Annotated in this window: 58 protein-coding genes and 2 pseudogenes (1 of these 60 running past the window's edge); 11 read left to right on the plus strand and 49 right to left on the minus strand. The window is 50.7% G+C overall.

Annotated features, from left to right (window positions below; genetic code table 11):
• Positions 1 to 353: 353 nt before the first annotated feature.
• Positions 354 to 1244, minus strand: coding sequence for a hypothetical protein (locus tag LQV63_RS21450; RefSeq protein ID WP_233698239.1), 891 nt, complete (start codon positions 1242 to 1244; stop codon positions 354 to 356).
• Between the two features lie 117 nt (positions 1245 to 1361).
• On the opposite strand from LQV63_RS21450, the gene LQV63_RS21455 reads away from it, so the two are divergent.
• Positions 1362 to 1751 (plus strand): YgzB family protein, encoded by a 390-nt coding sequence (locus LQV63_RS21455; protein ID WP_233698240.1) that lies wholly within the window; start codon positions 1362 to 1364, stop codon positions 1749 to 1751.
• 139 nt (positions 1752 to 1890) lie between these two features.
• On the opposite strand, the gene LQV63_RS21460 is transcribed toward LQV63_RS21455, so the two are convergent.
• The 14 genes from LQV63_RS21460 to LQV63_RS21525 form a co-directional block, all read right to left on the minus strand.
• Entirely contained in the window at positions 1891 to 3660 is a 1770-nt protein-coding gene (locus tag LQV63_RS21460) for a glycosyl hydrolase family 18 protein (RefSeq protein ID WP_233698241.1), read from the minus strand.
• Between the two features lie 124 nt (positions 3661 to 3784).
• Entirely contained in the window at positions 3785 to 4222 is a 438-nt protein-coding gene (perR, locus tag LQV63_RS21465; RefSeq protein WP_019421728.1) for a peroxide-responsive transcriptional repressor PerR, read from the minus strand.
• 142 nt (positions 4223 to 4364) lie between these two features.
• Complete coding sequence (locus LQV63_RS21470; RefSeq protein ID WP_233698242.1) at positions 4365 to 5555, minus strand: DUF4097 family beta strand repeat-containing protein; 1191 nt, start codon at positions 5553 to 5555, stop codon at positions 4365 to 4367.
• A gap of 64 nt (positions 5556 to 5619) precedes the next feature.
• Complete coding sequence (locus tag LQV63_RS21475) at positions 5620 to 6297, minus strand: hypothetical protein (protein WP_233698243.1); 678 nt, start codon at positions 6295 to 6297, stop codon at positions 5620 to 5622.
• A 12-nt stretch (positions 6298 to 6309) separates the two neighbouring features.
• Complete coding sequence (locus LQV63_RS21480; protein ID WP_019421725.1) at positions 6310 to 6897, minus strand: RNA polymerase sigma factor; 588 nt, start codon at positions 6895 to 6897, stop codon at positions 6310 to 6312.
• 354 nt (positions 6898 to 7251) lie between these two features.
• Complete coding sequence (locus tag LQV63_RS21485) at positions 7252 to 7713, minus strand: GNAT family N-acetyltransferase (RefSeq protein ID WP_233698244.1); 462 nt, start codon at positions 7711 to 7713, stop codon at positions 7252 to 7254.
• A gap of 267 nt (positions 7714 to 7980) precedes the next feature.
• Positions 7981 to 9423, minus strand: a complete 1443-nt coding sequence (gene gatB, locus LQV63_RS21490) for an Asp-tRNA(Asn)/Glu-tRNA(Gln) amidotransferase subunit GatB (protein ID WP_233698245.1) — start codon at positions 9421 to 9423, stop codon at positions 7981 to 7983.
• A gap of 17 nt (positions 9424 to 9440) precedes the next feature.
• Entirely contained in the window at positions 9441 to 10898 is a 1458-nt protein-coding gene (gene gatA / locus LQV63_RS21495) for an Asp-tRNA(Asn)/Glu-tRNA(Gln) amidotransferase subunit GatA (protein ID WP_233698246.1), read from the minus strand.
• A gap of 23 nt (positions 10899 to 10921) precedes the next feature.
• On the minus strand, positions 10922 to 11209 hold the full coding sequence (gene gatC, locus LQV63_RS21500) for an Asp-tRNA(Asn)/Glu-tRNA(Gln) amidotransferase subunit GatC (protein ID WP_019421721.1): 288 nt from the start codon (positions 11207 to 11209) through the stop codon (positions 10922 to 10924).
• A 203-nt stretch (positions 11210 to 11412) separates the two neighbouring features.
• Entirely contained in the window at positions 11413 to 11790 is a 378-nt protein-coding gene (locus LQV63_RS21505; RefSeq protein ID WP_233698247.1) for an ATPase, read from the minus strand.
• 135 nt (positions 11791 to 11925) lie between these two features.
• Positions 11926 to 13158 (minus strand): M24 family metallopeptidase, encoded by a 1233-nt coding sequence (locus LQV63_RS21510; RefSeq protein ID WP_233698248.1) that lies wholly within the window; start codon positions 13156 to 13158, stop codon positions 11926 to 11928.
• 270 nt (positions 13159 to 13428) lie between these two features.
• Complete coding sequence (locus LQV63_RS21515; RefSeq protein ID WP_019421718.1) at positions 13429 to 14055, minus strand: MBL fold metallo-hydrolase; 627 nt, start codon at positions 14053 to 14055, stop codon at positions 13429 to 13431.
• Between the two features lie 22 nt (positions 14056 to 14077).
• Entirely contained in the window at positions 14078 to 14644 is a 567-nt protein-coding gene (locus LQV63_RS21520; RefSeq protein WP_019421717.1) for a thioredoxin family protein, read from the minus strand.
• Positions 14641 to 15252 carry a DedA family protein gene (locus LQV63_RS21525; protein WP_233698301.1) on the minus strand — a complete coding sequence of 204 codons (612 nt, stop codon included), beginning with the start codon at positions 15250 to 15252 and terminating at the stop codon, positions 14641 to 14643. The genes LQV63_RS21520 and LQV63_RS21525 overlap by 4 nt, the downstream gene beginning before the upstream one ends.
• 195 nt (positions 15253 to 15447) lie before the next feature.
• On the opposite strand from LQV63_RS21525, the gene LQV63_RS21530 reads away from it, so the two are divergent.
• The 3 genes from LQV63_RS21530 to LQV63_RS21540 all read left to right on the plus strand — a co-directional run bounded on the left by LQV63_RS21530 (position 15448) and on the right by LQV63_RS21540 (position 17590).
• Entirely contained in the window at positions 15448 to 15900 is a 453-nt protein-coding gene (locus LQV63_RS21530) for a cupredoxin domain-containing protein (protein ID WP_019421715.1), read from the plus strand.
• A 94-nt stretch (positions 15901 to 15994) separates the two neighbouring features.
• Positions 15995 to 16306, plus strand: coding sequence for a hypothetical protein (locus LQV63_RS21535; protein WP_019421714.1), 312 nt, complete (start codon positions 15995 to 15997; stop codon positions 16304 to 16306).
• Positions 16307 to 16636: 330 nt separating this feature from the next.
• Entirely contained in the window at positions 16637 to 17590 is a 954-nt protein-coding gene (locus LQV63_RS21540; protein WP_233698249.1) for a D-2-hydroxyacid dehydrogenase, read from the plus strand.
• 163 nt (positions 17591 to 17753) lie between these two features.
• On the opposite strand, the gene LQV63_RS21545 is transcribed toward LQV63_RS21540, so the two are convergent.
• Together LQV63_RS21545 and LQV63_RS21550 are read right to left on the minus strand one after the other, a co-directional pair.
• On the minus strand, positions 17754 to 18071 hold the full coding sequence (locus LQV63_RS21545) for a hypothetical protein (RefSeq protein WP_233698250.1): 318 nt from the start codon (positions 18069 to 18071) through the stop codon (positions 17754 to 17756).
• Positions 17972 to 18295, minus strand: coding sequence for a hypothetical protein (locus LQV63_RS21550; RefSeq protein WP_233698251.1), 324 nt, complete (start codon positions 18293 to 18295; stop codon positions 17972 to 17974). Before LQV63_RS21550 ends, LQV63_RS21545 begins: the two co-directional genes overlap by 100 nt.
• Positions 18296 to 18297: 2 nt before the next feature.
• Here LQV63_RS21550 and LQV63_RS21555 point away from each other — a divergent pair.
• Positions 18298 to 18549 (plus strand): annotated as a pseudogene (locus LQV63_RS21555) (carbohydrate ABC transporter permease); the annotation flags it as partial.
• 111 nt (positions 18550 to 18660) lie between these two features.
• On the opposite strand, the gene LQV63_RS21560 reads toward LQV63_RS21555, so the two are convergent.
• The 9 genes from LQV63_RS21560 to yyaC form a co-directional block, all read right to left on the minus strand.
• Entirely contained in the window at positions 18661 to 18891 is a 231-nt protein-coding gene (locus tag LQV63_RS21560; RefSeq protein WP_233698252.1) for a hypothetical protein, read from the minus strand.
• On the minus strand, positions 18892 to 19026 hold the full coding sequence (locus LQV63_RS31540) for a hypothetical protein (RefSeq protein WP_267934146.1): 135 nt from the start codon (positions 19024 to 19026) through the stop codon (positions 18892 to 18894). It lies immediately after the preceding gene.
• A gap of 83 nt (positions 19027 to 19109) precedes the next feature.
• Positions 19110 to 21125, minus strand: coding sequence for an O-antigen ligase family protein (locus tag LQV63_RS21565; protein ID WP_233698253.1), 2016 nt, complete (start codon positions 21123 to 21125; stop codon positions 19110 to 19112).
• A gap of 87 nt (positions 21126 to 21212) precedes the next feature.
• Positions 21213 to 22562 carry a glycerol-3-phosphate responsive antiterminator gene (locus tag LQV63_RS21570; RefSeq protein ID WP_233698254.1) on the minus strand — a complete coding sequence of 450 codons (1350 nt, stop codon included), beginning with the start codon at positions 22560 to 22562 and terminating at the stop codon, positions 21213 to 21215.
• Between the two features lie 134 nt (positions 22563 to 22696).
• Complete coding sequence (locus LQV63_RS21575; protein WP_019421705.1) at positions 22697 to 23371, minus strand: PilZ domain-containing protein; 675 nt, start codon at positions 23369 to 23371, stop codon at positions 22697 to 22699.
• An 857-nt stretch (positions 23372 to 24228) separates the two neighbouring features.
• On the minus strand, positions 24229 to 25482 hold the full coding sequence (locus LQV63_RS21580) for a class I SAM-dependent methyltransferase (protein WP_233698255.1): 1254 nt from the start codon (positions 25480 to 25482) through the stop codon (positions 24229 to 24231).
• A 22-nt stretch (positions 25483 to 25504) separates the two neighbouring features.
• The gene (locus tag LQV63_RS21585; protein ID WP_325175909.1) at positions 25505 to 26281 is read right to left on the minus strand and encodes a DUF6483 family protein; all 777 of its coding nucleotides are present in this window, start codon (positions 26279 to 26281) and stop codon (positions 25505 to 25507) included.
• A 145-nt stretch (positions 26282 to 26426) separates the two neighbouring features.
• A complete protein-coding gene (locus tag LQV63_RS21590) occupies positions 26427 to 27221 on the minus strand; it encodes an alpha/beta fold hydrolase (RefSeq protein WP_233698257.1) in 795 nt (264 codons plus the stop codon).
• A gap of 522 nt (positions 27222 to 27743) precedes the next feature.
• Positions 27744 to 28280, minus strand: coding sequence for a spore protease YyaC (gene yyaC, locus LQV63_RS21595; protein WP_233698258.1), 537 nt, complete (start codon positions 28278 to 28280; stop codon positions 27744 to 27746).
• Between the two features lie 196 nt (positions 28281 to 28476).
• Between yyaC and LQV63_RS21600 the strand changes: the two genes are divergently transcribed.
• The gene (locus LQV63_RS21600) at positions 28477 to 28701 is read left to right on the plus strand and encodes a DUF1128 domain-containing protein (protein WP_019421699.1); all 225 of its coding nucleotides are present in this window, start codon (positions 28477 to 28479) and stop codon (positions 28699 to 28701) included.
• Between the two features lie 160 nt (positions 28702 to 28861).
• Here LQV63_RS21600 and LQV63_RS21605 read toward each other — a convergent pair whose 3' ends face one another.
• Positions 28862 to 29560, minus strand: coding sequence for a copper homeostasis protein CutC (locus tag LQV63_RS21605; protein WP_019421698.1), 699 nt, complete (start codon positions 29558 to 29560; stop codon positions 28862 to 28864).
• A 41-nt stretch (positions 29561 to 29601) separates the two neighbouring features.
• Entirely contained in the window at positions 29602 to 30600 is a 999-nt protein-coding gene (locus tag LQV63_RS21610) for an asparaginase (RefSeq protein ID WP_233698259.1), read from the minus strand.
• Positions 30601 to 30808: 208 nt separating this feature from the next.
• On the opposite strand from LQV63_RS21610, the gene LQV63_RS21615 reads away from it, so the two are divergent.
• The 3 genes from LQV63_RS21615 to LQV63_RS21625 all read left to right on the plus strand — a co-directional run bounded on the left by LQV63_RS21615 (position 30809) and on the right by LQV63_RS21625 (position 32476).
• Positions 30809 to 31522, plus strand: a complete 714-nt coding sequence (locus LQV63_RS21615) for a phosphatase PAP2 family protein (RefSeq protein WP_233698260.1) — start codon at positions 30809 to 30811, stop codon at positions 31520 to 31522.
• Between the two features lie 116 nt (positions 31523 to 31638).
• Entirely contained in the window at positions 31639 to 32022 is a 384-nt protein-coding gene (locus LQV63_RS21620; RefSeq protein ID WP_019421695.1) for a YtxH domain-containing protein, read from the plus strand.
• A gap of 13 nt (positions 32023 to 32035) precedes the next feature.
• Positions 32036 to 32476 carry a hypothetical protein gene (locus LQV63_RS21625; protein ID WP_233698261.1) on the plus strand — a complete coding sequence of 147 codons (441 nt, stop codon included), beginning with the start codon at positions 32036 to 32038 and terminating at the stop codon, positions 32474 to 32476.
• Positions 32477 to 32546: 70 nt separating this feature from the next.
• On the opposite strand, the gene LQV63_RS21630 is transcribed toward LQV63_RS21625, so the two are convergent.
• The 8 genes and pseudogenes from LQV63_RS21630 to LQV63_RS21665 all read right to left on the minus strand — a co-directional run bounded on the left by LQV63_RS21630 (position 32547) and on the right by LQV63_RS21665 (position 42016).
• Positions 32547 to 33314, minus strand: a complete 768-nt coding sequence (locus LQV63_RS21630; RefSeq protein ID WP_233698262.1) for a sigma-70 family RNA polymerase sigma factor — start codon at positions 33312 to 33314, stop codon at positions 32547 to 32549.
• On the minus strand, positions 33311 to 33769 hold the full coding sequence (rsbW, locus tag LQV63_RS21635) for an anti-sigma B factor RsbW (RefSeq protein ID WP_233698263.1): 459 nt from the start codon (positions 33767 to 33769) through the stop codon (positions 33311 to 33313). The genes LQV63_RS21630 and rsbW overlap by 4 nt, the downstream gene beginning before the upstream one ends.
• A 29-nt stretch (positions 33770 to 33798) precedes the next feature.
• Positions 33799 to 34119 (minus strand): STAS domain-containing protein, encoded by a 321-nt coding sequence (locus tag LQV63_RS21640; RefSeq protein ID WP_019421691.1) that lies wholly within the window; start codon positions 34117 to 34119, stop codon positions 33799 to 33801.
• Between the two features lie 272 nt (positions 34120 to 34391).
• A pseudogene (locus LQV63_RS21645) lies at positions 34392 to 35603 on the minus strand (ATP-binding protein); the annotation flags it as partial.
• A gap of 11 nt (positions 35604 to 35614) precedes the next feature.
• Positions 35615 to 36481 (minus strand): CheR family methyltransferase, encoded by an 867-nt coding sequence (locus LQV63_RS21650; protein ID WP_233698265.1) that lies wholly within the window; start codon positions 36479 to 36481, stop codon positions 35615 to 35617.
• A gap of 40 nt (positions 36482 to 36521) precedes the next feature.
• Positions 36522 to 39947 carry a response regulator gene (locus LQV63_RS21655; protein WP_233698266.1) on the minus strand — a complete coding sequence of 1142 codons (3426 nt, stop codon included), beginning with the start codon at positions 39945 to 39947 and terminating at the stop codon, positions 36522 to 36524.
• A gap of 61 nt (positions 39948 to 40008) precedes the next feature.
• Positions 40009 to 41151, minus strand: coding sequence for a PP2C family protein-serine/threonine phosphatase (locus LQV63_RS21660; protein ID WP_019421687.1), 1143 nt, complete (start codon positions 41149 to 41151; stop codon positions 40009 to 40011).
• Between the two features lie 187 nt (positions 41152 to 41338).
• Entirely contained in the window at positions 41339 to 42016 is a 678-nt protein-coding gene (locus tag LQV63_RS21665) for a DUF948 domain-containing protein (protein ID WP_019421686.1), read from the minus strand.
• A gap of 202 nt (positions 42017 to 42218) precedes the next feature.
• Between LQV63_RS21665 and LQV63_RS21670 the strand changes: the two genes are divergently transcribed.
• A complete protein-coding gene (locus LQV63_RS21670; RefSeq protein ID WP_019421685.1) occupies positions 42219 to 42380 on the plus strand; it encodes a DUF1328 domain-containing protein in 162 nt (53 codons plus the stop codon).
• Positions 42381 to 42473: 93 nt separating this feature from the next.
• Here the strand turns inward: LQV63_RS21670 and LQV63_RS21675 are convergent, their stop codons facing one another.
• The 3 genes from LQV63_RS21675 to LQV63_RS21685 form a co-directional block, all read right to left on the minus strand.
• Complete coding sequence (locus LQV63_RS21675; protein ID WP_233698267.1) at positions 42474 to 43871, minus strand: L-cystine transporter; 1398 nt, start codon at positions 43869 to 43871, stop codon at positions 42474 to 42476.
• A gap of 67 nt (positions 43872 to 43938) precedes the next feature.
• Positions 43939 to 44385 carry a MarR family winged helix-turn-helix transcriptional regulator gene (locus LQV63_RS21680; RefSeq protein ID WP_019421683.1) on the minus strand — a complete coding sequence of 149 codons (447 nt, stop codon included), beginning with the start codon at positions 44383 to 44385 and terminating at the stop codon, positions 43939 to 43941.
• Positions 44386 to 44418: 33 nt separating this feature from the next.
• The gene (locus LQV63_RS21685; RefSeq protein ID WP_233698268.1) at positions 44419 to 44991 is read right to left on the minus strand and encodes a hypothetical protein; all 573 of its coding nucleotides are present in this window, start codon (positions 44989 to 44991) and stop codon (positions 44419 to 44421) included.
• A 165-nt stretch (positions 44992 to 45156) separates the two neighbouring features.
• Between LQV63_RS21685 and LQV63_RS21690 the strand changes: the two genes are divergently transcribed.
• Positions 45157 to 45807, plus strand: coding sequence for a hypothetical protein (locus tag LQV63_RS21690; protein WP_233698269.1), 651 nt, complete (start codon positions 45157 to 45159; stop codon positions 45805 to 45807).
• 75 nt (positions 45808 to 45882) lie between these two features.
• Here LQV63_RS21690 and LQV63_RS21695 read toward each other — a convergent pair whose 3' ends face one another.
• From LQV63_RS21695 to LQV63_RS21740, 10 genes are all read right to left on the minus strand, one after another.
• Positions 45883 to 47136 carry an anaerobic sulfatase maturase gene (locus LQV63_RS21695; RefSeq protein WP_233698270.1) on the minus strand — a complete coding sequence of 418 codons (1254 nt, stop codon included), beginning with the start codon at positions 47134 to 47136 and terminating at the stop codon, positions 45883 to 45885.
• A gap of 120 nt (positions 47137 to 47256) precedes the next feature.
• Positions 47257 to 48678, minus strand: a complete 1422-nt coding sequence (wsfD, locus tag LQV63_RS21700; RefSeq protein WP_233698271.1) for a glycan biosynthesis hexose transferase WsfD — start codon at positions 48676 to 48678, stop codon at positions 47257 to 47259.
• Positions 48679 to 48755: 77 nt separating this feature from the next.
• Positions 48756 to 49262 (minus strand): GtrA family protein, encoded by a 507-nt coding sequence (locus tag LQV63_RS21705; RefSeq protein WP_233698272.1) that lies wholly within the window; start codon positions 49260 to 49262, stop codon positions 48756 to 48758.
• Entirely contained in the window at positions 49259 to 50269 is a 1011-nt protein-coding gene (locus LQV63_RS21710) for a glycosyltransferase family 2 protein (RefSeq protein ID WP_233698273.1), read from the minus strand. The genes LQV63_RS21705 and LQV63_RS21710 overlap by 4 nt, the downstream gene beginning before the upstream one ends.
• Before the next feature lie 1015 nt (positions 50270 to 51284).
• A complete protein-coding gene (locus LQV63_RS21715) occupies positions 51285 to 51989 on the minus strand; it encodes an AroM family protein (protein ID WP_233698274.1) in 705 nt (234 codons plus the stop codon).
• 135 nt (positions 51990 to 52124) lie between these two features.
• The gene (locus LQV63_RS21720; RefSeq protein WP_233698275.1) at positions 52125 to 53072 is read right to left on the minus strand and encodes a DUF1177 domain-containing protein; all 948 of its coding nucleotides are present in this window, start codon (positions 53070 to 53072) and stop codon (positions 52125 to 52127) included.
• Positions 53073 to 53140: 68 nt separating this feature from the next.
• Entirely contained in the window at positions 53141 to 54103 is a 963-nt protein-coding gene (locus LQV63_RS21725; protein ID WP_233698276.1) for an ABC transporter ATP-binding protein, read from the minus strand.
• Positions 54100 to 55080, minus strand: a complete 981-nt coding sequence (locus tag LQV63_RS21730; RefSeq protein ID WP_233698277.1) for an ABC transporter ATP-binding protein — start codon at positions 55078 to 55080, stop codon at positions 54100 to 54102. Before LQV63_RS21730 ends, LQV63_RS21725 begins: the two co-directional genes overlap by 4 nt.
• A gap of 1 nt (position 55081) precedes the next feature.
• Positions 55082 to 56341, minus strand: a complete 1260-nt coding sequence (locus LQV63_RS21735; protein WP_233698278.1) for a M20 family metallopeptidase — start codon at positions 56339 to 56341, stop codon at positions 55082 to 55084.
• A 45-nt stretch (positions 56342 to 56386) separates the two neighbouring features.
• A protein-coding gene (locus LQV63_RS21740; protein ID WP_233698279.1) for an ABC transporter substrate-binding protein crosses the window boundary here: on the minus strand, positions 56387 to 57671 show its 3' portion. 332 nt of this gene lie beyond the right edge of the window; 1285 of the gene's 1617 nt are visible here — the last part of the coding sequence; its start codon lies off the right edge, out of view — the gene reads right to left on this strand; its stop codon occupies positions 56387 to 56389.

Genomic DNA, 57671 nt, shown 5'->3' on the forward strand with positions numbered 1-57671 from the left:
CTCTATTACACAAACGTTTCACTCGTTGTTCAGTTTTCAAAGAACAATCTTCATTCCAGCGAAGCTTGCTGCTTCAAGGCTTTTCAAGCCTCAATCTTACTCGCTTCATCAAGTCGCTTTGTTCAGCAGCGACTCTTATAATATATCATGTTCACCGTTTCAAAGTCAAGCGTTTTTTATAACTTTTTTTCAGCCTCTTTCGAAGCGTAAGTTTTAAAAGTTGCTCTCTCAAGAAGGGCGAGTATTAATGTATCACATATTCACATTGAGAGTCAACAGTTATTTCAGAAAAAATAAAAAGCTACATTGTTGCCAAATGTAGCTTCAGCTTCACACCCTATTGTGCTCTGCATTTATCCAACCCATTCATAAGCTTGCACGTTGCCCAAATTCCCATATGGCGTCGTGTGCTCCACCAACTTCTCATCAAGATATCCACGGTGAACGAGCTTCTTCAACAGCGTCGGCAAGTATTTCCCCAGCCACTTAAACTCGGCATGCTGCATAATGTTCGCCATCGGCACAGGGCCCTGAGCTTGCTTTATCCATTCCAATAACGGCGCACAGCTTTCCGTAATCTTCGACGACAATGAAAATTCACAAGCTAGCAGCGCAAGCTGAATCCGCTGCGACATGGATTCCGAACTCATCGTAAACTCTTCGTACATCTTATACACGCCTAAATTAAGACATTTGACTTGCTGCCATAATGCAGCACGCGGCATTTCCCCCTGCTCCATAACAACAAGGCGCGCCCAGTAATAAAATGCTTGATCTACATAGCGGTAAGCATCGAGCATGTAATTCATCTGTAAAAAATGCTTCGCCTGAGTGTGAGAATCCAGAAAACAAGCATACGTCTTCATATACTCCAGGTGTGCCGATGCCTTCTTGTGATCCTCAAGCCGTTTCCGCCATGCAGTTAGCGTACCGCTGCGATCTACTATAATATCCGCTCGTCCTAAGGAAGATATAAATGGCTGAACTTCTATAGATGTAATCCACTCTTCCCACTCATCAGGATGAACGCAGGTCCAACGTGTAACAGACCGCTCTTCGTTCGAAACTTGAATTGCATGATAAGGATGAGACGGACACTCTTCGTCGATAACCAGTATGTAACGGTCCCATTCGGTATGCTCATGCATTTCTCCGTCAAGCTGATTGCGCTTAAGGACAAGAACGCCGCTCACGCTTGCCGCACCGGACAATTGGTCAATTGAGTCATCCATTACTTGTTTCATTCTTTATCCCACGCTTTTTGGCTTTCTTTTACATCGAATGATAGTTTATAATTCTACATAGAATCTCTCTTTCCTTCTAATTCAAAAACATTTTCATACACGATTGGGGGGGCTGCAATGAAACATCGTATTTTCAGAACGAGCAAAATTAACGAGTTCCGTCTTTGGGGTCTTGTCCTTACTCTAGCCGGTATGGGAATGATGGTGCTTGGCACTGCAGGAATTTTAATGTGGGGCTTGCAGGGTAGAGCCTTCGCCGGAGTATTCATGGTCCTCGGTATGATCGTGCTGCTTGGCAGCGTGGCCATTTACTTCTGGGCAGGAATGCTCTCTACTAGCGCAGTCGTGCTGCAATGTCCGGAATGCGGGCGCCAGACCAAAATGCTTGGCAAAACGGATCGTTGCATGTTCTGCCGGACCATCCTGACGCTGGATCCTGACAAGGCAGCCGAACCGTCACTCGAAGACAATGAAGTTCAAGCATCACAATTGGAAGAGAGCAAATAGAAACAACAAGTGTACAGCATACATAACCAATGTACACAGACCGTTCAACGCATTCACATTCACGTGAACGTTGGGCTGTATTAATGAAGCCGCCTGCATATGAGCAGACGGCTTTCTTATTTGATAAAGGATTATAAAGTTATGACGCCGGGTACAGTAGCACGTTCCATATATCCGAATCGGCAAAGCTGCGTGCCCAGACTGCGATTCCACCCAATCCAAGCTGCTGTGCAAGCACAATCCGCGAGCGAACAGAGCGCTCATCTTCAATCCATATTTTTTTTACGACGCCATCCTCTTTGAACTCGACATAGTTTTGACCGGTTTGCTCCGAGAAAACAGGCTTCAGCTTCTGCTCCTGCAGCAGTTCTTGAATCGTTCGCATGCCAACCGACTTGGAGCTTACCTTCGTTTCTCCATTCTTCACTTCTTCCGTCCATATTCTCGTATACAGAGGCATTCCGAGCACCAGCTTGTGTGCCGGCACTTTATCTTCTTCCATTATACGAGTTACTGATTGCTCCACCCATGGTAAAGAAGCGACTGAGCCCGCGATGGGGCTTGCTGCCCAATGTTCATCGTAAGCCATGACCATCATGAAATCTACGACCTCACCAAGCTTTTCCCTGTCTAAAAATTGCGACCAGCGACCACTGCTCGACTTGGCGGTAACGTCTATGGAGACGACTAAGCCTTGAGCATGCATTCGAGGTGTCAGCTCCCGCACGAATTGCGTTAATTGATCCCGATCTTCCACATTTACGTTCTCATAATCAAGATTAATTCCATCGACCTGATATTGCTCCGCCAATCGCAGCAACTGTTCAATCGTCCGGCTTCGTCTTTCAAATGTAGACAATGCTTCCGTCGTACGCTCCGGCTCGAAGCTGTTGCTGTACAGTGCCCATACCTCTTTGTCATTGCGGCGAGCCCAATTGCTCAACCTTAGATCACCCTTGCTCTGAACGTTCCCTTCATCATCAGCTAAGCTGAACCACGTGGGGCTAATTACGTTCGTTCCAGGCATGGACGGCAGCTTCGCCGGATCCGGATTGCGAGAATATACAGCTTCCCACGCGAGACTGACAGATTTCTTCTCCTCTACGAATCGCGGCTTCGGTGCCGGTTTCACATCTGGAACTACGTTTTTATCCGTGTACTGTACATCCTTCTTCGGCAAGTAACCAAAAGCTCCGCCATCCGCTTCGACATATACCCACTCATCGCGTTCTTTCCATATTGTCAGCTCCGATCCGCCAGATAACTTCTGTACGATGGCCGAGCGTTTATCCGCTTCTTGTCTCATCGTCACCATATCATCCGCATTCTTCTGCTCGGCGATTACGCCTGCCTGCAAGCTTTGCCCGGGAAAACCAAGCTGTACGGCCCCATTGGAAGGATACTGCTTGGCTTGAAGTCCATACATTTCTTGAAGCACGCCGACAGGAACATACACATCTCCGTCTATACTTACCGCAGCCGCATCCCAATTTTTCATTCTCCCGTTCCATGTTCCTTTTGACTGTTCGAGCTGAAGCGAGGCCACATCTTTCGCACTAGTCAATATAACCGTGTCCGATGCTGCCTCATAGACGATCGGAAGCTTCTTCTGCAGCGCTTCTAGCGGTATTAGCAGCTTTTCCCCGCGCCCCTTCGTACCATAACCGCTCCACGTTCCGTTCCATGTGAGCGGCTGTTCCACTTTAGACATGTCCGATTCTGCAATCTCGTTATTCGGCCACCATCCATCAAGTCCCTTCCATATACTGATGGCAAGTATGCCGATCCCAATCAAAATAAACAGGCACCCTCCGCAACCCCGTTTCTTCTTTGTAGATCGGGTCGTCCTGCCGTATGGCTGCTCAGAACGATTGTGCGGAGCGCTTGGCCGCCTCCCTCTGTTTCCCATAATGTCGTCACTCCTACTCCCCTGTTTGTCTTGATAAAGATCGTGTATAAAATATAAAAAGCGCGCAAGCAAATAAATGCTGCGCGCATGGTTCATTTCTACATAATCATAGCGAATGGCTTCTCTACTTGCTGGAAGCTGATTCCGCACAAGCTTGACATACTCCGTACACTTCCATACGGTGGCCTCGTACGACAAAGCCAGTCCGTTCCGCCGCCGTCTGCTCCACTGATTCCAAAGAAGGTATGGAGAAGTCAACGATCTTACCGCATTGCTCACAGATGGCATGGTAATGGTCTGACACATCCGCATCAAAGCGACTAGAACTATCCCCATAAGTCAATTCACGAACGAGCCCAGCCTCGATAAACAACTTCAAGTTGTTATATACCGTAGCGACGCTCATGCTCGGAAATCTCGGTTCGAGCGCTCGATATATTTCATCCGCTGTCGGATGAGTCATAGCATCCATCAAATAGGCTAGAATTGCATGTCTCTGTGGCGTGATGCGTACTCCGGACATTTTTAATTGCTCCAATGCATTTTGAACCCGCGTTTTCATCCTGTCCACCGCCTTCTACGCTCACATTGTAAAGATTCGGGAATTCAAATCGTACATTGTAACGATTATCAGAAAATAATTTCTATATGTCCATTGTACGGGGAAGTTCTTTTTGTTGTCAATGCTAATATATGACGCACAGTTAACGTTTTAATATGCTAATATCTCCGTTTGTCTCCAAAGATAACTGAAAGGCTCCATTTCCTAATGAACCCTCCACTTTATTGTCCATTACATCGAGTGGAAAATTCGTATCGACATCGCCGAATAGATTGGTTGCAACGATGTGGACATTCGCATCCTCCGGAATCCGTATCATCGAATCTCCCGCCAAGCTCTGCAGCTTCCAGTCACCTTCAATGACGTCAGACTCAACGAGCAAGTCGCCGCTCAATGTCTCGGCTTGGATACCGCGCGCAGCTTGGTTTATCTCGATATCACCATTCTTCGTCTCTGTTATTATGTCTCCGTTTATATCATTAAGGTAGACATTGCCGTGCAATGTAGTAGCGCGCACATCACCCTGGACTTGCTTAACGAAAACATCGCCGTTCAATGTATCCGTTAGAACGGTTCCCGAGATATCTTGAAGCTGAACAACTCCATTCTTCGTCTTAGCTTCGACCCCACCATTCATTTGTTCGATGCGAATGTCGCCGTTATTGGATTGAACATGCGTCTTCCAAGTTAATGTCTCCGGAACCGTAACGATAATATCCATACGTACTTGCTGTTGATTATTTACATTCCGGGCGGGCACGCCTTCAATCATCAGCTTCTTGTCCGGTATGAGTGTCTTTATTTGTGTACGTGATTTATCGGCAAGAAGTTGCGCATCTTCACGACTTGCACCGTCCACGACGACGGTCGTCTCCACTTCCACCTCTGCGGCAGCTGAGGAACGAATGTATACATTGCCAATATTATTGCGTACGACTAGTTGTTCCACACGGTTGGAAATGGGATGCGTCTGTTTGGGCTGCTTAAATGGTATTCCTTCACCCTTCGCCATTTCCTTCATCATGGAGAAATCAAATTGAATGCTTCTGACCCAATCACGGAATAAAGCCGGCTGTGATACGGTGAACACTGATATTGTAATGAATATGGCGACAAACATGCCTAGCCAATCCATCTTCCATTGTCGTTTTCCGTCTTTATCCTTATGGCGCATTCCAAACCATATATATTCTACACCCCACAGCACGAAGATAAGAGGCCACCACAGGAGCAGCTGGTTCATGCTGTGAAATCCGAACAACTGGTCCATCAGCAGCATGCAACCTACCGTAACAAGCAAGAGCGATGCGGTAAATCGACCCACCTTAAACACTGTAGTCCAACTCCTTACGTCCTGCTAGAGGTTGTTCAAAAAAGACCTTTTTGAACACGTTCTTTTAACGTCTTTTTCTCGATTCTTTTACCAACAAGAAAATCCCTCCGCCTATGAGCACCGCTGCTCCGGCATAGGAACCCGCATAGGTGAAGAACCATCGCAGCCACACCGGATCAACCGTGAACAGCAGCATAATGAATCCCCCGAACAGAAGGAGCAATCCGAGCCAAGGTCCTTGGCGCACATGTTCTGTCGTTCCGTACATCGCTTGATGATTAACCCTCTCTGTACTTTGCAGCGCATCAAATAAGTTAAAGAAATAAATAACAGGGAGCATTAAAGCAAGCAGCACAATCAGAGGTACATTTACTTTCGCATCGACGGCAGAAAAATATACGATTGCTACAATATCGAGCGCCAACAGCATAATGATAATTAATCCCCGCTGCATTAACCCTAAATAGAAATGCCCTACCCCAGGAAAAATAAATGAGAGCAGCGACGCGACGAACTTACTCTTCTTCGGGGGCATCGTCCCATACATCGGCGGGACCGGGGGTACCGGCGGCATCTCATTATAAGGGGGAACATCTCTGCGTCCTTGATGAGAGCGGCGCATCCGTTCCAAATAGGCCATGCGACGCCGGAGAAACTGTTCTTCCTGCTCATTGCCTAACTTATCATCTTGATCATTATTGTTCTGCGGGTTGTTGAATCCTTTACGTTCCGTATCTTCCATCTTCATCCCTCCTCATAACACCCCTGCTCCAACGCTTTCTGTCCATTTGCGCTTAAAGAGCGTCTTGGCACGGTACAGTCGAGTTTCCACCGTTCTTACGGGCATTTCCAGCATTTCGGCTATTTCGGCATACGTGCGCTCCCGCATATGATAAAGCTCCATTACCATCCTATATTTATCGGGCAGCGAGCGCAGCGTACGGCGCACTTCTTCGCAACATTCCCGCTTCATTACTTGTTCTTCCGGCATTTCCGATACATCATGGAATTGTAGAGACACGACATGGTACGGCTCCAACCGTTCCACCTGGCCTCCTTTATGCTGCCTGCGTATTGAATCAATGAGTTGATTTTTCGTTAATCGGTAAAGCCATGTCGTAAATTTAGAATCCCCGCGAAAGGTATGCAGATGGCGATAGGCTTTCACCAACACTTCTTGTGCAATATCCTCCGCTAAAAAACGATCTTGAATCGTTCGACAAATACACGTTAACACAAAGGGACGGTGTCTTTCCACCATTATACGCATTGCTTCCTCATTGCCTTCCAATACATGCTGCACCAGCAGCTCATCCGATTGTTTCATCAGCTCACGATACACGTTACGTCGACTTCCTTTCCTCCAGTGCCCAAGGTAGGCCTTTTCACTCTCGCCATACCGTACTAATTTGCTTATCTCTATTGTACGTTGGAGTAAGAAACGAAAGAAACCTTCCTGAGTCTAGGAAGGTTTCACCGACTTTAGTCTAGGCTGCCGTATGCTGACGACGGGGAGACTTGAAGCAGAATCGAGTTCGGGCCCAAGAGCAAAGTATTAGTGCGTGTTCAAAAAGGACCCTTTTCAGCACCGAGAAGTATAAGTTTTCGCAAGAAAACCGCATCGGAAGCATTCGCTAGCGAAACTACATGAGCACCTAAAATGATGGTCAAAAGGGGGCTTTTTGAACAACTTCTATTACTCGAAGGTCATTACTTTGTCCAAATGGCGGAGCCATACACCTGATGCTATTTCCTCATCGCGCACTGCCCGAAAGCCTTCACGTTCATACAGCTTCAACGCAGGCAGATTACGGACACCTGTAGCAATGCGAAATATCGACACCTGGGGGCATTGAAGCGCAAACCTTAATAGCTCTGAGCCGATTCCTTGCCTGAAATGATCGGGACGCACCATCAAACGGCAAATATCCATAATCGTGGGCGTAACCATTTCATAAGACAAGGCGCCGACTAATTCAACACCATCCCACCAGCCGTAGAACTTTTCAACCGTCTGCCGCAAGTCCTCGATCGTGTCCATCAGCGGTGGAATCCGATCAAAGCCGAGAATGTCCGCTTCGATGCGGTAAGCCAGCTGCTGCAGGTACCAGAGCTGTTCCAGCGTCTCCTCATCATTCATCTCCAACTGCTTAATCATGACCACACCTCCGTCCTTGCTCCGAATTCGTGTTCAAAAGGTTCCTTTTCAGCACCGGACTTCGAGAGTGATTACAAGATTCGATGTCGAATCACATCTTGGGATGCTTCGTGATCAAAAGGGGAGCTTTTCGAAGAGCCTCTCCAATGAATTATTGAGCAAAAAGCGGAACATCCGCCGTATCCTTCCATCTGTGAAAAGGAATGAACACAGCCAGTTGTTCCGCTCTTGCAGATGCTTGTCTTGTTGACCGCTACTCGATCAGTGTTACGCCTGCTTTAAGCAATCGACAAGAAGTTGATTGACAAGCCCCGGATTGGCTTTCCCTTTAGTCTCCTTCATAACTTGACCGACGAGAAATCCGATTGCTTTTTCCTTGCCTGCACGATAATCTTCAACAGATTGCGGGTTCTTCGCAATAATTTGTTCTACGATCGCTTTAATTGCGCCTTCATCGCTAATTTGAACGAGACCTTTCTCTTCCACAATGACTTGCGGAGATTTACCGGACTCCAGCATTTCCTTAAACACCGTCTTTGCAATCTTGCTGCTGATCGTCCCTTTTTCGATTAACCCAATCATCTCGCCCAAGCCTTGTCCGTTCAGCTTCACGGCATCGATTTCGATTCCGTTGCCATTTACATATCCGAGCAACTCACCCATAATCCAGTTCGCCACCGCTTTGGCATCCTTCGTATATTGAAGGCTTTCTTCAAAGAGATCGGCCAGCTTCTTGGAGGAAGTAATCCCTTCCGCGTCGTATGCGGACAAGCCATATTCGGCTGTGTACCGTGCTTTGAGAGCATCCGGCAGTTCCGGAATAGAGGCGCGCACACGCTCTTTCCATTCGTCATCGATATGAAGCGTAACGAGATCCGGGTCTGGGAAGTAGCGATAATCGTGTGCTTCTTCCTTGCTGCGCATGGACAGCGTGCGTCCTTGCGCTTCATCCCAGCGGCGGGTTTCTTGAACGACAAGGCCGCCATCGTCCAATATATCTGCTTGGCGTTCTTCCTCATATTCCAATCCCCGCTGCACACCACGGAACGAGTTCATATTCTTCAGCTCGGCCTTCGTGCCAAGCTCCTTCTGTCCGTGAGGACGCAAGCTGATGTTGGCATCACAGCGCAGTGAGCCTTCCTCCATCTTCACATCGGACACGTCGCAGTACTGCATAATGGCCTTCATTTTCTCCAAGTAAGCTTTCGCTTCTTCAGGAGAACACAGCTCAGGCTCTGACACGATCTCGACCAGCGGCGTACCGACGCGGTTAAAGTCAACCAACGAAGCGTAACCTCCATCAACGTGTGTCAGCTTTCCTGCGTCTTCCTCCAGATGCAGGCGATTGATGCCGATACGCTTCGTCTCGCCATTCACTTCAATATCAATCCAGCCGTTCTCTCCGATTGGCTTGTCATACTGCGAAATCTGATATGCCTTCGGCGAATCAGGGTAGAAATAGTTTTTACGGTCGAATTTGCTGACCGACGCAATCTCGCAATTGAGCGCCATCGCGGCTTTCATCGCGTATTCCACCGCTTGACGGTTCAATACCGGAAGGACGCCGGGATGCCCCAAGCAAATCGGGCAAGTATGCGTGTTCGGCGGGGCTCCGAATTCCGTGGAGCAGCCGCAAAAAATTTTCGAGTTGGTATGCAGCTCGACGTGCACTTCCAAGCCGATAACCGTTTCATATTTTGCACTCGGCATGTCTCAAACCTCCTCAATTACAGCTGCGGACGCAGCTTATGGTACTCGGTGTGCTGCTCGAACGCATGGGCTGCGCGAAGCACGGTCGTCTCTTGGAACGCCTTGCCGATGAGCTGCAATCCGACCGGCAAGCCGTCTGCCAAGCCACACGGTATGCTTATCGCAGGCACGCCTGCCAAGCTGACTGGAATCGTCAAAATATCATTCAAGTACATGGCAAGCGGATCATCAATTTGCTCACCCAGGCGGAACGCCGTCGTCGGCGCAGTAGGTCCAAGCAAAATATCGTATTGGTTAAACGCTTCATCAAAATCTTGTTTGATGAGCGTGCGCACTTTCTGGGCTTTCAAATAATACGCATCATAATAGCCGGAGCTGAGCGCGTAGGTTCCTAGCATAATGCGGCGCTTCACTTCCGGACCGAAGCCTTGGCTCCGTGACTCGTGATACAACTGCAGCAAGTTGTCTGGATTGTCCGCGCGCACGCCGTAGCGAACGCCATCGAAGCGCGCCAAGTTGGACGAGGCTTCGGATGAAGCCAGCAAGTAGTACGTCGCTACCGCATAATCGGTATGCGGCATGGACACTTCTTCCCACGTCGCGCCTAAGCTCTCGAATACGTTCAATGCGGCTAGCACAGCTTCTTTCACCTTCGGGTCGACGCCTTGTCCAATATATTCCTTCGGCACGCCGATGCGCAGACCCTTCACGTCACCAGTAAGCGCCTCCGCGTAGTCCGGAATAGAGACATCAGCCGAAGTAGAGTCCATCTTGTCATAACCCGCGATCGCTTGCAGCACATGAGCGGCATCCTCAACGCTTCTCGTCAACGGGCCAATCTGGTCAAGCGAGGACGCAAACGCCACCAAGCCAAAGCGCGATACGAGGCCGTATGTAGGCTTGAGCCCGACGACACCGCAGTAGGAGGCCGGCTGACGAATGGAACCGCCCGTATCCGAACCGAGCGCGAAGCTCACCTGTCCTGCGGCAACGGCTGCAGCGGAACCGCCACTGGATCCGCCCGGCACACGTTCCAAGTCCCAAGGATTGCGCGTGCTCTTGAAGGCGGAGTTCTCATTGGAACCGCCCATTGCAAATTCGTCCATATTCAGCTTGCCGATTGTAACGACTTGCGCGTCTCTCAGCTTGCGAGAGACGGTTCCGTCATAAATAGGCTTATAATTGTCCAAGAAGCGACTCGCACAAGTCGTGCGCAGTCCCTCGGTCACGATGTTATCTTTAATACCGGCCGGTACACCAGCCAGAATATCGACGGCTTCTCCTTGTGCGATGCGGCCGTCAGTAAGGCTTGCCTGCTCGCGAGCGCCTTCCTCATTCAGAGTAAGGAACGCTTGCACGCGCTCATCCGTCTCAGCGATGCGTCGATACGACGCGTCCGCCAATTCGGAAGCAGACAGCTTGCGATCCGTTAAAGCTTGCTTTAATTCCGATATAGACATCTCAAGTGGCGTCAATGCGGATATCCTCCCTTATCACTTCATTCCAATACGGCCGGAACTTTGAATTGTCCGTCTTCTTCCTCCGGTGCGTTAGCCATTACTTTCTCTATCGGTAACGATGGACGAACTTCATCCTCACGCATCACGTTCCGAATCGGCAGAACATGCGTCGTCGGCGAGACGTCATCCGTATTTAATTCGTTCAACTTCTCCGCATACTTCAGTATAGCGTTCAGTTGTTCCGTATAGCGTTCTTTCTCTTCGTCGCTCAAATTGAGTCTTGCCAACTTGGCGACGTGTTCAACGTCCTGTACGTGGATGCTCATCGGCAACATGCTCCTCCTTGCGCCATCATGGCCAAATTCATCCCTTTATTATAGCTTAGAAGGGCATTCAACTCAACGCGCGATTCCGTTAATGCGGCGCTGTTATTAAGGCGCTTCTGATCGCCCTGGATCCAAGCGCTGCCAATCCACAAAAAAACACCGATGCACCAGATGAGATCCAGTGCTCGGTGTTCGGTTCTTCATTAAATCCAAGCGCGCAAATTCACTTGGCGTACAAACTCTTCCTGAGACAAAGCTTCTTGAACCTGCTCTTCTTCCTCTTCCGCAGTATCACCGTTCATGATGCGGCGGAACAAAGATTCATTGCGGGTCGCAAGGGCATAATCGATAAGAGCTTCCCGTTCGATGCGGTCCGCTTCCTGCTGCAGCAGCAGGTCTTCTTGTTCGACATCAGATGCCGGCACGAAGAAGTTGCGGTTTGCTTTCGGAACCCGGATGACGTAATCGAATGCGTTATCCGCATTACGGTCATGGGCAATGATATAGCCATATTCCCCGATAGGCAAATGTTGTTCGAAACGGTCGGCTAGAATGACTACCTTCTCTCCCAAATGCAGCATTGTCCATGCCTCCCATCCGTATGCTGTTTTTACTATGGTACTAAAATTTATGGGTCCTGTAAATGTATACGCACTGCTCTGGCGAATAGATACTACTATATTACGATAAACGATATGAAAAGTTTCCCCTCCCGGCTACTGTGGAGCTGGAATGGAAGTCAATCCTCCCGGCGCCGTCGTCAACCGTTTATATCCAGTCTCTGTAATCAGATATGTATCCTCGATTCCGACTACGCCGCGGCCTGGAAATGTAAATTTTGGTTCAATCGCGATGACCATTCCCGCTTGGAGCGGCTGCTTGAAGCCGCGGGCCAGAACAGGCCATTCATCGATTTCCATCCCGATGCCGTGACCGAGAAATCTCACTTGATCTGCCCCAAAGCCCATAAAATGATCAGACAAGCCGTAATTCCGCGCCATTTGCAGCGCGTCGGCATACAGCGTCTCACAAACGATACCAGGCTTCAAACGCTCTTCCGCCGCCCGCAAAATAGCTTCAGAAGCCTCATACGCCTGCTGAAGCTCATCATCGAGCTTCCCGATGACGATCGTGCGGGTCTGGTCGATAACGTATCCGTCAATGCAGCAGCCGATATCGACCAGAATCGGCTCATTGACGGCGATAACTTTGCGGCTCGATCCTTGAGGACTGGCCGGCGTCAAGCCGCGCCCGCCCGCGGGACCGTCGAAATAGGTCGGCTCCGCTCCCGCTTCGCCAGACGCTACCATGCCTGTCACGAGCTCTTGATTGTAGCCGCGCATGCGAATCATGCCGATATGTCCCTGCATGCGGAAGGCATACTCAATATGAGCGATAAGCTCCAGCTCCATCATGCCCGGCCGCACGTAAGCAGCCGCCTGCTCCATAGCGTGATGCGCAGCTCGTGCCGCTGTCATGATGCGTTCAACTTCCCATGGCGATTTCACCATGCGCAGCTCGCGCAGCAGGAGAGACCCGTCGGTCCAAGTCACATTCGCGGGAAGAACCGCTTGAAGCCGCTCATACTGTTGAACGGGCAGCACATCATATTCCGTAGCAATGACAGCTGGCGCAATGCTGCCTTCAGCGCTTGAGAGCGGCCACACTGAAGGAAACTGTGCTGCGAGCGTCTCAGCGAACTGCCGGAACGAGCCAAGCGGCAGCACTGGAACACAAGCCTCCTCAATGGCGCGCGCAACACTTCGTTTTACGAAAAATACCGGTTCCTCGCTCTGCGGGATGAATAAATACCCCGTCTGCATCGACCCGGTAAAATAGTAGATATCTATATTTTGCGTGACAAGAAAGGCATTGATAGATTGTTCCTTCATGACCGATTGCAGCCGGGAAATCCGGCTTTCACATTCCTGCTTCATCATCGAAATCATAGGGTTCCCCTTCCTAACAGTCATCAACAATTATATTTAATCATACCACGAACGCCTGTCTCCGCCAACGGCCGACCGCCTTCGTTGGTCGCATTCGGGAACAAAAAAAACGGCCCGTTCGAACCCCCAAGGATCGACGAGCCGTGCTAGGATAGTTATCTTTTCATGCGTGTTCAAAAAGATCACCTTTCAGCACCGAGTAGTGCAAGTTTTCGTGAGAAAACCGCATCGGAAGCATTCCCGAAGAAGGAAATTTTTGAACAACCGCCTTTACACAAATGGATTATGTTCCTTCTCATAACCGATGGTAGTCACAGGTCCATGACCCGAATATACGGTGACGTCATCAGCTAACGGAAACAGCTTCCCATGGATGGACTGCAGCAGCTGCTCCATATTGCCGTCCCGCAAATCGGTGCGTCCCACGGACGTGCGGAACAGCACGTCTCCCGAGAAAAGATGCTTCTCATGCAGGAAACTGACGCTGCCCGGGGAATGACCCGGCGTATGCATAACATGGAAGGTATGTCCGATCAGCTCTACCGTCTGGCCGTCCTGCAGCAAATGCTCGGCAGGCTTCATCGACATCGGAGGCGACACCTGCGGCCACATTGTAGAGCCGTTCAACTCTGGCGTCGTCAGCCATTCCGCTTCCCGTTCATGTATGTACACCGGACAATCGCCATGTGCTTCTCGTACACGATCTACGCCCCCAATATGATCGAAATGGGCATGCGTCAACAGTATGGCCTTGACAGAAACGCCCTTCAGCGCTTCCAGCAGCGGCTCCGGATTCATCCCCGGATCGATGACGATCGCTTCATTTGTCGTTTCATTCGTGAGCACATAGGCATTCGTCTGCACGGGTCCCAATGAATAACTTTGAATACGAAACATGATATACCTCCGCCTTAGATCATTACAGGGCGGACAGCAGCTCTCTCAATTCGGAAACAATGCGGGCATGATAAGCAGCGCTTTCACCGTATTGCTTCATCATCTGCTGTCTGACCACTTGAAGTTTGTCTTGATAATCCGATGCTTCACGATCCGGATTCGCTTGCTTGAATGCAACCATGTGCGCCTGAACATCACTTGGGCGAGGTCCCCATTGCCCCAGTACGTGCCCCCCGGTATCCGCAAAAATAACGATAGGAACCGAACGTCCACCCATCGTAAGAAATTCATCCATCACGTCAGGGAATTGCTCCATAATGAGCACTTCAGTCTGCATCTGCGCCGTCTCCAGCGCCCGGAACACGACCGGAACGTTGCGAACGACGTCTCCGCACCAGTCTGCCGCCAAGATAAGGCAACGGATATCGTCACGGAATTGGAGCGATTCGAAGTACGCTTTATCCTCTTCATTCGCCCATTCGAATTGCTCGTACCACGAGAGAAACGCCTCTTTGTTTTTTTGCATGCTATCGATGAATGCTTGTGGTGATATGCCTTTGCCTAGAACGCCAGCAACGTTTTTGCTCATTTCCGCTTCCCCGCCTTCTTCCTGGATTTAGTATATTTAATGACAACATACACGATAAGGATGGCTAACGCAACTAAAATGAACGGCTTTACATAAGGAGCTGCCGCTTCATTTATCGTCTCCCATTTGTCTCCGAGCACAAATCCCAAGTAGACGAAAAATATCGTCCACGGGATGACGGCCAATGTCGTAAGCACCGTAAAGCGCCATACCGGCATTCTGGCAATTCCGGCCGGAATCGAGATCGCATGCCGGACGACTGGAACGAACCGCGCGCTAAAAATGACCCCCGCTCCGTATTTTTGAAACCATTCCTCCGATTTGTCGATATGATGCTTGTTAATCAGTATGTACTTCCCGAAACGCTCCAGAAACGGTCTGCCTCCGTATCTCCCGATCCAGTACACAAAAAGCTGCGCAAGCACGCCGCCGATGACACCGAAAATAACAGCTTCAATAAAATTAATCTGCTGAGTCGAAACTAGAAATCCCCCGTACGCCAGCACAATCTCACTGGGAATAACCTCAATCATGAGCCCCAGCATAATTCCCCATTCCCCAAGCTGCTGCACCCAATTCAGCAGCGAACTGACTATTTGATGGATCATCCCCACGGCACGCTTCTCTCCTCTGTTTTTGTACCAGTTTATTCTACCATATGAGTGGACATGACTCCAACAGCTGGCATGACCCCCAAAGAAGCGGCATACATATGGACTAGCACGACTTGTACTAGGAATTGTCGAAGTCATCTGCATTTCATCTATTAAAAGTTCACTTCATTTAGAGGAGGTTGTGCAGTTATGTCCCGTTTTTGGGTAGTGTCCCGCAAGCAGTGGCGCCTAGGCGTCATTGCTGTCGTTGCCGTTATGGTTGCGGCTGCATTCTGGCGCTATGAGACGTTGCGGACGGAACGTGAGACTCAAGCCGCGGTACAGGCCGTACGCGTCATTCACATGGTTACCGGAGAATTCAAGACGAAGCTGGATAACGGTCAGGACATGGAAGTATACCGCTTCGATCCCGGTACCGTATTCGCCAATGACGGCGAGCGTGTAGAGCTGCGCATACGCGGCGTGAACGGCAATAAGCACGATTTCGTCATCGAAGGCCTGAACCTGCGTGGAACGGTGGAAAAAAACAAAGAAACGGTCGTGTCCTTTACTGCGAAGGAGGGGATATACCGTATCGTCTGCCTGACTCATTCCGATGCGAGCCACGAAGGCCCGATGATCGGCTATATCGTCGTCGATTAACATCAGGGGTCTCGCAATCAACTTGGGAAAGCGACCACAGGCCTCAATCCTGCATATGCTGTAGCATATCCGCAGGAAAGGAGCTTGTCACACGTTGAAAGCACCCAAAGAACGCCACGCCATGTCCCTCCCATCCGCGAGAAAAATTCGCCGCGCCTGCAACAATGAGTTGTATCGCACGGTCAAACGAATGAATGTCTGGATATCCGACGAGCTGATGAAGCAAGGGGAAGATTTGTATTACAAAAGGGTCATTGCCAATCTGATCTGGGTACACGAGAACGCGAATAACCGCAAGAAGCTTGCCGACTGGTTCGACGAAGCCGTTAGCGGCGCTCTCGCTGACCTGTGGAATGTGGATCGGACGAAGCTGTCTACTTGCTTCCGCCAATCCTTCGGCGGATGATTGACTTGAATGGCAAGGCTGCCGCGCATCATTGTCCTGGCAGCCTTTTTTGCATGCGGTGGGCGCTTGTCCTTAGCGCACTGTTCTTGTTGCTATGGTCGCTCTATCTGCGACAGCCCCGTTGGAAAATATACAATTAAAGGTAGTGATTGAGCGGCTGAATGGCATGTAGACTGTAATTTATAAAGTGGAGCTGGCCGTTTTTCAGCGATTACAGTGGAATGTTGCTGTGAAACAGGAATTTCAAAGGTCGATGAGGAATTTGAATATTACACGTGTTTCAAAAGTGAAAAGCCTCTATAAAGGAGCATAGGAGGAGGAGGAAGTCAGATGCGCAACATGATTTGCCTGCACGGATTAACGCCAGAACAAGAAGAGCACATCCGCGCGGCGGCGCCGGAATGGAGCATCCTCTTCGGGCGGCCGAATGAGCTGGACCGAAGCGTCTACCGCGATGCGGAAGTCATTCTGGGCTGGTGCGGCACTGCCGCGGAGGAATGTCTTCAGCAGGATTCCAAGCTGCGTTGGGTTCAGCTATGGTCTTCGGGTGCGGACTACATGCCGTTTGCAGCACTGCAAGAGAAAGGGATCATGCTCACCGATGCCGGGGGCGTTCACCCTGTACCGATGGCGGAGACGGTGTTCGCGATGCTGCTTGCCTTCACGCGCGGGCTCCCATGGGCTATTCGCAATCAGCAGCAGCGCTCGTGGAATAAAGAGGGGCATTTCACCGAGCTGACAGGGAAGACGATAGGCATTATCGGAGTTGGCCATATCGGTACAGAAATTGCCCGCCTGGCCCAAGCGTTCGGCATGCGCGTTATCGGCGTACGCCGTTCAAAGCGATCGGCGCCATATGTCGAAGCTATTTATTCGCTTGAAGAGCTGGACAAGGTATTGGAAGAGAGCGACGTTGTCGTCAATGTACTGCCGAAGACGGACCGAACGCTCCGACTGTTCGACGAAGGGCGCTTTGCGGCAATGAAAGCAGGAGCATTGTTCATCAACGTCGGCCGCGGCACGACAGTCGAGACGGACGCGCTCGTGCGCTCCCTGCAGGAAGGCCATCTCGGCGGCGCCGGATTGGACGTGTTCGATATCGAGCCTTTGCCTGAGGATCATCCGTTATGGTCGATGGACAACGTCATCATCACCCCGCATATCGGCGGGAATACAGATCAGCTGAAGGAACGGGTGACGGCATTGTTTATCGAGAACTTGCAGATTTACCTCACTCAAGGCGAGCCAGCTCGCAACGTAGTCAATTACGATAACCAATATTAATGTGCCAGTTGTAACCTTTTTAAGTAAAAGTTCAAATATAAGTAAAAGTTCAAAATGTGGATTTTAAAAAAACAATCTTTATAAGAAAAGACGCGATAGAATGAAGGCCCCCTGCTTACATGGGATCCTGCATTCTTCGCGCCCTTGGCGGTCTGCAGACCGCTTACCTCGTCTGCTCGGCAAGCCGGCCATAATCATTGCGGAGCAGCTCGGCTACATCCTTTTCCTGCTCCCGATCCATATGCATCAGCCCCATCGTCTGAATCCATTGGCTGTGGTTCACGTACCAGTTGTACATCGACCACCAGTCGATGCCAGCAACGAATCCCTGCGGATTGGCCTCCCCTTCCGATGTCACTGCAGCCTGCTCCATCAACGCCTTCATCGTATCGTTATAAATGCCAGACTGCTTATCGCTCTCGCTATTGTCTTGCTGACTCCAATGTCCGACTCCGTATTCAGAATCGGTTTGTCCGGCCATAGGCGGTGGGCTTCCTCTAAGAAGTCACGCGTACCTTCATAAGGCGTCCCGCCATGAAAAACACCAAAATACATCGTCCAGGCCGCCACATCGAGCGGCTCCATCGAAGCATCGTGAGCTCCCGGCTGATCCGCTGCCGCGCTCTGCGTAATGAGTCTGCCATCATCATAATTCGTCCGCACATCTTGAACGAGGCGTTCGTTGTACGCTTTGCGCAGCATCACATCACTGGAACTCCTACTTTGACGGACTGATTTATATGCGCGAAGTGGAGAAGCTGCCGCTTGCTACCTTGCTGCAGACGATCGTTGTGTAGACCGACTTCACGAACATGGACCCGGAGACAGTGAAGAAGCTGTCCCAGCGCACCGTGAAATCGGCGCAAATCTTTATCAGCTTGATTCCGATACTAGCCATTTATCCATTTCTGCAAAAATATTTTGTGCACGGCATCGTGCTCGGTGCGGCGAAGGAATAGGCGGCTGTCATGCAATCGCATGGCGACAGGCCAAGGTTCAAGATAAGTGAATAGCACGACAAGTAAAACGACCGATCCCTATTCACAGGATATCGGTCGTTGGCGTTGCATTTAGCCGATGACGGCGAATGCTTCGACGCCGGCAGGCACTCTGCGCGTACGGAACAATACGCCGTTGCTGTTGAAGATTTGAATCGTCAGCGCAACGTTGGTCAGCGTGCCAATGTTATTGAAGCGCACCACTCCGAAGCGATCGAAGGATCGGGTGGAGATCAGGCGGTTCCCCGCGAAGACGCGCGCAAAAAATCCCGGCGTGCTGAACGGCACCCCGTTCGACTGCACCTAGACGACGGTGAACCGATTAAGGATAGGGCCACACACTTGCTTCTCATACACCGTCTTGAGATCGCGGCTTTGCGCTGCTTTTCCCTTCAACTGAGGATCATTCAATGGAGGGACTCGTGTGACCATGCTCATGCGGATGTCTCCTTCCGTTCATATGCTACACGGTATGAGCGAATGGCCAAACGCGTATGGGTGCTTATCCCTCCGCCTTCCGCCTAGTTCGCAGGCGGCTCGGACATCAGCGAATAGATAGAGGCGAATGCCCGCTTCGCCTCTTCGGTCATGGCGAAGCGCTTGCCGTTCGCTGGATGCGGCATCGCCTCCACGCGGCGCACGTCCGCTTCGTAGCTGCGGAACCGCTCCGCGGCCGCGTTCGCGAGCAGGCCCGCCGTCTGGCGGTCGCCCTGCAGCGACGCCGTGCGCGCCGCTGCCGCTAACCGCTCGACCGCTTCCGTCTGCAGGACGCGGTCGAAGCGGTCGCTGTCCGCCGCCGCCTTCCAGTACGCGGCGGCTTCCTCGGCGCGGCCGCGGCGCTCGCTTGCCAGCGCGAGCTCGCGGTAGAGCGCCTTGCCGTCGCGCTCATAGCGCAGCCCCACTGCAAGCAGGGCTGCCGCTTCCTGCGGCGGCAAGCGCCGCGCCACGGCGATGCGCAGCGCCGTGTCCGCGGGCGTCAGGCGCAGCGCGCTGTGCAGCTGCGCCGTGGCGCCGGCGGCCGTGGACGCGAAGTGTTGTGCCGCCAAGTGGCACGACACGAGCACGGCCACGGCCGCAAGCGGCGCGGCCAGCGCGAGCGCCGCAAGCCGTCGGCGCCGGGCGCCTGGGCGCCCGAGCGGGCCCCCGCGCCGCGGTTCGTCCCTTGGCACGGCAACCCCATGTGCATCCGTGCCAAGGGTAAGGAAGAGCAGCAGCAGCAGCGTGATGAAGCCGTAGGCCAGATCGAAGTCAATCGCGCTGTGCAGCATAATCAGGGCACCAGCCATGCCGAGGCCCGCATGCCTGCGCCAAGCAAGGACAAGCGCCAAGGCCGCGAGCGTCAACACAGGCAGCGTGCCGACAACTCCGATGTCGAGCAGAAAATCGAAAACGCTGCTGTGCACCTCCTTGCCAACGTAAGGCTCGCTCTGCATGCTTGCGAACTGCTGCCGCCACGCATCTCCGCCTGCGCCGAGCCAAGGACTCCGCTGCCATAACGCCCAGGCATCCTTGTAAAATAAAGTGCGGGCGCCAGCCGTCTCATAATGATCCGTCACCCGGTTCGCCGCGCCGGATGGCATCATCATAGCGCCCCAGCTGAGCAGCGCCGCCATGATGAGGACATAGCCGGTCACATACGCTCGGCGGCGATAGCGAAGCCTCTCTAGCAACATGTATAATCCGATCGAGCCTGCCCACGCAACGATGACGGGGAGCGGCACGAGCGAACTCTCGGACAGCCACAGCGAAGCCGTACTCGCCACAGCGGCCAAGGCCCAGCACGTAAACCATGCGGAGTGCAGCAAATAAACGGTGCGGCGGCCGCGAGCGGACAAATATCCAGCAGCCCACACCACTGCAAAAGCGAACCATGCCCCGCGCGATTCAGTAAGTCCGAGCACGGTCAGGTGCGGCAGCAGGGGCATGGCGGCCAGGACACGATCCCGCAGCGTTTTTCCGGCAGTGATGCCATGCAAGTGCAGCAGTGCGAACGCCCCCGCAATGACACCGAGCGTATTCGGATATTGAACCAATCCCGACAGCCGGAACCCAAGAGCAGACAATTGGGCATCCTGACTCGTCATGACACCGGAGTTATATGGCAAATAATCGTACAGCATGGCCAGCGCGCTCACACTGCTAATGAGACCAACTACGGCCGTTCCCGCCAGCACCATTCGAAATCCGCGTCCACCGCGCTGCCCATCCAATAGAGCAGTAAGCAGAATAACCCATGCACCATACATCACCCACCGAATTAGTTGCATCTCCGTTCCATATGTACTTGCCGGATGAAGCATGAGCGTAATGGCGTAACAGACACTTACAATCGCAGTAATAAGCAGCGGCAGCGTCATTCGTACTTTTCTCGTATATAAGATAACGATAAAAGAAATAAGGAATAAAAATAACGACAGCAAATGCGTATCCCGATCGTAGAATAGACCTTTTTGCCAGAGCGAGAGCAGCAGCACCGCGAACACTGTTCCCGCGCCTGCGCTTACCCGCCAATTCCGTTTTCCTGTTTCCCTGTCCATCTGCCGTCCTCCTATCAGATCTATTCTCGTAGCCATCAGTGTGCTCGAAACAATAAGAGGCCAACCCCAGGTTGACCTCTGCACAATTTATTGTATTAACGATAATACTACTTTGGTATAAAAATAAGTATTTTTATGCTCAAAGAGCCATCTTCTCGCATCCATAATATCTACGCCGTTATTCCCATAACGCGCGTCGATATCTTTAAGTTGCTGCAAGATAATATCTTTACTAATCGTGTGTATAACTTGCTCCAAAGACACAATAGAGTTGTCTAGCCTGTACAATCCATAGTCTCCTGCAGCCAATTCAGGGAGACCATTTGCCGTATCAATCGAAATGCGAGCTTCGTTGCCATCCGTCAATTCAACCGATCGCGCCTTTCCACTCGACACCAATTGATTCAGTTCTGCCTCCGCAGGCACTTTCATTTGCATGGGAGCGAGAATATACGATCCTGATGTTACGTTTGTCAGGACGATGTTGTTCTCCGTTTCCGGATACGTTCCTGCTATCCCTGATTCTTCCGAAGCCCACGATGTTACTGTTAACTCTGCAATTGCGCTTCCTCTTCGCCCGTCAGACGCTTCTATATAAATCGAAGTTTCTCCAGTTGAATCGGTCTGAAAGATCAATGTATCCTGTTCGATCCGGGCTTGAAAAACAGGTTGGCCAAGCAATGAAAAACTCAATTTATCATCGTCTGCATCAGTGAACAATCCTAGCTCTTCTAAGGAAATAGTTATTGGTTGCTGCACCAACACATGGACATGCTGAGGATGCGGCACAGGTTCCCAGTTGGTTGTAATGTCGAGATAATAAACGGCTTTCTTTCCTGTTATATCGGATAACGTTATAGTGACCCTAGTATCGCCAGAACGATTATTGTTTTTTAATACGATATCTTTAGAATTGACAAGATTCTTCTCAATAACAAATAAGTTCATATCATCAGTGACATGCAATGACGATGGGTTCCCCCAATTTATCGGTTGGGAGAAGGTAAATAATCGATCAAGCGAAATAGTCATATTGTTATTTCCACTTTCGTTAAGCAAAAAATAACTGTTCAAATTTCTTTCTTGATCAATGTTTATTCTGGGAGGCATTAGATTCCCGTCCGTAACGGTTACCGTAAATTTATGCACGATGATGCGGTCATCGGGAAATTTCCATTCATATTGAACCGTGGTCGTTCCCGCTTGCTTCGGGTGTATCGCATATATCCCATTGCCCTGAGTCAAATCCACATTAATCTCAGCGATGTCCGGACTCGCATTAAAAAGATTCTGATACGTGGCTCCCGTTACTGTAGGTGGAATGGGTTCATTCTTGTCTTCATTAATATCAACCTCATATGTACTGAAGATTTTCTCAGGGAACACCCTTCCTCCAGCCTCTGCCTTCGACGGCATGAATGGAACGGCCGCAAGCACGATAAGTGCTCCCAGAAACCAAATAAGAAGCGTGCGAACACCTCTGGAAGCGTTGGTCACGTCGAATCTTCTCCTTTCACTCCTATTATGCTATAGGCTGAATCTAGTTCTGTGATATGCCCATTACGACACCTTTATCCGCGTATCTCCCGCTTCGTCTTGCGCTCGATATGCGCCTTAATCTGTTCACGCAGGATGAACGCCCGCAAGGAGCGCATTGATTCGTCATCGTTCAGTATGAGCTTTGCGCCGCAAAACATCTCTTCTTCGCGTGGAAAGTGGCGGACGACATGCAGGCGGCACGGCAGAACAAACCCGAGCTGCAGCTCTGCATCTGCCTGCATCCCTTCTCTTAAAGCGCTGCCCATGGTCATCGTAAACCCCAATCCATTCAAGCTGATATCTTGAATATGTATCTGAACCGGTGTCGATAGCGCGTTTATTTCGCCCTGCATCGTCTGTCTCGAAGTAATAACTCCTTGCTTATTCACATCAATTCGGGGGTATTCACGCTTATCCGCGAACTTCCGCTGCTGCTGAGGAGGATGAATGATTAACAACGAGCCTTGATGGCGCGCCACAACCTTCGTAGTAAAATTAAAAATACCCACTGGGGAATAAATGGTGACTTTGATCGCCTCTCCCAGTTCAAACCGTTCGAATTCCGGCAATCCCACTTCAATGAGATCGCCCTCCATATAGGATAACACACCTGTCGCAACACAGCTATCACCCTCCAGTACGGTTCGGCTATGAAGCAATGTAATCAATAAATACTCCGGGGTATCTGTAAAATACGTGTCTTTCATATTTGTTTAAGCCCTCCTACCATCTCTTTAGGTCCGCTGGCCCACGGCCCGAGGACCACTCCCTTATACGTTGACTTCGGTTCGTTAATAAACTGCCTTAGTCTTGTGCGGCAAGGGAATGCGCCCGTCCCGGCACATGCAGCCGCATCTCCGATGCCTGATTGATCATAGGCACGACTACCCATGTTTCTATATCGTCCAAAATTGACGATCTTTGAAGAGTTACGCTTCTAGTAGTCGAGCTTCTTTAGCTATTGCAGCTTCGTCTGGATAAGAAAACCTCTATCGAGGCTTTATCATCATAAGGATTGTCACCACAACCTTGCCGACGGTTATAAAAACGTTACATGCGTACCGCCTGTCAAATAGGAAGGCACCGATTCTTCATAGTTAACGAAATGCTCCGAAAGATAGTAAAACGGCGCGTCGTTCGGACTGAAGGGGATTTGCTTTCTCTCCCCCTTTGCTTCATTCTCCCCTTTCATCAGGATGCGGTACGACCAATGACGACTCTGGAAGCTGCCGAGTTTACTGCCATCAAGATTAGTCGCTTCACGACATGATGTCGATACGAAACGGTATGTACCTTAATTCAGACGTTAGTGATCCTTCCTGACGTATGCCTTTTCTCGTCGTTATCCTTCCTGACTGCATGGGAGATTGGATATAAGGACCATGGAACGGAAGCGCTAAGAAACTTACTCGTTAATAGGAGAATGGGTTGCTGCTGTTCTGATTGGAGGGGAGAGCGAGGCAAAGGATCGAACGGACATACCTTCTCCGGGAAGGAGAAAGTGACACCACAGGCGGAAGACGTCTAAAAAAGAGGACCTTCGCTGCGAAGGCCCTCCTTAGTCTTACGTCGTTCGCTGATATCCGCGTGCCGACAATATATCGCCCAGCGCCCGCTCCAAATACGGATCGGCATGCAAAAACTGCCGAAACGCCTCATATTGTTGCCATGCCTGCGCATCTATCGGAGTTGTCATGCGAATCGCATCCGCATTCGCATCAGCATTGGTATCCGCCTTCGCCTCCGACAGGTCCTGTTCTTCAACGCGAACGGCCCGGATTAAAATATTTTTCGGTGTATGCTCCATATCGATAAATTCGAGCAGCTGCGTCCGGTATCCGACGCAATCGAGCAGCTTGGCACGAATCGCGTCGGTAGCAAGCGATGCAAACCGCTCCTTCAAAATACCGTGAGACAAGAGCGGTGCCAACACATCCTGCTCTACTTGCCTATTCAACTCATGCTGGCAGCATGGAACCGATAGTATAACGCGCGCGCCCCAACGCACCGCCTTATTCAGCGCTGCATCGGTAGCTGTATCGCATGCGTGCAAGGTGACGACCATATCAACCTCGTCAGCCCCTTCATACTGGGCGATATCTCCCATGAGGAAAGACAATCCATCATAATTGAGACGACGCCCCAGCGCTTCGCAGTGTTCGATTACATCCTTTTTCAAATCCAACCCGACAATATGAACCGGCAGCTTGGACTGAACATGAAGAAAATGGTACAGTGCAAACGTCAAATACGATTTGCCGCAGCCAAAATCAATAATCCGCACCATTCGATCTTGCGGCAAGTAGGGAAGTATGTCCGCGACCATTTCGAGGAAACGATTGATTTGTTTAAATTTATCATACTTGGCGGCCAGCACTTTGCCATCTTTATTCATGATGCCGAGTTCAATAAGAAAAGGGACCGGATCGCCTTCTGTCAATATATACCGCTTCTTGCGGTTATGAGAAACGTCGACCTGCTTCACGACAGCAGCTTGCTTGCGAATAGCCACCTTGTATTTCTTGCTGATAAGCACCTGATAGTCCGCTTCCGTCGTTCGCAGGAGCGCTTGCTTGAAGGTCATCTCCAAGAGAGACATAAGCCGCTCCGCTGCCTCCTCCGTCGGCACATTGTCGTGTGTGACCTTGTTGTCGTAATGATATTCGAACTGCATTTGCAGTTGTCCGCGAACACGGACCGGCTTCATTGTCACCTTGGAATATCCTTCAACCGGTTTGCTGCGCAATTGGCTAAGCACGGCGCTGCTCAACGTTTCTTGTTGAATGACTTGATTCACTAATTGTCTTAATTGTTCCATCGTCTGCTCCTACATCCTCAATCTAGAGGGATGACACATCTTCCATCCCCTGTTTAATTTCATCACGCGGCAGTCTTCCTTGTTCAAGCTGTTCGTCTGGCAGAGCTTCCATCCGTTCATAGAAGCCGTGCGCCAGCTTCTTGCGGAGCTGCAGCTCGTCCGGCCGCTCTGCTGCACTCTGCAGCCAGTGAAACAGCGCATCCTCCGCCTCGGCGTAACGTCCTTCCTGCTCGAACCACCGCCATAAGCGAGCGAGTGCGCTCTCCTCCAGCTTGTATGGCTTCAGCTCGTGAAGAAGCTGCTCCATACTCGGCATAACCGGAAGCACTTTCCGATCGCTGCCGTGCAGCATCGCTTCAAGCAGCAAATTCAAGGCTTTCATGGAACGCCGTATATACATGGCTTCCGCCTGCCCGAGCTCCACACCTTCAAGACGCGAATCGAGATGTCTTTCCTCGTCTTCATGCAGCCCCTTTTCTTTCTCCAGCTTCGCCCTTTCGAAGAGAAGGAATGCGAACGCCTGCAGTTCATCGGCATGCAAGCGTCCATTGGTCATGAAGAGACGCATCATATCATCAGCCGACAGCTTATCGGACAGCTCACCGTTAATACGGAAGCGCCGCTGCATCAGTTCATCCCATTCAAATAGCAGCTCCGTCCGTTTCTTCTGCTCGCGAAGTCCCATCGCTTTGCCGATCATTTGTGTCATTTCCTCAATTAAACGTAACAAATAATCTCTCCGGTACATCTTCTTCTCACCCCGACCTGAATTGGCATTGATATGGATGATACTGCTCATCCGACGGAAAAACATGCAACTGAATTAGCACCATTGCTTAAACGGTGCTCGTCGAAGATCAGCTACAGTATAACGAAAAAGGACGCCACCCACAAGGGAGGCGCCCGCTGTCATTGTAATGTCAATGAGGTAAGCAATAGCTCTGTTACGCTCGAATCTGATGCATGTATGAAGCAACCGCATCCGCAAGACGCTCTGGCGATTCCATCATGCTCATATGCCCAACACCCGTCAATGTCACTTGAGTCACATTCGGGCCATTCACCGTAAACATCTTATCCGAGGTTACAATTCCGTCCTGCTCTCCAGCAATCAAGAGCAACGGCAGCGCCGTCGCGGCAAGCACCGCAGTCCGATCAGGACGTTCCCGCATCGCCAGCGCAGCGCCCGCGGCGCCTTGTGGAGGCGTAAGATAGCCAATTTCCTTCGCCTTGCTCACCTGTTCCGCATGTTCGTCAATGTGGCTGGCAGCGAACAGCTTCGGAATAAGCTCGTCCACCATCGGAACGATGCCCCCGGCTTGCAAAGACTGCACTGTAGCCACACGTTTCTGCTTGCCTTCCTCCGTATCCGGATACCCGGTCGAATGAATCAATCCGAATCCGTTCAAGCGATCGGCGTACCGTTGTGCGAATGATAGCGTGATATATCCGCCAAGCGAATGACCGAGCAGAACGAACTTGGAGAGCTCCAGCGTGTTTGCCAAGTCCAAGATGTCATCCGCCATTTGCTCGATCGTATAGGCTCCGACTGGTGCGTCGCTCTTACCATGTCCCCGCAGGTCCGGAACGATCACCCTGTATTGTTCAGATAGCAGCGGAATAAGGGAAGACCAATATTTCGAGCTTCCGCAAAAGCCGTGCAGCATTATAATAGCAGGGCCTCGCCCTTGTTCCTCGACATGCATGTTGAAATTTGTATTCACTCGGATACGTGTCATCTTTCATCCCCTCTTTCCATCATAAATTATAAAGATATGCGGATCTGCAGTCTGATATGCATACTTTACAAATATTACAAAAAAAATTTACGATTTCATGTCCAAAGATTCTAGCATGCCCAAATCGTCCATAAGTATAGAGTATATTACACAAACTGTAAATAACTGAATCAGCACCTTCTACGGCGCAGGATTTGCTCCAGTTTTCTTCATTCGCTGCAGAAAGGGGGTGACGATCATGGAAGGGTTCGAAATGTTCTTTGCCACGAGCGCGTTTATTCTTGGCCTGGTTCAGCTCATTCTAAAGCTGACGGACCGGCACGATAAAAAATGACCCGTTCCCCACGAACGGATCAAAACGCAGCTGTTTCCTTTTTTTTCACGTGATATAACCTTATGTGTGTGGAGGCGGAATGGATGTTCCGGCTCCTTTTTTTGTTCCCGGGCCCTGTTTCAACATCTTCTATTTTGGCCCACGTCATCATTTCTATGGGAAAGTCTGATTAATTATGCATGTCGATTTCAAAGAACTGAACGGATGATAGCATCGGCAAGCTCATCTGCCATGTTCATTACGACGCGCAGCGATGTGGTCTGCAGTGTCCAGTACGGCTTCGGTCCGTTCACGTTCACTACGGCCGCAATACTATATTGCCCGACTGCAGGCAGCGGCTTGCCGACCGATTCCGCAGGCAGCAGCGGCTGATCGCTCGCTAAGAAATGGCCGACCGTAGATGGATGCCCTAAGCATGCGTCAATCGCCACCGTCACCATTCCTTCCGGAATCGCAGCAAGCCGCTCTTCCAGATTGGAGGCATCGCATGGATTATCCAGCGTGCCGATAACATGACGCAATCCGCTCTTTGCAAGACGCGTCCCAACCAGCGGCCCAAGCGCGTCCCCCGTGGAACGGTCTGTACCGATACAGACAAACATCATGTGCTCTATCGAATACTTCATCTCCAGCTGTTGAAAAAAAGCGTCTAGCTGCTTCCCCGACAGTTTATGCCTGTGCCCCGTAAACGGAACTTCCAGATTCGAAATTAAGTTGCCTTGCATCGGATGGGTACTCCTTTTTTCTCCACATGATGCCTTATTGTACTTCACAATGCACTCTCTGCCAAGTGCATAAGTATAGACCTCCGGATGGAGAAATGAGCCCGAGCGCAACGTCGCCGTTCAGCGTTTAGTTTCCGGTGCATTCGTGATACAATACGAGCATGTTGGAAGAAGTACGTCCGAGGAGGAACGAATGATGAGTGTACAGGATAGAACGCAAGCTAGCGTGGAACAAATGATCGACACGATTAAAGACAGATTGAAAATGGCAACCGCTGCCGCTATGCAGTCATCTGCATTTTCCGTGGAGCAATATGATGATATTAAGGACATTTACGATATCGTGATCAGCAAGCCCTCATTCAGCATTAGTGAAGTAGAAGCGCTCGTATCGGAATTGGGTCGGTTGCGTCGTTCTTAATGAGGATCTGAAGTGACTGCGATGGAATCCATTTTGCGCAAAATGAAATATCCGCTACACAAGCTGGAACAAGGCTGGAAGAACCCTCATCAAGCATAGTAAAGCAAAAATCTCCCTTATCCTGTAGCACCACACGGCAAATAAGGGAGATTTCCTTTGTCTATAGCGAGCGAATCGTTGCCTTCAAGGTGCGGAGGCGACCCGGATCGATAGGAGACAAGGCTTGTCCGTTCACCCGCACATTGGAGCCGAAATGAACTTGTTGAACGCCCGTATCCCGTACAAAGCTGGACACCGCATCCTGCTTCAAGCCGCTTCCGGCCAGTATAGCCAACTTAGACCCTTCGGCTTGACGAACCATGGCAGCAAGTTCTGCACGCGCATCCAGCGCACTCGGTTTGCCGCCGGACGTAAGGACCGTCGTAATTTGCGGATAGGCTAAGAGCACGTCCAACGCCTCGTAAATATCATTTGCCTCATCAATAGCGCGGTGGAACGTCATCTGCATGCCGTCAGCAGCTTCCAGCACGTGTTCCAAAGCGGGAACATCAACTTTCCCTCCCGGCGTCAGTGCGCCGAATACGATCGCATTGGCTCCGGTCTGGCGAATACGCCGCACATCCTCAACGATAGTGCGCATATCGTCTGCATCATAGACGAAGGAGCGGCTATGCGGACGCACCATCACGTTAACAGGGATATCAACGGCAGCGGATGCCTCTTCAATGAGCCCGATGCTTGGCGTAAGCCCGCCTTCCGTAATGCCCGTAATCAGTTCGATTCGGTCGGCTCCGTGCTGTGCAGCCGTCTTAACCTCCTGCAGTGTCGTTCCGATAACTTCAAGTACGATAGAATTCATAAGGTCACCTCATCCAATGTGATGTAAAGTTATGATGTATATCAATTGAACGTAAACACAGCTTTCTGCGCGCCTACCGTCTTCCCGTTATCATTGGTCAGCGTTTCCGGAAACTGCCGGCGAATGCTCTCGATCGTCTCCGTGCGCTCATATCCGATCTGCTCTAATATCGAAGCAACAATGAGAGCCCACTCTTCGTCCGAACCGTCTGCCACCTTGAAGGCGAAGCCCAATCCTTCGCTGCGCAGAGCAAAAGCGAATATGCCTTTGAATCCGCCCTTGGCAATAATATTGTCATCCTCCATTAAGATGGAATCGATTCGTTGCGTTCCACCGACGAGAAGAGGGTAACGATGCATCGCCTTTCTTATCCGAGTGACCGCTCGCCGGGTATCTGCATCTTCAATCAGCTCGGGACAAGCGAGCTTCAAATAAGCGGTTGCGATGCCTGGCAACGGCAGCGCATAGACGGGGAATCCGCACCCATCGGTACCCGCCCGCATCTGTTCGCACGACATGTTCGACATCTCCGACAGCGTACGTGCAATCTCCACCTGTGCTGGATGATCAGGCTCGGTATACGTCCCCAAATCCCAATTCATCATCTTGCTCCAGGCGAGCACGCCGAAATGCTTGCCAGCACAGTTATGATACGCTCTTCGCCGCTGTCCTCCCGCACGCAGAAGCAGTTCCTTCGTCTCTTCGTTCAACGGGTAGGACGGATTGCAGATAAGCCGGTCTTCTTCGAGCCCGCTCTGCTCCATGATGTGCTCCATCGTCTCAATATGATACGACTCCCCGCGATGAGATGCGGTCATGAGCGCTAATTCCTTGTCATCGAGCCCATAGTGTTCCAGCACTCCATTCCGCACGACAGGGATCGCCTGCAGAGGTTTGCCCGCCGAACGCAAGAACATCGGAGACTGAATATCCCCCAGCGCATAAGAAATATGTAAATTCCGATCGATACCGCAAATGGAGCCCCTATGCTCGCATTCAAGCCAACCGTTCCGAGTCTCTACTACTAACTGTTCATGCATCTCGACTTTCTCCTTTTTGCCATCCAAATGGAACCAGCAACGTAAATTATACCTCTTTCTTACAGCACCTGCTTATATTACATAAGGTTGCATCCATCTATGGTAATATGGTATGCATATATATATTTACCAAAATTTCATGTTGTGCTTCCATGCGCTTCTTGAATTGCGATTGTTCCTTTTCTACCATACACCTAAAGGAGAAGCAATGACAATATCTAAAAATCAATTTCAGTCCCCTTCTTCTGCTGCTAAACCGTCAGCAAAGTTCACGTTAAATCTGTTATGGGGAATTATAACCGTGCCCGCACTGGTTATTGTTCTCTTCATCCTTACAAGAGGCGTAATGAGCGACAGCTTCCATAAGTTCGATCTGGCTGTTACCGATACGGTACGTTCCGTGGCTTCTCCTTCATTTACGGAGTTCGTTACCATTATTACACATCTGGCTTCCAGTCATATTATTATACCGATTGCTCTCGTATTAGCTGCCGTTTTGGCATTCATACTCAAGCGACGGTGGGATGCGATGAGCCTTTTCATTGCGCTTATCGGCAGTTCGTTGTTTAATGAAGTAATGAAGCATCTGATTCAAAGGGCGCGGCCGGCGGATTGGGAGCACTGGGTGCAGGCGAGCGGCTACAGCTTCCCAAGCGGACATTCCATGGTCAGCATGTCTTTCTACGGCATGCTTGGCTACATTATATGGCTGCACTTGAAGGAGCAAGGCAAGCCTGCGGCTTACGTGCTTGTGCTGACCCTGCTGCTCATCGTCTGCATTGGACTGAGCCGCATTTATTTAGGCGTACACTTCGTAACGGATGTTATAGCCGGTTACGCTGCAGGAGCAGCTTGGTTACTTGCTTGCATTTATGCAATGCAATGGCTCAAAGGCAGGGGAGGCAATTCGATTACATCATAATGACGATTTGCAGCATGAAACTCTATATTTTCAACACAATGCTGTTTCAAATTGCATAAATAGGTGTAATCCTCCTTAAAGCAATATAAAGAAATAGGTTAAAAGGAGAGATGGTCATGAGTCAAAATACAGAAAACAATAACAATTGCGCAGGTGGAACATTCGTAAAAGGTCTTGTCGTCGGCGGTCTTCTCGGCGCAGCGGCCGCTTTGCTGCTCGCTCCAAAATCAGGCCGTGAATTACGTTCGGATTTGGGCGAAAAAGCTCAGGTCGTTGGCGGCAAAACAAAAGAAATCGCTTGCGACTTGGGTACACGCACTTCAGAAGTAGTGAAGACAGTCGGAGCTAAAGCTGAAGCCGTCGTATGCGGTGTGAAAGACGCCTCTCAGCAATTGGCTGCCAGCGTCAAAGATTCAGTGACTAGCACCGCGAATGAGCTGAAAGAAGCATCCGCTGATGTTGCGGAAGAAGTTGCAGCTCAATTGAAAGAAGAAGTATAACGGGAGGGATTCCATGACAGCCATACCACCCCCTGTTTCCGCTCAAGCTGAAGCCGTGCGCAAATTGTTTTTGCAGCACGGCTTCACCGGTATACAGTGCAGTGAACAAGTCGTATTCGTATTGGGACTCGTCAATGAACAGCTGGATAAAGACCGTGCCAGCCACATGTTTACGGTTCCGGCCGCTAAGCTCGCCAACGGGGATTTGCGCATTGACACCGTTAATGCGGGCTTTTCAGGCCTTCATCCCGTACCTTCATTTCTGAAGCACAAGGCAGCCAATATTTTGCAAGCGCTATGTTCTAAGTTAGCGAGCGAGCTTGGAATTGCGTGTCATGAAGCGGCGGCTGCGACAGAGAGCCCTGCAGATACGCTGAACACGATGGCACCGAATGAGCAAGCAGTTAAGCAGCTTGGTGAAGACATGAATAGGGTGCAGACGAAGACCCAATAGACCTCCAACAGTTAAACATAATGAAGATGCTTGCCCTAGAACCTCATGAGGAAAAGCATCTTCATTATGTTTAGGTATGGTCTTGTGAAGTGAGAATCTGCCTTAATTTATCAGTCGCCCGCCGCTGTATGCGGGACACGCTCATTTGCGATACACCCAATCGCTCAGCTGCGGCGCGCTGCGACAGACCTTCATCAAAAACCAATGATAGCACCTGCTGTTCTTCCGGCTTTAGCGCTTTCATGGCCTCTGTCAAGTCCATCTTGCGCTCCACCGCTTTATAGTCATCCGTATCCGAACTAATAAGTTCTCCTAACGTTGCCGCGCTCTCGTCTTGAGACAGAGGCGTATCTAAAGAAACATAATGATAGCATTCACGTCCAGCCAATACTTCCACCGTTTCTTCTACGGTAAGTTCGAGCTTCGCTGCGATTTCTTCGACGTTCGGTGAACGCTCCAACCGTACAGTCAACTCATCAATCGTCTGCTGGACGAGCGCTCCTTTTTCTTTAATCCGGCGCGGCACTTGAATGTACCATGATTTATCACGCAGAAAATTTTTCATATGGCCGATCATGCTCTTCATCGCATACGCTTCGAACGGTACACCCAAAGAACTGTCAAACTGCTGCAGCAAGCGGATAAGTGCCATATTGCCGACCTGCATCAAATCCTCAAACAAGTCGGGGCGATTGCGGGAAATTTTACCGGCTGCCATTTTAATCATGGGTTCGTACTTCTTGATGAGGATGGTGGCGATATCGTTGTCTTTCGTGTCCTGATATTGATGAATAAGATCATTGGCATGTTCCATTGCGCCATGGGATTCAGCCCTCATATAAGCTCTCCGCTTGTTTGCAATCGTTTTTTCATCTTGACAACGGTACCGCGCCCTTCCACGCTCATGACTTCCACCTCATCCATCAAGGCCTGCATTAAATAAAACCCTAGCCCCCCTGCTTGTACCTCATCGAGGCTCTTCTCGTGCCAGCCTGCCAAGCTGCTCGTCTTGCGTTCTGCGTCAAAGCTGCTTCCTTCATCTTGGATGGTGATTCCAATTTCGTCGTCGTTCACTTCAAATAATATTTCGACCATTCCGCCAGGTGAATCATATGCATACAGCACTGCGTTATTGCAAGCTTCAGAAATAGCGACCTTCATGTCTTCAATCTCTTCATAAGAAAATCCAATGCGGCTCGCAATTCCATACAGTGCAAGACGGGCCAGTTCAACGTATTCAGCTTGGGCTGGCAATGCTAATTTAACACGCTTCAGCGCTCTTTCCTTATCCATGATCCATTCCCTTTCGTAATATGTTAGATTTAAGCGTTCGGAGTTAAAAACTTCGAAATCCCCGTCATGTCGAACAGCTTCTGCACATGCGGCGGAACATTCACAATCGTAAACGAGGCTTGCTGTTCATGACGCATTTTCAGTATCGATATCAAAATGCCAATCCCTGTGCTGTCAATATAAGTAAGTTGCTCTAAATCAAGCGCTAAATCAATGGCCGCATCGTCAACGATAGGCCCCATAAATGCGCGGAACTCTTTAGCTGCCGCCAGGTCCAAATCGCCCTGTAATTGTACAACCACTTTATCGTTATCTTGTTGTGTCGTTACCGAAAATTTATTTCCGCTCATATTTTCCTCTCCTATGTGTAGGTATGATGCTTACAGGTAAATAACCTTAAACGCTTCACGCGAAACATCTTTTTAAACACGCACTATTAGAGGTTGTTCAAAAAGTCCGCTTTTGATCACGAAGTCACTCAGAAAGTTCGGCATCGAATCTTGCATTCACTCTCGAAGTCCGCTGCTCATGTAGTCTCGCCTACACTGCGCTGCTCTTTCTTCGAGTTCCTACAACCTTCTTGGTGCTGAAAACCGACCTTTTTGAACACGCACTATTACTAATTTTGTTCATAATAGCCTCGAAGCCAGACGTCAAAAATAAACAAAGCGCCTTCCTCTGCCGGCACGGTGCGAATATCACCATCCATTAACTGGACAAGTGATTTGCAAATCGCAAGTCCCAATCCGCTTCCGCCGTATTTCCGGTTCATGGAAGAATCCAATTGTGCGAAGGGCTGAAATAACCCGCCCATTTTATCAGACGGAATGCCGATACCCGTATCTTTTACCTCGAACTGAATCCGATGCATCTCGTCGGTTCCATTCCGCATTGATTGCAAGACAGAAATATGGATGTTCACTTCACCCGCATCCGTAAATTTCACAGCATTTCCTACAAGGTTAATGAGAACCTGCCGCAAACGCAGCATATCTCCGTACAGACAGCTCGGTACGTCTGGATCCAACGAATAAGCAAGCTTCAAGTCCCGTTTGCCTGCCTCGGCTGTAAATAATTCGTACACTTCGGTCACCAAAGCAGAGCAATCGAACGGGAATTCTTCCAGCTCTAGTTTGCCTGACTCCATCTTCGTGAAATCCAAAATATTATTAATCGTCCGTATGAGCGAATCCGCGCTCTTGCGAATCAATTCAGCATAATTGCCTTGGTCCGGCGACAATTCTGTATCAAGCAATAAGTCCACCATGCCTAAGACCCCGTTCATCGGAGTGCGAATTTCATGGCTCATCATAGCTAGAAATTGAGTTCGCGCCAAGGCCGCCCGTTCCGCCGCTTCTTTGGCAGCCGCCAATTCCCGGTTCATTCGCTCCAATTCATGCGTCTTCTGATGAAGCAGCATCTTTTGGGCCTGCAGCCTTTTTTGCGCCTGAAACATGCCGACAAAGCTATGAATTTTCGATTTCAGAATATGCGGGACAAAGGGCTTAACCATATAATCCACGCCGCCGGCAGAATAACCAGCGAACAGATGCTCGGTTTCCTTATAGTTTGCAGACACGAAAATAATCGGAATGTTTTTTGTTTTGTCGCGCGCCTTAATCCACTTTGCCGTTTCAATCCCGTCCATCCCCGGCATTTGAACGTCAAGCACGATGACAGCAAACTCTTCTTTCATCAGATGCCGCAGCGCTTCTTCGCCGGAGGTTGCTTTCACTAAACGGTAGCTCTCCTCGGATAGTACAGCTTCGAGCGCTAACAAGTTCTCTGGTCGGTCATCGACGAGCAGGATATTTATCGGCTCCAATGTAGCCATCACAATACCTCCTACCGAATTTTGCGATAAATCTTCTCGTTGCGCTCCACTTCCTCATACTGAGATTCACGTTCGGTGAAGTGCAAGGATTCCTTCGAACCGACAATAAGCACGCCAAGCGGCGCCAAGCTTTCGTAGAACAGTTGATGAACGCGATTGCGTAACGGTTCATTAAAGTAAATCATGACATTCCGACATAGAATAACGTTAAATTCATTAAAAGAACGATCTGTTGCTAAGTTATGCTCCGCAAAAATAATGTTTTTGCGTAAGTAAGGATGAATGACCACGCCATCGCCAGAAGCGGTGTAGTACTCCGAGAACGAACTCGTGCCTCCCGCTTCCATATAATTTTTCGTGTACACTTTCATTTTGTCCAACGGACAAATGCCTTCTTTTGCCTGGTGCAGCGAGCGCGAATTCAGATCTGTCGCATATAGTCTAGCTTTTTCATACAAGCCTTCTTCATGCAGCAAGATTGCCATGGAATACACTTCTTCCCCAGTCGAACATCCCGCGTGCCAAATCCGAATGTAAGGGTACGTGCGCAGCAACGGGACGACCTGCTGACGAAACGCCTTAAACATGGATGGATCACGGAACATTTCCGTCACCGGAATCGATAAGCTGTGCACTAGCCGCTGCAAGCAGTCCCGTTCGTGCAAGACGCGGCTCTGCAGCTCCGATATCGTATCCACTTGTTCGAAGAACACTTGATGCCATATTCGTCTCTTGAGCGAAGGATAGGCATAATCTCGGAAGTCATAACCATATACCCGAAAAACCCCTTCAAGTAACAGTTCGATTTCAATTCGTTCTCGGTCAGTATCTTGAGGCCGTCTCTTGTCATCGTGTAAACCGAGGCTGTTACCGTTCATGTCCATCCTTGCTCCTTCATATCAGTTAATAATGATCCCCTTATTTATACAGCCAGACGCGCATGAGCGAAAGCAACTGCTCTGTTTGGAACGGTTTGCTTACGTAGTCCGATGCTCCGGCTTCAATGCATTTGTTGCGGTCTTCCTTCATCGCCTTCGCCGTCAGCGCGATAATCGGCAGCTTCTCGAATTGCGGTATCTCCCGAATGCGGCGCATTGCTTCATAGCCGTCCATTTCTGGCATCATCATATCCATCAAAATAAGGTCGAAATCGGCATGCTCGCCCAATGCTTCGAGCGCTTCACGCCCATTTTCCGCATACACGATATCCATATCGTATTGCTCCAGCGCGCTTGACAGCGCAAATACATTGCGGACATCATCATCGACCAGCAGCACGCGTTTGCCTGACAACAGCTCGTCATTGGACGTATGTCCATGCCCGTACGTATCCTCATCAGCGTCGTTCGCATCTATGCGGTTCAACAGCAGCATTGTCTCTTGCAGCAGACGCTCTGCCGATTTTACGTCTTTAATGATGATGCTCTGCGTACGCTTCTTCAGCTCCGTCTCTTCCTTTGCATCCAGCAGCTTGCCAGTGTAGACGATGATAGGAACCCGTCTAAGCTGGGGATTGCGGCTGATGTGATCCATGAGCTCGAAGCCAGTCATATCCGGAAGCAGCAAATCAAGCACCATACCGTCAAATTTGCGATCAGCTAACTGCTTCAGCGCCTCGGTGCCAGTCGACACGGCGGTCACCGATACGTCGACACCTTCAATCAAGGCAATGAGCGATTGCCGCTGGGGGCCGTCATCCTCTACAATGAGCAGCCTCCGTGTGCGTTCAAATGGCCAGGAGCGGCTGGATTCACTCTCATGAGCGGCAGCAACCTCCTGCTTGATCGCCTCATCCCATGCCATGCGCAGCACTTCCTTCGAATCACTGTCATGGCGGGAAGCGCGCTTCTTGACTGATGCAGCCAGTCCAGCCTCTTGCTCAGCCGCATGCTGCGCCTCTCGTTGCCCCTTCGGTAACGCCGATGCCCCTGCTGCGTCCTGCTTCGCGGACGCGTCCGACAGAGGCGGCGTACCAGCTTCGGCAGCCGCTTGCTGAGCAGTCTTGAGCGGAACATAGAATGTGAATATGCTTCCCTCGTACTCATGACTCTCGACATGCAGTCTGCCGCCCAGCAGTCGCGCAAGCTCGCGGCTGATAGACAGGCCCAAGCCAGCACCGCCGTATTTCCGGCTTGTCGTGCCGTCCAATTGCTGGAATGCCTCAAAGATGAGCGCCTGCTTGTCCTTCGGAATGCCGATGCCGGTATCCGTTACACGCAAGGCCATATAGTTTTGGCCTGTCTCTCTCAAGTGAGCAGGCAGCTCCTCTGCCGACGCTTGCACAATGTCCAGCTTCACCGCACCTTCGTTCGTAAATTTAAAGGCGTTCCCCAGCAAGTTCCGCACGACTTGCTTCACGCGATGCCCATCCGTGATGAAGCTGTCCGGCAAGCCCTCCTCGATGTTCACTTCAAAACGGAGCCCCTTCTGCGCTGCTATTGTTGCAAAGCTGTCATGCATAAAGGAGCCGAGCTCTCCTAAATAGACCTCTTCAAAATTCAACTTCATCTTGCCGGCATCAATCTTGGATAGATCCAATATTTCATCGATCATTTTCAGCAGATCCGAGCCTGACATATGAATGGTGCGGGCGTACTCCACTTGCTTATCCTGCAGGTTGCCCTCTTTATTTTCAGACAGCAGCTGTGACAGCACCAGAAGACTATTGAGCGGCGTGCGCAGCTCATGCGACATGTTGGCCAAAAACTCAGATTTGTACTTCGATGACAAAGCCAACTGCAGCGTTTGACGTTCAAGCGTCGTGCGCGTGCGTTCCAGCTCTTCATTTTTCTCTTGGGTCGTCAGCATCTGTTCTTCCAGAGCACGCGTCTTGGCGATGAGCTCTGTATTATAATGCTCCAGCTCCTCCTGCTGACGCTGCAGCATTTCCTCCGAACGCTTCAATGCCTCTGTCTGAGATTCCAGATGCTCGTTCGAACGGCGCATCTCTTCTTGCTGCGTCATTAACTCTTCCGATTGACATTGCAGTTCTTCGGTTAACGCCTGAGATTCGCGCAGCAGCTCCTCAACACGCAAGCGGCCGTTAATCGTATGGATAATGACCCCCAGGTTCGTGGCCAGCTGTTCCAACAATCGATATTGCAAGTCAGTCATGGACTGCAGGGAGGCGAGCTCCAGCACCCCGACGACACGGCGTTCGAACTTAATTGGGTAAAGGATCAGCTCAATCGGTTGCGATTGGCATATTCCCGATTGGATTCGAATCGAGCAATCCTTCATATCACGCACGATAATCGGGTTCTCATCGGCCGCACACTGCCCGTTCAAGCCTTCCCCGATCATAAATTGCTGATCCGCATCCAAGTCGTCGCTGGCAGCATAGGTGCCGAACAATTGGAATCGCTTTGGATTTTTCAATTCATCGCGAATAAACAAAGTCCCGTATTGCGCTCCGAGCGTCGGAACGAATTCGCTGACGAAGGTCTGTCCGACTTGATTGAGCGTCGTGGCGCCATTCAAGAGTTCCGTGACGCGGGCAATATTCCCGTCGACCCACGCTTCCTCCTCTTGCGATTTCCGGTACTGCTCTTCGCTAAGCTTGCGCGCTTCGATATCTTCCGCCATCTGTTTGAACACGTTAATGACTTCTCCGATTTCGTCATTCGTGTGCGGCTTGAGCTTGCGAATGACTCGTAATCTACCGCGAGCCAGACTGCGCACCATAAGTGACATCGTGTTCAAATTCCGCATCACGCCCGGAATAACCCACAGCATTACACCGCAAGTAATGATGAGTCCGAGCACCATAATGCCCACCGTCCAACTAACGGCATTTTCATAGTTTTTGGTTGCGCTCAATACTTGTTCATTGATTTTCGTTTCATGATAATGTGCTAAATCGTTCAGGCTGTTCAACAAGTTTTTCTGATAATCCAAGCCAACCTTGTTGCGAAGCTTGTTCGCTTCCTCATAGCGGTCATCTTCACTTAAGTTCACGGCTTGGGTAACATACTCGTCGAATCTTTTCCAATCCCTCTTCGCCTTATCCATCAATTGACGCTCTTGTGGACTTATCATCTTCTCGTCCAATTCCTCTAGAGAATTTATAATCTTCTCACGAGTTTGCAATTCCTCATCGATTTTGTCCTGCACTTCAGGGGCGCCATAATCCGGATTCAACAGCTCCGTGACGATCCCGCGGGCGATGTTGTTCGCATCATCCCGCACGTTGAAAGCCAATTCGACCTTGCGGAAGTTGTCCGAATAGAAGCGATCCAGGTCTTGCTTCAAGCTGCTCATCCGAACATACGACACCGAACCTAATGAAGAAATGATGACTATGAACAAGACGAATCCGAGTATTAGCTTCGTTCGTATCTTCAACGTCCGTTCCTCCCTCTATTATTGCGTGTTCAAAAAGGTCCTTTTCAACAACCTCTATAAATCAATGGACGTCCACCCAGATAAGACATTTGTCATCTTTGCTGTCGATGTCTGACGATGGATGAAACAGCTCATTCCACGCCTTCGACTGAAACGACGACTCTTGCTTCAGCAGCTGCGCCATCCGTTTCATCGCTGTCTCCACGGTATCTCCTGCCGCTTCCATCAACCCGTCCGTGTATAATGCCATGCGTGCACGCGATTTGCACGGCACCTCATGCGTCTCTACTTCCAATTCAGGGAACATGCCGACTGGATACCCTGTCGATTCAAGGGCGATCATGTGGCCATCCTCCATCATGACGATTCCCGGCGGATGACCCGCATTTGCATACTGAATGCATTGCTTGTTCGTATCGACGACCACATATAGCGCCGTCATATAATAGAGCATTAAATTCCCATTCATATGAAGCTGATGAAATTTCGTATTCAACCGTTTCAGGACAAGATCCGGCTGTTCGATCTGCATCACCGCATCACGAAGGACGGAAGCAATGAACATGCACAGCAGCGCCGAAGAAACGCCGTGTCCCATCATATCAATAATGATAATGCCATAACGGCCCTGTCCTAGCGGGAACCATGCATATAAATCGCCCGCAAGCTCTTCAGAAGGCTGATAGAGCGCATCTATCGTGATGTGATCGTCATGGAACGGCTCCGTTAATACTGAAGTCTGCACTTTGGCGGCAAGCCGGAGCTCCTCGCGAATGTGCCGATCGCGTTCTTTATGCCAATCTTTCTCTCGCTTCAAGCGCAGCGCCAGCCGGATGCGCGCCAACAGCTCGATGCGGTTGATCGGCTTCGTCACATAGTCAACCGCTCCCGCATCTAGCGCTTCGGCCAGCATATGAGAGTCGCCGATCGCCGTGACGATAATAATAGGAATATCTCTTAACTCCGAATACTGCTGAATCGTACGGCAAGCTTCCAAGCCGTCTATTTCAGGCATCATCATATCTAATAGAATCAAATCGATATCAGGCACTTTTAAGGGTCCTAGCGGTCCCTCCATACCTAAAACATTATACATTTCACGAGCAGAGGCAGCAGTCTGAATCCCGTTATACCCTGCTTTGCGCAAGATTTCGCGAATGAGCATGACATTCGTTGGGTTGTCATCCACAACGAGAACATTCATCATACTCTCCTCCCTTCTCCAATTTATTTGATGTCGCGCACCATAACCGTACACACAAAAAAACCTAATTACCACTATACCGGAAAAAAACGCGCTTTCGCATTAATATTTAAGATTTTAACAGAAAATGGCCATATTTAGGGAAAAGCGAAAGCCGGCTAACGATATCGCTTAACCGGCTCATTGTCTAGTTTCCTTGTCTCCACAACTGCCACGCCTTCGTACCGAGATCTACCCATGCGCGCCAATCTTGGCGGTTGTTATCCGCTCCTTGCACTTGATTGGCCTGCGCCTGCAATGCCGCTTGCTGTCCAACCTCCGCAGGTGTCTCGGCAGTCTCGGCAGGTACCAGACTAGCTGGCGCAACACGATGATTCGGCTGTGCATCACTCAGAGGCACGCTGGATGTCGGAGCCTGTACTGGCGCCTGACTCGCTGACATTGCTCCGTGCCTGTCCTGTAGAGCAGGCTCGGGCTTCGATTCACGCTTCTCAGCAGGTGCTGCTGCAGTGCTTGGTTTGCGCTCGAACCGGACAGCGGCTTTGCGCACGCCGTTTACCAATCCGACAGAGATTTGCTTCGCAGCCAACGTAATTTCGTTCAACGCCTCACCTGCATGCTGAACCGAATCAACGACTGGCTCTATTTTTTTCATTTGCTCGGACAGTTCCGTTGTGACATGATTCGCGTTTTTCGTAATTGCCTGTAAATCGCCGCTTAGTAATTCTACCGTATGCTGCACTTCTTCCAACGTCTTGGCCGCCCGATCGAGCGACAGCTTCGCGGACTGCAGCGTCTGGATGAGAAATACGACCAATACGACAAAAGCGATGGCCGCTATTAATGAGCTTATTCCTACTAACATGAAAATCTCCGCCTTTCAGAAAGTGTTATATCTACTTGCATTCATTTCTTATCGGATAGTTGCTTACAGAAGTTGAAAGAATCATCTATAAGTACCCGTTGCCGATTCGCGCGAAACAAGCTGCGATAATTGTTTCATGCTGCGTACAGTCCGGTTATGTATCCGTAATTCACAATATCACCAAACAAAGGAGAGGATTACAATGTTACGATGGTCCGTCATTTTCTTAATTATTGCGATTATTGCAGGAGTTTTTGGCTTTTTCGGCATTGTCGAGGCTGCGGCGTCCATTGCGAAATTTCTGTTCTTCTTATTCCTGATCCTGTTTGTAATTTCCCTCATTACCGGTCGTAAAGTATCATAGCAGATGAATCGAGACGATACTATGATTTCCATCCATATACAACAAAAAAAAACGATTCGTTTTTCCCGTTAAGGAAAGCGAATCGTTTTTTCGTTACGCGATATCGTCTTGAGTATTGGCTTTCTGATGAAGAAATCGATCCTTATCCCACTGGCCAAGCCAACGGGATGACAGTACGCCTGCCGTCATTGAACCATTTACGTTCAGAGCGGTGCGCCCCATGTCGATGAGCGGCTCTACGGAGATGAGCAATCCAGCCAGAGCGACAGGCAAGTTCATGGAGGACAGCACGATAAGCGCTGCGAAGGTCGCACCACCGCCAACACCAGCCACACCGAAGGAACTGACGGCGACGACGGCAACAAGCTGCAGCAGAAATCCAGGGGTGGCCGGGTCGATTCCGACGGTCGGTGCGATCATGACGGCAAGCATGGCCGGATAAATGCCGGCGCACCCGTTCTGTCCCATGGACGCGCCGAACGAAGCGCTGAAATTGGCAAAGCTCTCGGGGACGCCGAGCCGCCCTGCCTGCGTATCGACATTAATCGGGATAGAGCCGGCGCTAGTCCGCGACGTAAATGCGAACACCAATGCCGGCAGCGCCCCTTTCACATAGCGAATTGGGGATACTCCCGACAATGCCATTAACAGCAGATGGATACCGAACATGACGAGCAGCGCGACATAAGAAGCAAGCACGAATTCTCCTAGTTTTAAAATTTCAGCCGGAGTCGTCGTGGATACGACCCGTGTCATTAAGGCTAACACACCGTAAGGAGTGAGACGAAGCACGATGGTTACCATTCGCATCACAATCGCGTGGAGCGCATCTATCATCGATTTGAACATGGCTCCATGTTCGGGCTTCTTCCGGGCTACGCCCAATGCGGCAATACCCGTAAACGCCGCAAAAATCACGACGGCAATCGTCGATGTCTGTCTGGCTCCGGTCATATCGAGAAACGGGTTGGCCGGAATAAATTCCAGCACCTGCTTCGGAATCGTCATCTCGCTGACTTCGCCCAATTTGCTGTCCAGAAAATTGCCGCGGTCCAACTCCTGCTTCCCCGCTTCGATATCGACGGCCGATAAGTCAAACACCAGCGCCGAGGCAATTCCGACAGCGGCGGCAATCGCAGTGGTCCCGATTAATATGCCGATAATGACGGCGCTCATCTTCCCTACGCCTGCTTTGGTAGTAACATTCAGAATGGCAGATATGATGGACACTATAATAAGCGGGATAACGACCATCTGGAGCAATCGCACATATCCGCCGCCGACAATGTCGAACCAATCGTTCACCGTATGGACTACGGCATGATCGACACCATGCAGCCATTGCAGTACTGCACCGTAAGCGATCCCGAGTCCCAAGCCGGCAAATACCCGCTTCGTGAAGGAAGTATGCTTCCTCTGCATAAGATACAGCACGATGATGAAGGCTATTATGATTACAAGATGAAGCCCTATCCACCATCCGTCCGTCATAGCGTTTCACTCCTTCATCCGTCAATGGTCTGAATGCGATGGTCGTTCCAGTTACGCAGCGTTATTATTACTGCCCATTCTGTTTAAATTCATCCAAATTTTGATTTACTTGTTTGCATACATTCATGAAATGACGCAGCTCCTCATCCGGAACGCCTTCAAAGAACCGGACAAACAACTGCTCGCGCTGGGCAGACACCTCAATAACCCGCTTGCGCCCTTCTTCCGTCAGCTCCAAATAATTGATGCGTCTATCCATCGTATCGCCTTTTCGAATTACATAATTCATTTCCATCAATTTATAAGTTATACCGGTCACCGCTCCCGGTGTTAAGCAGAGCTCATTGGCCACTTCGGTCACTTTCAAGGCTCCATGGCGATATAGCCGTTCGAGGACGGCGAATTGAGTCGGATTCAAAGTCGAATCCAAATGCTGATCCCACTGCATGCGCATGCGGCGCAGCATGGAGCGGAAGTTCGTCTGCAGCTGCAGCAGTTCCTCCCGATTAGGCATGGATACGTCACTCTCCTACATCATTAAATATGATTACAGCTTTAACCCTAATGTCAGCCACCAACCGTCTGCAGTGAACTCGACATGCTTGATTTTAACCCAAGCCGGAAGCTGGGATGCGAGCGGGAATTCCAGCGGCTTGAGCTTAAGCCACGACTGGGGAACGGTCAGCGCTTTGACATGCGTTCCTTCGGGTATGGCCCGAATCGTCTGCGTGCTTTCATTCCACTCTAGCTTGTAAGAGACCCTCACTCCGGCTTGCACGCCGGCAAATGCTTCTGCCTGAACGTCAATGTTCATGGCATCATTATCTAGCCGCATGCGCATCCCGGTAATATTCCATTGCTGTTTGTAGGTCCGATATGGCTCCGTCGTCTCCATAAACTCAGCCCCCAACGCATTGATCTCATCTTCCTTCAGCTGCAAGCGCAGCGAGCGATTGTGCACCATTTGCTCCAATCGTTCCATTAAGGTAACTTCGACCTTCGGCGGCCAGCCTATCGGCTCGCCCGGACGAATATAGAAATAAGCCGCAATCACGATAATAATGAATAAAATAAGGAGGAAGGCCAGCACTCTCAACAACCACTTTCCTAGCTTTCTCATTCTCCCCCATCCTTTCCCTAAAAATTTCTAAACGCTGTTTCATCCTGGTTGAGCGCGGTTACATAGTGTACAAGCAAGTGAACGAAAGAGATGCGCGCAATTTCGGACACACTTGAGAATTGTAAACTATACCATTGTATAACCATGAGAGAGGAGAATTCAATAATGAAGAAATTGGCTGCAGTGATGGTATTGACGTTAGCATTCAGTGCGGTATCCGCAACCGCGGCTTTTGCGGCGGAAACCGGAAATACGACGGGGGCAATAAGCGCACAGACAGATACGATGGATTTAAAACAGAAGACGGCATTCTATGAAGCTGTTGGCGGTCAAAGAATCGGCTATCTCGCACCGCAAAAAGTCGGGATTGAAGAAGCGACGACGGACAGCAGCAACATCACTTGGTATAAAATACATACATGGGTTGGCTACACGTGGATGAAAGATCCGAATGCTTCGACCAAAACCGTCATCATTCCGAATAAGACGGCTTTCTATAAAACACCGAACGGCGATCGCCTTGGCGTACTCGGTTCGCAGACTGCCAATATTATTAGCGAGCGTATGGACGATTCCGGGTTCATATGGTTCCAAATCAATACGCACAAGGGGAAATATTGGATTATCGATCCTGCCCAACAAGTGCAGCAGGTCACTTTGAAGAAAGCAACGGCCTTATATAATGCGATAAACGGGAAGAAGGTCGGCTCCTTGTCCCCGCAAACCGTTAAAATTAAAAACGAGAAAAAAGACGGTAAAGGCCAGCTGTGGGCACAAGTCGTGACATGGAAAGGCGACCTCTGGATCAAGCGGTAGGAACGAACATAGATTTTCTCAGGAAAGGCGATGCCGCATGGCATCGCCTTTCCTATGTTCATCGAGCGGCTTTCCTCACGATAAGAGAGTCGCGCAGCATTGCTTGAATTTGCGCCCGCTACCGCACATACAAGGCTCGTTGCGGCCGGGAAGCTTGCCGCCTGCCGCTTGATAACGGACCAGCTCGCGCGTGCGAATCACGCGGCCCAGATGGCGAATTTGTTCGGCCGCATAAGCATACAGCATCCGATAGCTCGCGCAGAAATAATCGGTATGCTCGTTTATTTCCCAACCTTGGCCGATGCGGTTGCGCGGACAGCCGCCATGGCAAAAGCGCTCATATTCGCACTGCCGGCATGCTGCAGGCATATCCTGCTTCATCTGGAGGAACTGCTTCCAGCCGGGATGGTTCAGAATATGCTGCAGTTCATCCGTGGCGACATTGCCTAGCTTGTACCGCTCATGGATAAAGAAATCACACGGATAAGCGTCCCCGTTCTGTTCCAAAATAAGCGTCTGCGGACAAGATGAGCGGTGGATGCACAACTCCGGCTCCATGCCGACCTCCGCTTGCAGCACATTGTCGAACATGCGCACAGAGAATAACGGATTCCCTTCGTTGTACCAAATATCAAAGGCTTCGCACAAAAATTGTCCATATTGTTCTGGAGTGATCACAAAACGTCCGGGCGCATCCACATCCTGCGAACGGAAGTCCATGCATGGGATAAACTGCACGTGCGTAAATTGCTGCTCCGCATAGAACTGCATGAGCGCTGCCGCCTGATGCACGTTATCTTCATGCACGACCGTCAAAATGTTAAAATCCACCCCATCCTGCCGCAAATAATCAATGCCTCGCATGACCGCCTTGTAGGAGCCCGCCCCGGATCCGGTTACCCGGCGCTTGTCATGAATCGCTTGTGGACCGTCCAAGCTTACACCGAGCAAAAAGGAGTAGCGGCGGAAAAAGGCTGCCCATTCCTCATCGATTAACGTTCCGTTGGTCTGAACGGAATTGCTGATTACCGTATGCGGAGGCGCATACATCGCTTGCAGCGCGACGACGCGCTCGAAGAAGTCTTTGCCTGCCAGCAATGGCTCGCCCCCTTGCCAGGCAAAAGAAGCTGCACCTGATGCGACAGCCATATATTTTTGAACAAACGTTTCTAATACTTTGTCATCAATCCGGCGAATTGTAGAGCCGGGTTTACCTTGACATGAGCTGTAATAGCAATAGTCGCAAGCCAGATTGCAATCCTCTGATACCGTCTTCCACATGACACCTTGCGGTGAACGTATGACATGATCCATGCATGCGTGAGCCATCTCGCGAATCTCTCCCTCTTGATGTAACTTGGTTCGCTCTAGCAACACTCTCTATGCTTCATTTCTTTCACCGTAAACGTATAATATTCGTTTGACAAGGACCGATGTCACAGCCTCATTTCACTCCAGCTCCGGCGAACGATCGAACAACCGTTGGGCCTGAGCGACCAACCAGACGACAGACGACACTATCATAATGTCGAAACTGACATTAAACAAAAACAAATGCTTGCCCAAATCGGCTTCCCCGTCACCTACGAGCGGAACCGCCACTGAGAAAATGGCGACCACACTCACGAGCAGCATGACATCGAGCACGTGTCTGCGCGCTTTATTGCGTATATATTCTCTTATAATGACCGCGAAATATAGCAGGAAGAAGATAATAAAAAAAATAAAATGCTTCGGAATAAGTTTCTTTTTACCTTCACTCCATAAGCTGTACGTATAGGAGATTGCGCCCCGCGGCTTGCCCAACTCCTTCTCATAGTTTCCCAAGTAATAAGGCCGTATCATCGTCGCTTGACTTGAAGCAGCCTCCAGCTTATCAATGATGCGTCCAGGATGACGCAAATAGTAGCCGACCACATCAAAGTGTCCAAGCCGGGAATAGACATGCTCCGTCAATTCGGGCGCATCCTGCTTTATGGGCACATCGGTCTGAAAATAGTTCGTTCCGGCCAGTACCGCATATTTTTGCGGAATGCCGAGCTCCTCCAAATCTTGCGCCACATGCGGCGAATCTTTTAAAATTCCGAAAAAAATCGTTTGATACAGATTGATTTGCTTAAGTTCCTTCGGTGCAAAGACATATATTAGCCCCGTCGTTGCTATCATGAAGGCGGAACCGCCTATGATGAGCCGTTTCCATGAACGATCCGGGCGCTTCCGATGCAGTCGGAAGGCATACAGTGCAAACGCAAGTCCGATCGGAGCATTCTGAATTTTTGAAGCTGCCAATATGACGGCGCATCCAAAGAGCAGCGCAAGCCAATAGGAAGCCGGCTTCTTCTGCACCGCCAAGACGATCGAAATCGCAGTCGACAGCAGCAAAAAAATAAGCGATACCGGTTCGCCGAAAAATGACTGAAAATAAGCGACATAGCCGATATCAAAAAAAATGAACAAGGTGCATGCCGCAACCGTAATTTGCAACCAACGCTTGCCGGCGCATGCATAACGCACAATGATGAACAAAGTCAGCAATAGCAGCACCGAATAGACGATGCCCATCGCTTCCAACGGAAACTGATCCGGACTGAGCAATCTTCCCAGCAAGCCTGCTATAAAGACAAACAGAATTTGCGATGAGACGTATCCGATAGCAAAAGGCCCATATTCATAGTTGGAGTGGCTGTAGCCGAAGTATTTGTCTTCATACGAATAAGTATCGCTTAGCGGAGATACGCCTCCGCTTCCCAAAATACGGTCAAAATCCCCATTGTCGGCCACCCCGATAAACGGAGGGGCAAAGAGGATGCAAACAAGCAGGACGACGCCGATTCCGATGGCGCTCCACGTGATCCAATCCATTCTTTTCATTCCCAATCCCACTCTCCCCTAGAGTCATGCTCCTGCTTGCTTCATAAAATTGCTTCTATAAATTACTTCTATTTAGTTTAATGCTCGGCTTTGCGATGCTTCCCATAGTCATCCGCAGCATGAGATTCTAATGGGAACGATGAGTTAACTTGAACAGGACGCTTGTCGGCAAACGTAATATTGCGGTGCAGCAGAAACGAAGTGATGGTGTATACTCCAGCCTCTGCCAATACGACTGCCGAATCCCGCCAGGCTGCGGCAAGGGAAGGAACTGCTCCTTCTATCATCATTGCGATGAGCGGATGCAGCACCATGTAAGCGAACCCATAGCACAGCATCGCGATTGCAAAAAAATGGACAAAGCTGCGAAACCTCGCCCCTTCGTACCGAAATGTATAGCTGCGGTTCAACACGTAACTGCATATCACTCCCCCTGTATTTCCCACAAAGGTAGACGCGAAGTGATTCCACCCCGCCGCATGCATGAGCACATAAATGAGACCAAGCCCAATGCATGTATTAATAACCCCTACCAAGGCATACCGGCCGAACAATCGGGCCCACTGCAGCGATACCGGCCTCATAGCATCCCATTGGACCAGGCTCTAGTGGCCGTCCAAGCCGGTTGTTCAGCCGCAGGCTTATCCGCCAGTACGATATCAATAATATATGGCGGCCTGCGTTTCACTTCATTATAGATTTTGCCGATATATTCCCCGATGACGCCGAGCGCCAGCAGTTGTATGCTTCCGATAAACCACAACGACAGCATGATGGACGTCCAGCCTGAGACGGTCTGTCCCACTATCTTGGAAATGAGCGAATACGCTCCCGCAACTGCGCTCGCCCCCAAACTGATGAAGCCAAGCATCGTTACGATCCGCATCGGCTTAATACTGAAGGATGTAACACCATCCCATGCAAATGACAGCATCTTGCGCAGCGGGTATTTGGATTCTCCTGCCGCCCGCTCTTGGCGCCGGTAAGTGACCTCGGTCTGACGAAAGCCTATCAGCGGCACAATACCGCGCAGGAACAGATTGACTTCGTGGAACTCTCCCAGATGTTCCACCGCGCGCCGACTCATCAAGCGGTAGTCGGCATGATTGAATACGAGCGGAATCCCCATTCGGCGCATCAGCTTATAGAACGATTCAGCGCTCCAGCGCTTGAACCATGTGTCGGAATCCCGGCATTCGCGCACGCCATAGACGACTTCGTATCCTTCATGGAATTTACGTACGAACGCGCTCACTGCCGCGACGTCGTCCTGCAAATCGGCATCCAAAGAGATGATGCAGTCCGCAAAGTTCTTAGCATACATCAGCCCTGCCAAGAGCGCCTTCTGATGACCGGCATTGCGAGCTAGCTTCAATCCGCTGACCCAAGGATTCCGTTCACGCGCTTCGACGATGTGCATCCAAGTAGCATCACGGCTGCCGTCATCAACAAACAGCAGTCGGCTTTCGCTTGACACCATTTGTTCCTGGACAAGCACAGTCAGCGCATCTGTCAGCTTTCGTATGGAAAGCGGCAGTACTTCCTCCTCGTTATAGCAGGGAACGACCATATATAGAATGGGCAATGTCATACCTAAGCTCCTTTATAGAGGCTATATTAAAGAATTTTTTCCTCTATTATACAATTACCTTCCATAATATTCTATAACTAAGAGGGTTACTTTCATACCTGTCCCGCCCTCTACCGTTGCAATTGGCCATTACTCAGACTCATGAAAGAGTCGCCTAAAGGCGCACCATCTGTCGAATAACAAGGCATCGACTCTTCATAATTAACGAAATATTCCGCTAGTTCAGCGGCGCGTTCACACTGCAGGGGATTCGATTCATCTGACCCTTTGCCTCACTCTCCCCCTCCTTCAGAAGGTGGCGCGTTCACACTGTAGGGGATTCGATTCATCCGACCTTTTGCCTCATTCTCCCCTTCCATCAGAAGTTGGTGCGTTCACACTGTAGGGGATTCGATTCATCTGACCCTTTGCCTCATTCTCCCCCTCCTTCAGAAGGTGGTGCGTTCACACTGTAGGGGATTCGATTCATCCGACCTTTTGCCTCATTCTCCCCTTCCATCAGAAGTTGGTGCGTTCACACTGTAGGGGATTCGATTCATCTGACCCTTTGCCTCATTCTCCCCCTCCTTCAGAAGGCGTTACGCCCACTGACGACTCTGGACGTTGCCAAGTTAACTGTCATCATGATTAGCTGCTTCATCGCATGGTGTCTATACGAAACGGAAAACGGTATGTACCTTAATCCAGACGCTAGTGATCCTTCCTGACTGTATGGGAGATTGGATATAAGGACCATGGAACGGAAACCACTACATCATGTTTTTTTGGCTAAGAACAAAAATTTATCATTTCAGTTTGTTTTCTAATCTTATGAAACATGCTCGTTTTTAGGAGAATGGGTTACTGCTGATCTGATTGGAGGGGAGAGTGAGGCAAAGGCTTAAACGGGCATACCTTCTCCGGGAGTGGAAAAGTGAAACCATGTCGGCAGATATCTTCCATATATAAAAAAGCCGTCTACTGCTTGCTCTCGGCAAACAACAGACGGTATTCCGACTTAATACATATAAGAGATTTATAGTTCGCATAGCTCGGTCAAAAGTTTGAACAGCAAGCTGCTCGACAGCAGCACGAAGCATCCGCTCGCCTCTCTGGCGATATGTTGGTGTTCTAACGTGTATCCCATGCAATCGAGCACGATAATTCCGGCGCCTGCAGCTCTCAATTCCTGTGCCGCAGCCGCGATCTGCTCGCTCGTTGCCGTATAGGGGGAAGCCGCCGCAGTCGTAATCGCTGCGTCGAAGGCTCCCCATTTCCGGCGCATCTCCTCTGACTGCTCCGCAAGCGGAATAATAAGCCCAATCGGAGTCCTGCCCGCCAGCTTCGCAATAGCAGGAGTCAGCACACGTTCAGGTTCAATCAACAAGGCCCGTTCGGTGCCGAGATTGCGGAACGCTCCGGTGCAGAGCAGGACGATCACTTGACAGCCGTCCCGTTCACATTCGTCTATCAAGCGCTGCATGGCTTCTTCCGTTTTCGCCGCGGACAAGACGACAGCTTCACCGTCGGCCAGTCGCGTCGTCAGCACGAACTCGCCTTGCTTCGGGCCAAGCTCGCGTTCAATCTGCGCCAGCGTCATACCGTCTAAGACACCGACTTGCAGCACATCTGCGCAAGGGGCCAACCAACGCTCGATTAGCGGCTGCACATCCGTTCGCGGTGCTTGACCTATCGTAATGAGCCCTATTTTCACGCGTTGCCGACTATCGCTTCGTTCCATGCGAATCTCTCCTTTCCCCATCATGAGCCTATATGACACGACATGGCGCTTGGCGCCGAATGCCGACTGTAGAATGCTGAAAGCTGAATGCCAATGCTGAACTCCAATTGCCGAGCGTTGAACGGCCGCTTTGCCCTAGACCTCCGCTAACGGTCTGCCCAGCGTCTGCAGGGCATTCATCGGTCCATATAAATTCAACATGTGCTCGAACTCGCCTTTATTATAGAAGGAACAGACTTCATTCGTGAATTCCTTGGCTACCTCCACCGCGAAGCGCGCAGCCAACGCAATATCGACTTCATGGCTGGCTCCCGTACCGCAGCCCGGTACAGTCGACTGTGCCGTAATCGCGACGCCGATGACTGGCGCAGCGGTCGTTACGCAAGGCTGCAAGATGCTGTTAATATGATACAGCCCGTTGCCGTATGGAGTAATGTCCTGCATCGTAATCGGGAACGTGACAGGATGCTGTCCGGTCGTCATTTCCATAATGCGAAGCAGATCATCGCTGACGCGCAAAATGTAGCCTTCCTTCACAGTCGGGGAAATGGCGATCCCTTTATGATTGATGACACGATTGCCTTTCGTCGTATCGATCGACAGAATCGCTTCCATCTCGTCCAGCACCTCGTATTCGTTCATCGTCGCAATATCGACGGGCGAATCCATGAAGTCAACCGGCTCATGCGGCAAGGTCGGTGCGTCCGGGCACACGTGGGTCGTAATGTATACGTCCCCCTTTAACCGGTCTCCCTTCCCGCTCATGTCGGCGAGCTTCAACGCAGCCGCCAACGCCGCAATCGCGCCGTCGCCATCGGAGACTAGGCCGATGCGCTGCGGCCGCGCTCCAAGTCCGCCCAGCCGCCCGACGATACCGAAGCTCGGTGCTTGCCCGCCCTGACTCTTGCCTTCCGTTCCCGGGATGAAGATGCGGATGAAGTCTGTAAAGCCCTTCTCCCCATGAACGCGCTGCACACTTACGTCAGCAAGCGGGTAAGGCTTGAACAGATCCTTCACCGCTTCGCCGGATGTAAATGCATTGTCTACCGCTTCATATATTTGCAACGTTTGCAGTAAAGCCATGATTTTCTCTCCCTTTCAGCTCGATGTCATAGATGTCTATATTTGCTTGCACGGGACTGTGCCCGGCATTATAAATTGTGGCATGCCACCCAGTGTTCTTCATCCGCCTCCCGCCATTCCGGCTGTACACTGCGGCAGTGCTCCGTCGCTATCGGGCAACGGAGATGAAAGGCGCAGCCCTGCGGCGGATTTTTGGCACTTGGCACCTCGCCCGTCAGTACAATGCGCTCCTTCTTCGCCTTCGGATTCGGCACGGGTACGGCCGACATAAGCGCCTTCGTATATGGATGCAGCGGATTGGCATACAGCTTGCGCTTTGGCGCCAGCTCCACCATCTTGCCGAGATACATGACGCCGACGCGCGTACACAAAAACTTGACGACGGATAAATCATGAGAAATGAACATATAGGTCAGCTTCGACTGCTCCTGCAAATCCTGCATCAAATTCAGCACCTGTGACTGAATCGATACGTCAAGCGCCGAAACCGGCTCGTCGCAGACGATGAACTTCGGATTCAGCGCCAAAGCACGGGCGATGCCGACACGCTGACGCTGGCCTCCGGAAAATTCGTGCGGGAAGCGATTCGCTTGAAATGAGGACAGCCCCACTCGTTCCATCAACTCCTGCACGTGCTGCTTGCGCTCCGACGTCCGCAACGATTGATGCGTCTGAAGCGGTTCCTCCAAGATGCGCTGAACGGTCCAACGCGGATTCAGCGAAGCATAAGGATCTTGAAAGATCATGCTCATATCGGGACGCAGAAGGCGCAGTTCCTTCGATGAAAGCTCCATAAGGTTGCGCCCTTGGAACCATACTTCACCTTCGGTCGGTTCAATCAAGCGCAAGACGGAGCGGCCGGTCGTCGATTTGCCGCAGCCCGACTCGCCGACAATGCCGAACGTCTCCCCTTCGTATATATCGAAGTTCAACCCATCCACCGACTTCACGGAACCGACTTGCTTGTTCAGCAGCCCTTGGCGTATCGGGTAATGCTTTTTCAGATTGCGTACCTGCAGCAACGCGGTCATCGTGCCACCCCCTTCTCGACGAGCAGACAGCGGCAGCGATGCCCGCCGCCCATATCCGTCAGCCCAGGCTGCACTTGCTCGCACGCTTCCACTCGGTATTTGCAGCGTGGCGCGAAACGGCAACCTGGCGGCATATTAAGCGGGCTCGGCACCGTACCGGGTATCGACTCAAGCCGATCCTGCTCTCCGGCAAGCTGCGGGAGCGATGACAGCAGTCCTTGCGTATATGGATGCTGCGGCGATTCAAACAGCGTGTCCACATCCGCCTCCTCTACGACCTGCCCCGCGTACATAACGACCACGCGGTGGCACATCTCCGCGACGACCCCGAGGTCGTGCGTAATGAGCAGGATTGACGTCTTCTCTTCCTCCTGCAGCTGCCGCATTAAATCCAATATTTGCGCTTGAATCGTCACGTCAAGCGCCGTCGTCGGCTCGTCTGCAATCAGCACCTCGGGATTGCAGGACATCGCCATCGCAATCATGACCCGCTGTCGCATTCCGCCCGAGAGCTGATGCGGATATTCCTGCGCCACCGACTCGGGATGCGGAATACCGACCTTGCGCAGCATCTCGACGGCATGCCGCATCGCCTCCTTGCGCTTCAGCTTCATATGAAGCTGAATGGCCTCTGCCAGCTGATCGCCGATGCGGAATACCGGATTGAGCGAAGTCATAGGTTCCTGAAAGATCATTGCGATGCGATTGCCGCGAATGGACCTCATTTGCTTCTCTGGGACATCCAGCAGGTCGCTTCCATGGAATTGAATGCGCCCGCTCTTCACCCGTCCAATCTTCTTCGGTAGAAGCCCCATGATAGACAAAGAGGTTACACTCTTGCCGCAGCCCGATTCGCCGACAACGCCGAGCGTTTCTCCTTGGTGTACGTGAAAGCTTACGCCGTCCACCGCCTTGAAGACGCCCCCATTCGTAACAAATTCCGTCTCCAGCTGTTCGACTGCCAGCACCGGCTCCATTCTATTCACCACCCAAATAGCTGAGCGCGGTCAACGTGTATACCTTGGCCGCATCCACCACATCCTGCACCGGTGCCTTCTCGTTGAAGCCGTGAATGGTGGACAGCTCTGCAGGACCGTATTGCAGCACCGGGATGCCGACGCGGCGGAAATGCCGCGCATCGCTGGAAGCCCATTGCAATACTCCGTATGCTTCTTCCTGCTTCACGTCGCATATATGCTGCACGAGCTCCTCCACGATTGGATCGGTTGACGGCGTCCAGTTGGCCAACCCTTGGAAGCCTTCCGGGTGAAGCTCCGTCTCAATGCCGATGCCGGCGAGCAAACGTGTCGCCTCGGCTAGCACTTGGCTAGGTTCAACTCCGAACGGAAGGCGCGTATCGACACTGACCGTGCAGCGGTCAGGCACGACGTTCGTCTTCGTTCCGCCTTCGATGAGCCCCACATTGACCGACACGCGGTCGATAATAGCGGAGAAGTCCGCATTTTCTTTTTCAGCGATATACTGCTTCGTCACTTCGATAATATCCTTCACTTCATCCGGCAGATCCACCGGATAGTGATGCAGCTGCTGCAGGGCTTGAACGGCCGCGGCCGCCTTCATGATGGCGTTATCGCCAAGCAGCGGAGACAAGCTGCCGTGTCCCGGCGTGCCCGGCACCGTGAAGTTGAACCAGCAGCTGCCCTTTTGCCCGATCGTCGGATGCAGCGGATGCGATGGCTCGGCAATGACTGCTGCCGTACCGTGAATGAGCTCTCGCTCGAATACCCACGGCACGCCGAGATGTCCGCCTGTCTCTTCGTCCGGCACGATAAGCAGCGACAGTCTGCCTTGCAGCGGAACTTGCAGATCCTTCAGCAGCTTTACGCTGAAAATAAGTCCCGCCAAGCCGCACTTCATATCGCTCGCTCCGCGTCCGAGCACATATCCGTCCCGCACCTCACCGCAGAACGGGTCGAAATCCCAGCGGGAACGGTCGCCTGCCGGCACGACATCCGTATGACCGCAATAGATAAGATGGCGATCTGAAGCAGCTTCATCGCCGATCGTCGCAATCAGATTCAGCATGTTCCCGCCTGCGTCATGCACTTCTGTATCGATGCCAACCTCGGCCAAGTAGTCGATAATGAATTGGCTAATTTCACGCGAGTCCCCGGGAGGGTTCTCTGTTGGGAATTGAATGAGTCTTGAGCACAATTCCAGCAGTTCATCTCTGCGTTGTTCCACTTCGTCTATCCAGCGTTGCTTCCATTCGTTCACCGAAATCCCCTCCTGTTAGTTCATAACCGTTATGATGGCGATCGCTTATTTCGAAATCGGGTAAAAACGCAAGCACTCATCTGGGAAGAAGATGTAACCTTTCACGTCGTTGTTGAACGCCACGAGGCGGTTATATTCATACATGTACAAGTAAGGCATGTCCGTATTAATGAGGCTTTGGATCTCTTCATACATTCCGTTGCGCTTCGTCATGTCCGTTTCGACGGCCGCTTGCTTCAGCAGTTCGTTCACCTTCGTATTGTTGTAATGCACATAGTTGGATGAACTCGCGCTGTCGACCAAGAACCCAAGATGATATTCCGGATCATTGACGAAGGAGGTCCATTTCGACATGAATGCCTGCACATTGCCAGTGCGAAGCTGTTCCAGGAACTGCGCGCGCGCCAGCTTGTTAATGTTCATCGTCACGCCGATCTTTTTCAGCTCTGCTTGAATGACCGTCGCAGCGTCCTCCCAATCTTTAAAGCCGGAACCTAGCGTGAAGTCGAACTGGAAGCCGTCCTCATAGCCTGCTTCCTTCAACAGCTGCTTCGCTTTGTCCAAGTTATATTCATACACATAGCCCTTATCGGAGAAGCCAGGCGTATTGCTGGCCACGATGCTCTTCATCTGCTTGGCTTGTCCATACATGACGTCCTTCAAGAGCGCATCATGCGGAATTGCATATTCGATCGCTTGACGCACCTTCGGATTGTCAAATGGCTTCATGTTATTGTTCAGACCCATATACAAAATGCGGTTGCTCGCATCAGAACGTACAGTCAGATCGTTGTTCTGCTTCAGCGTATCGACATCCTTCGGCGGAATCTCCATGGCAAGGTCGATGTCGCCTTTGTTCAGCAGCATCGTGCGGGACGATGCTTCCTTCATGAACTTCATGACAACTTTGTCCAGCTTGGCACGCTCTTGCCAGTAATTGTCGTTCGCCACGAACACTGCTTCGGAGGAAGGATCCCATTTTTCAAGCTTGAACGGACCGGAGCCGGCCGTATTGGTCTTTAAGAACTCATTCGCATCGCCTTCAATCGCTTGCGGATCGATGACCGAGAAGGAGTACATCGCTAAAATTTGCAAAAACATATGATTCGGACGCTCCAGCTTCACTTCCACCGTAGCATCGTCCACCTTGCGGAACGACTCGATGGAGGCCTGCTGATACAAAAATCCGCCCGAGTTGGAGTTCTTAATATGATCGAGCGAGAATACGACCGCATCGGCATTCAACGGATTACCGCTATGGAACTTCACGTCCTTACGCAGCTTGAACGTATACGTCTTCTGGTCGTCGGATACGTCCCACGACTCGGCC

It is taken from the genome of Paenibacillus profundus (assembly GCF_021369635.1).
GTDB lineage: Bacteria > Bacillota > Bacilli > Paenibacillales > Paenibacillaceae > Paenibacillus_B > Paenibacillus_B profundus.

Excerpts from the sequence above, each read along its gene's own strand:
- LQV63_RS21450 (WP_233698239.1), bottom strand. The coding sequence starts at position 1,244 with ATGAAACAAGTAATGGATGACTCAATTGACCAATTGTCCGGTGCGGCA.
- LQV63_RS21455 (WP_233698240.1), top strand. The coding sequence starts at position 1,362 with ATGAAACATCGTATTTTCAGAACGAGCAAAATTAACGAGTTCCGTCTT.
- LQV63_RS21460 (WP_233698241.1), bottom strand. The coding sequence starts at position 3,660 with ATGGGAAACAGAGGGAGGCGGCCAAGCGCTCCGCACAATCGTTCTGAG.
- perR (WP_019421728.1), bottom strand. The coding sequence starts at position 4,222 with ATGAAAACGCGGGTTCAAAATGCATTGGAGCAATTAAAAATGTCCGGA.
- LQV63_RS21475 (WP_233698243.1), bottom strand. The coding sequence starts at position 6,297 with ATGGAAGATACGGAACGTAAAGGATTCAACAACCCGCAGAACAATAAT.
- LQV63_RS21485 (WP_233698244.1), bottom strand. The coding sequence starts at position 7,713 with ATGATTAAGCAGTTGGAGATGAATGATGAGGAGACGCTGGAACAGCTC.
- gatB (WP_233698245.1), bottom strand. The coding sequence starts at position 9,423 with ATGCCGAGTGCAAAATATGAAACGGTTATCGGCTTGGAAGTGCACGTC.
- gatC (WP_019421721.1), bottom strand. The coding sequence starts at position 11,209 with ATGAGCATCCACGTACAGGACGTTGAACACGTCGCCAAGTTGGCAAGA.
- LQV63_RS21505 (WP_233698247.1), bottom strand. The coding sequence starts at position 11,790 with ATGCTGCATTTGGGAGAGAAGGTAGTCATTCTAGCCGACCGTTTCGAA.
- LQV63_RS21510 (WP_233698248.1), bottom strand. The coding sequence starts at position 13,158 with ATGATTTCGATGATGAAGCAGGAATGTGAAAGCCGGATTTCCCGGCTG.
- LQV63_RS21515 (WP_019421718.1), bottom strand. The coding sequence starts at position 14,055 with ATGTTTCGTATTCAAAGTTATTCATTGGGACCCGTGCAGACGAATGCC.
- LQV63_RS21520 (WP_019421717.1), bottom strand. The coding sequence starts at position 14,644 with ATGAGCAAAAACGTTGCTGGCGTTCTAGGCAAAGGCATATCACCACAA.
- LQV63_RS21525 (WP_233698301.1), bottom strand. The coding sequence starts at position 15,252 with ATGATCCATCAAATAGTCAGTTCGCTGCTGAATTGGGTGCAGCAGCTT.
- LQV63_RS21530 (WP_019421715.1), top strand. The coding sequence starts at position 15,448 with ATGTCCCGTTTTTGGGTAGTGTCCCGCAAGCAGTGGCGCCTAGGCGTC.
- LQV63_RS21540 (WP_233698249.1), top strand. The coding sequence starts at position 16,637 with ATGCGCAACATGATTTGCCTGCACGGATTAACGCCAGAACAAGAAGAG.
- LQV63_RS21545 (WP_233698250.1), bottom strand. The coding sequence starts at position 18,071 with ATGGCCGGACAAACCGATTCTGAATACGGAGTCGGACATTGGAGTCAG.
- LQV63_RS31540 (WP_267934146.1), bottom strand. The coding sequence starts at position 19,026 with ATGAGCATGGTCACACGAGTCCCTCCATTGAATGATCCTCAGTTGAAG.
- LQV63_RS21565 (WP_233698253.1), bottom strand. The coding sequence starts at position 21,125 with ATGGACAGGGAAACAGGAAAACGGAATTGGCGGGTAAGCGCAGGCGCG.
- LQV63_RS21575 (WP_019421705.1), bottom strand. The coding sequence starts at position 23,371 with ATGAAAGACACGTATTTTACAGATACCCCGGAGTATTTATTGATTACA.
- LQV63_RS21580 (WP_233698255.1), bottom strand. The coding sequence starts at position 25,482 with ATGGAACAATTAAGACAATTAGTGAATCAAGTCATTCAACAAGAAACG.
- LQV63_RS21585 (WP_325175909.1), bottom strand. The coding sequence starts at position 26,281 with ATGAGCAGTATCATCCATATCAATGCCAATTCAGGTCGGGGTGAGAAG.
- LQV63_RS21590 (WP_233698257.1), bottom strand. The coding sequence starts at position 27,221 with ATGACACGTATCCGAGTGAATACAAATTTCAACATGCATGTCGAGGAA.
- yyaC (WP_233698258.1), bottom strand. The coding sequence starts at position 28,280 with ATGCAAGGCAACTTAATTTCGAATCTGGAAGTTCCGTTTACGGGGCAC.
- LQV63_RS21600 (WP_019421699.1), top strand. The coding sequence starts at position 28,477 with ATGAGTGTACAGGATAGAACGCAAGCTAGCGTGGAACAAATGATCGAC.
- LQV63_RS21605 (WP_019421698.1), bottom strand. The coding sequence starts at position 29,560 with ATGAATTCTATCGTACTTGAAGTTATCGGAACGACACTGCAGGAGGTT.
- LQV63_RS21610 (WP_233698259.1), bottom strand. The coding sequence starts at position 30,600 with ATGCATGAACAGTTAGTAGTAGAGACTCGGAACGGTTGGCTTGAATGC.
- LQV63_RS21615 (WP_233698260.1), top strand. The coding sequence starts at position 30,809 with ATGACAATATCTAAAAATCAATTTCAGTCCCCTTCTTCTGCTGCTAAA.
- LQV63_RS21620 (WP_019421695.1), top strand. The coding sequence starts at position 31,639 with ATGAGTCAAAATACAGAAAACAATAACAATTGCGCAGGTGGAACATTC.
- LQV63_RS21625 (WP_233698261.1), top strand. The coding sequence starts at position 32,036 with ATGACAGCCATACCACCCCCTGTTTCCGCTCAAGCTGAAGCCGTGCGC.
- LQV63_RS21630 (WP_233698262.1), bottom strand. The coding sequence starts at position 33,314 with ATGAGGGCTGAATCCCATGGCGCAATGGAACATGCCAATGATCTTATT.
- rsbW (WP_233698263.1), bottom strand. The coding sequence starts at position 33,769 with ATGGATAAGGAAAGAGCGCTGAAGCGTGTTAAATTAGCATTGCCAGCC.
- LQV63_RS21640 (WP_019421691.1), bottom strand. The coding sequence starts at position 34,119 with ATGAGCGGAAATAAATTTTCGGTAACGACACAACAAGATAACGATAAA.
- LQV63_RS21650 (WP_233698265.1), bottom strand. The coding sequence starts at position 36,481 with ATGAACGGTAACAGCCTCGGTTTACACGATGACAAGAGACGGCCTCAA.
- LQV63_RS21660 (WP_019421687.1), bottom strand. The coding sequence starts at position 41,151 with ATGAATGTTCTCGTTGTGGATGACAACCCAACGAATGTCATGCTCATT.
- LQV63_RS21665 (WP_019421686.1), bottom strand. The coding sequence starts at position 42,016 with ATGTTAGTAGGAATAAGCTCATTAATAGCGGCCATCGCTTTTGTCGTA.
- LQV63_RS21670 (WP_019421685.1), top strand. The coding sequence starts at position 42,219 with ATGTTACGATGGTCCGTCATTTTCTTAATTATTGCGATTATTGCAGGA.
- LQV63_RS21675 (WP_233698267.1), bottom strand. The coding sequence starts at position 43,871 with ATGACGGACGGATGGTGGATAGGGCTTCATCTTGTAATCATAATAGCC.
- LQV63_RS21680 (WP_019421683.1), bottom strand. The coding sequence starts at position 44,385 with ATGCCTAATCGGGAGGAACTGCTGCAGCTGCAGACGAACTTCCGCTCC.
- LQV63_RS21685 (WP_233698268.1), bottom strand. The coding sequence starts at position 44,991 with ATGAGAAAGCTAGGAAAGTGGTTGTTGAGAGTGCTGGCCTTCCTCCTT.
- LQV63_RS21690 (WP_233698269.1), top strand. The coding sequence starts at position 45,157 with ATGAAGAAATTGGCTGCAGTGATGGTATTGACGTTAGCATTCAGTGCG.
- LQV63_RS21695 (WP_233698270.1), bottom strand. The coding sequence starts at position 47,136 with ATGGCTCACGCATGCATGGATCATGTCATACGTTCACCGCAAGGTGTC.
- wsfD (WP_233698271.1), bottom strand. The coding sequence starts at position 48,678 with ATGAAAAGAATGGATTGGATCACGTGGAGCGCCATCGGAATCGGCGTC.
- LQV63_RS21705 (WP_233698272.1), bottom strand. The coding sequence starts at position 49,262 with ATGAGGCCGGTATCGCTGCAGTGGGCCCGATTGTTCGGCCGGTATGCC.
- LQV63_RS21710 (WP_233698273.1), bottom strand. The coding sequence starts at position 50,269 with ATGACATTGCCCATTCTATATATGGTCGTTCCCTGCTATAACGAGGAG.
- LQV63_RS21715 (WP_233698274.1), bottom strand. The coding sequence starts at position 51,989 with ATGGAACGAAGCGATAGTCGGCAACGCGTGAAAATAGGGCTCATTACG.
- LQV63_RS21720 (WP_233698275.1), bottom strand. The coding sequence starts at position 53,072 with ATGGCTTTACTGCAAACGTTGCAAATATATGAAGCGGTAGACAATGCA.
- LQV63_RS21725 (WP_233698276.1), bottom strand. The coding sequence starts at position 54,103 with ATGACCGCGTTGCTGCAGGTACGCAATCTGAAAAAGCATTACCCGATA.
- LQV63_RS21730 (WP_233698277.1), bottom strand. The coding sequence starts at position 55,080 with ATGGAGCCGGTGCTGGCAGTCGAACAGCTGGAGACGGAATTTGTTACG.